We start from the raw sequence: 56,924 nt of genomic DNA on the forward strand, positions 1-56,924 counted from the left end.
ACGGCTGCACGAGGACCTCGACGGGAACATCGAGTGCCCGCAGTGGGTGGGGACGGGGGTCCCCCCGCTCGAGCGAGACCGAGAGCGGGGGAGGATCGCGTTCCTCTCCGACCACGAGGGCATCGGCGCCCTGTACTCCTCCCTCGCCGACGGCTCCGACCTGCGCCGGCACACCCCGCTCGAGGGCTTCTACGCCCGCCATGCCGCCACCGACGGCACCCGGGTCGTCTACTCCGCCGCCGGTGAACTGTGGCTGCTGGACGACCTCGACGGGGACGGGCCGCGCCGCCTCGACATCCGGCTCGGCGGGCAGCGCGTCGACCTCCAGCCGTTCCCGGTGAACGCCGCCCGCTGGTTCGGCTCCGCGTCCCCCGACCACACCGCGCGCGGCAGCGCCGTCTGCGTGCGCGGCACCGTCCACTGGGTCACCCACCGCGCCGGCCCCGCCCGCGCGCTCGCCGCGACCCCGGGCGTACGGGCCCGGCGGCCCCGCACCTTCCGCGCGGACGGCGAGGAGTGGGTGGTGTGGGTGACCGACGCCGAGGGCGACGACGCCCTGGAGTTCGCCCCCGCCACCGGACTCGCCCCGGGCACCACTCCGCGCCGGATCGCCGCCGGACGGCTGGGCCGCGTCGTGGAACTCGCCATGGCCCCCGACGGCGGCCGCGCCGCGGTCGCCTCGCACGACGGCCGGGTCCTCCTCGTCGAGCGGGAGACCGGTGAGGTCCGGGAGGTCGACCGCAGCGAGGACGGCGACGTCTCCGGGCTGGTCTTCTCACCCGACTCCTCCTGGCTCGCCTGGTCCCACCCCGGCCCGCGCCCGCTCAGCCAGCTCAAGCTCGCCCACACCACCGACCTGTCGGTCACCGAGGCGACCCCGTTGCGCTTCCAGGACTACGCGCCCGCCTTCACCCTCGACGGCAGGCACCTCGCGTTCCTGTCGACCCGCTCCTTCGACCCGGTCTACGACGAGCACGTCTTCGACCTGGCCTTCGTCGAGGGCGTACGCCCGTACCTGATCACCCTCGCGGCGACCACCCCGTCGCCGTTCGGCCCGCAGCGGCACGGCCGGCCCTTCGAGACACCGGACCGGGACGAGACCCCCGACAGCGAGGGCACCCCCACCACCCGCATCGACCTCGACGGTCTCGCCGACCGCATCGTGCCGTTCCCGGTGGAGGCGGCCCGCTACACCAACCTGCGGGCCGCCAAGGACGGTGTGCTGTGGCTGCGGCACCCGGTGCGCGGTGTGCTCGGCGCGTCCAGGGCCACCCCGGACGACCCCGACCCCAAGACCGACCTGGAGCGCTACGACCTCGCCCAGCAGCGCGTCGAGCACCTGGCCGTGGACGCGGACCACTTCGAGGTCAGCGGCGACGGCAAGCGGGTGCTGCTGTGGACGGACGGGCGGCTGAAGGTCGTACCCAGCGACCGGCGCGCCTCCGGCGACGACGACAGCGACACCAACATCACCGTCGACCTGGACCGGGTCCGTCAGTTCGTCGATCCGGCCGCCGAGTGGCGGCAGATGTTCGACGAGAACGGCCGCATCATGCGGGACAACTTCTGGCGTCCCGACATGAGCGGAGTGGACTGGGACGGGGTCCTGGACCGGTACCGGCCCGTGCTCGACCGGCTCGCCACCCACGACGACCTGGTGGACCTGCTGTGGGAGGTGCACGGCGAGCTCGGCACCTCGCACGCCTACGTCGTCCCGCGCGGCGGGTACGGCGACGGCGCGCGGCAGGGGCTGCTCGGTGCGGACATCTCCCGCCACGAGGACGGTGGTTGGCGGGTGGACCGGATCCTGCCCGCGGAGACCTCCGACCCGGACGCCCGCTCGCCGCTCGCCGCGCCCGGTGTCGCCGTCCGGCCCGGTGACGCGATCGTCGCCGTCGCCGGGCAGCCGGTCGACACGGTGACCGGGCCGGCGCCGCTGCTGGCGGGGACGGCGGGGAAGCCGGTGGAGCTGACGGTGTCGCCGGCGGGGGGCGGCGAGCCGCGGCACGCGGTGGTGGTGCCGCTCGCCGACGAGGAGCCGCTGCGGTACCACGCGTGGGTCGCGGACCGGCGGGCGTACGTGCTGGAGAAGTCCGGTGGGCGGCTGGGGTACATCCATGTTCCCGACATGCAGGCGCCCGGGTGGGCGCAGATCCACCGCGACCTGCGGGTGGAGGTGCTGCGGGAGGGGCTGATCGTGGATGTGCGGGAGAACCGGGGCGGGCACACGTCGCAGCTCGTGGTGGAGAAGCTGGCCCGGCGGATCGTGGGGTGGGACCTGCCCCGCGGGATGCGGGCGGAGAGCTATCCGCGGGATGCACCGCGGGGTCCGGTCGTGGCCGTCGCCAACGAGTTCTCCGGGTCCGACGGGGACATCGTGAACGCGGCGATCCGTGCGCTGGGGATCGGGCCGGTGGTCGGTACCCGTACGTGGGGTGGGGTGATCGGGATCGACAGCCGGTACCGGCTGGTCGACGGGACGCTGGTGACCCAGCCCAAGTACGCCTTCTGGCTGGAGGGTTACGGGTGGGACGTGGAGAACCACGGGGTCGATCCCGATGTGGAGGTCGTGCAGCGGCCGCAGGATCACGCGGCGGGGCGGGATCCGCAGCTGGACGAGGCGGTGAGGCTGGCGTTGGAGGCGCTGGAGTCGACGCCGGCGAAGGTGCCGCCGGTGTTGTCCTGAGCGGGGGCGCCCCGGCCCACCCGTGCGGCCCTGTGGCACCACTGCCCGCGGGTACGATGCTGGCTACGTGATCAGCTGGCTTGAGGAGGGTTCATGGCTGGGGAGCCTCAGGACGACTGTTTGTTCTGCAAGATCGTCGACGGGAGCATTCCCGCGACGATCGTGCGGGAGACCGGGACCACCGTCGCGTTCCGTGACATAAACCCCCAGGCGCCCACCCATGTGCTGGTGATCCCGAAGGCGCACCACCGGGACGCCGCCGCCCTCGCCGCCGCCGCGCCCGAGCTCGCCGCGGACGTGCTGCGGGAGACGCGGGCCGTCGCCGACGAGGAAAAGCTGGAGAGCTACCGGATCGTCTTCAACACCGGCGCCGGCGCCGGTCAGACCGTCTGGCACGCGCACGCCCACGTCCTGGGCGGTCGTGGTCTCGAGTGGCCCCCCGGATAAGCCGCCTTGTCCGCACGTGAACTGGTGGTCCTCGGCACCGCCAGCCAGGTCCCCACCCGGCACCGCAACCACAACGGCTACCTGCTGCGCTGGGACGGCGAGGGCATCCTGTTCGATCCCGGCGAGGGCACTCAGCGCCAGATGCTGCGCGCCGGGGCCGCCGCCCACGACCTGAACCGGATCTGCGTCACCCACTTCCACGGCGACCACTCCCTCGGCCTCGCCGGGGTGATCCAGCGCGTCAACCTCGACAAGGTGCCGCACGAGATCACCGCCCACTACCCGCGCTCCGGGCAGCGCTTCTTCGACCGCCTGCGGTACGCCACCGCCTACCGCGAGACGGTCGCCCTCACCGAGGCCCCGGTCGACACGGACGGCCCCCTCGCCCGTACCCCCGGCTACACGCTGGAGGCGCGGAAGCTGTCCCACCCCGTCGAGGCGTACGGCTACCGGCTGGTCGAACCCGACGGCCGGCGCATGCTCCCCGACCGGCTGGCCGCGCACGGCATCAAGGGCCCGGACGTCGGCCGCATCCAGCGCGAGGGCACGCTCGGCGGGGTCCCGCTGGAGGAGGTCAGCGAGGTGCGGCGCGGGCAGCGGTTCGCGTTCGTGATGGACACCCGGTTGTGCGACGGGGTGCACGCGCTCGCCGAGGGCTGCGACATGCTGGTCATCGAGTCCACGTTCCTCGACGAGGACGAGGAACTCGCCGTCGACTTCGGCCACCTGACCGCCGGGCAGGCGGCCCGGGTGGCGCGGGAGGCGGGCGTACGGCACCTCGTCCTCACCCACTTCAGCCAGCGCTACACCGACCCGGAGGAGTTCGAGCGGCAGGCGCGGGCGGCCGGGTACGAGGGTGAGCTGACCGTGGCACGTGACCTGCAACGGGTGGCGCTTCCGAAGCGTCGGTGAAACCGCCGTACGATATTTCGATGCCCATACCGAAAGCCGAACTGCACCTTCATATCGAAGGGACCCTTGAGCCCGAGCTGGCCTTCGCGCTTGCCGCGCGCAACGGCGTCGAGCTGCCCCACGCCGACACCGACGCGCTCCGCGAGGCGTACCGCTTCGAGGACCTGCAGTCCTTCCTGAACCTGTACTACGAGCTCATGGCCGTGCTGCGCACCGAGCGGGACTTCGAGGACCTCGCCGACGCCTACCTCGCCCGCGCCGCCGCGCAGGGCGTGCGGCACGCGGAGATCTTCTTCGATCCGCAGGCGCACATCGCGCGCGGTGTCGACATGGGCACGGTGGTCGAGGGGCTGTGGCGGGCGCTGGGCAGGAGCGAGGAGACGCACGGCGTCTCCACCCGGCTGATCATGTGCTTCCTGCGGGACGGGTCCGCCGGGTCGGCGCTGGCCACCCTGGACGCCGCGAAGCCGTATCTGGACCGGATCATTGGCGTCGGGCTCGACTCGGCGGAGGTCGGGCATCCGCCGGTGAAGTTCCGTGAGGTGTACGAGGCCGCCGCCGCGCTGGGGCTGCGGCGCGTGGCGCACGCCGGTGAGGAGGGGCCGCCGGAGTACATCACCGAGGCGCTGGACGTCCTCGGCGTGGAACGGGTCGACCACGGGCTGCGCTGTGTGGAGGACCCGGCGCTGGTGGAGCGGCTGGTGCGGGAGCGCGTGCCGCTGACGCTGTGCCCGCTGTCGAACGTGCGGCTGCGTACGGTCGACACCCTTGCCGGTCATCCGCTGCCCGCGATGCTCGACGCCGGTCTGATGTGCACGGTCAACTCCGACGACCCGGCGTACTTCGGTGGCTACGCCGGGGACAACTTCGACGCGGTGCGTGAGGCTCTGGGGCTCGGCCCGGAGCGGTTGCGTGAGCTGGCCCGTAACTCCTTCCTCGCCTCCTTCCTGGAGGACGACGAGGAGCGGCGGGCGCGCTGCCTCGCCGAGGTGGAGGCGTACGACTTCGGCTGACCGCCATGAGCGGCGGGCCGGGGCTTCGGCCGGGCGGGGGCGGGTTTCGCCTGCCGGCGCTCGCCGGGTGCCTCCCCCGGAGGGGGTGCCCCCGGCCCACCCGTGCCGCCCCAGCGGCACGACTGCCCGCGGTGACGCGGTGGTTCAGTGGCCGCCGGGCGCCCGCGTCGCCGCCGCCGTGTCGTAGGTGCCCCGGGTCGGGGCCGGGGTGCCGTCCAGGGGGATCTCCACCACCGGCTGTTCCGGGGCGCCGACCTCGGGGACCGCGCCCGTCGGAGTGCCCGTGGCCGCGGCGACCACGGCCGCCGGGTGACCGCCGCGGCGGCGGACCGCGCCCGGCAGCAGCGGGCGCCCGCCGGTGTGCAGGGCGACGGCGGTCATCGGCAGCGCTACCAGCAGCAGACCGGTGCCGAGCACCACGCCCATCACCGGGAAACCGGCCTGCGCGGACAGCACGCTGCCGGTCAGCGGCCCCGCGGCCGTGCCCAGCGACGACGCCGAGCCGACCAGCACGGCCCACCGCCCCCGCGGATCCAGCGAGGCCGCCAGCCCGATCAGGTACGACAGGACGACCGGGTAGATCGTGTTCCAAGCGATCTCACCGGCGGCGAAGCTGCCCAGACCGGTCGCGGAGGCGCTGAGCGCGATGCAGCCGGCGATGAGGACCGTGCCGCCGCCGATGGGCAGCGCCCGCCCCAGCCGCGGCCCCAGCGCGCCCGCGCCCAGGACGCCCAGCAGCCCGGCGCCCAGCGCCACCGCGAAGACGACCCCCACGGTCGGCTCGGAGAGGTGCGCCTGGCCGACCCCGATGCGTCCGCTCACGCCCCACAGCGCGTTCTGGGCGAGTGACCACAGCAGCATGGTGCCGGCGAGGACCATGCCCGAACGCCGGTGCGGCAGGCGGGCGGTGTCGTCGGATCCGGTACGGCGCGGACCGGGCGTGCCGGCCGGCAGCCGGGACGTCAGCGGCCACACGGCGAGCGCGGTCAGGGCGATGGCGGCCAGGGTGAGCCCGTGTCCCGGCAGGCGCGGCACCGTCAGGTACACCACCCCCGCGAGCGCGGAGACGCTGAGCAGCCCGAGGGCGGACGCCCGGTGCGGGTCGCGTTCCGCGGCGATCCGGGTGGCGGCGACCGTCGTGGCCGTACCCGAGCCGAACCCGCCGATCACCGCGCCGGCGACGACGGCCGGTACGGCGGTGGTGAGGGCGGCCCCGCCGTAGCCGACGGCGGCCAGCAGCAGGCCCAGCCGGGCCAGGGTCCGTGCCCCGACCCGCTCCACGCGCGAGGCCAGCAGGAACCCGGCGGTCGCGGAGCTCAGCAGCAGCGCGCTGCCGACGGCTCCCGCCTGGGTGGCGGAGAGACCGAGCCCGCGTTCCAGCCGGCCGACGGTGGTCGGCAGCAGGTACGGGGCGAGGTACCCGGCCGTGAAAAGGGCGACGAGGGGCCAGGGGGTGGTGCGGGGGGCGAACACGGGCGTTCCCGGGGCGTGCGGAAGGGACGGTGCGGAGACCGTGGGGGAGGGAGGGGGCGACGACCGTCGACGGACAGGAACGCGCGGGCAATTTGTATCAAGCGAGGGGAGGGCGACGGGAGTGCCCAGGGTGTGATCTGAATCACCCTTGCGTTTGAAGTCCCGGAAGGCCGGGTAAAGGCGTCCGCTACCGCCAGTGAATGGCTCCGCCACCTGCGGGAACCGTCGTCTCCACCTTCGTCCGGATCTCCCGCATCACGGCGACGATCCGCTCCTCCCGCTCCGGCGTCAGCCGGGCCACCGGCACCGAGCAGCTGATGGCGTCCTGCGCGGGGGAGCCGTACCGCAGGGCGAACCCGAAGCCGATGATCCCGGGCACGCCCTCCTCACGGTCCACGGAGTAACCGCGCTCCCGCACCCCGGCCAGGTCGGCGGCCAGTGACTCCCGCGAGGTGTGCGTGTTCGGCGTGGCCGCCTCGTACGGGCCCTCGGGCAGTTCCTCGTCCGGCCGCTCCGCCAGCAGCGCCTTGCCGAGCGCGCCCACGTGCGCCGGCAGCCGCCGCCCCACCCTGCTGATCGTCCGCAGGTACTCGTGCGACTCGCGCGTCGCCAGGTACGCCACGTCGTGGCCGTCCAGCCGTCCCATGTGGATCGTCTCGCCCAGCGCGTCGGACGCCTCGTCCAGATACGGGCGTACGGCCCGCACGCGCGGGTCCGAGTCGAGGTAGCTGGTGCCGGTGAGCAGGGCGCGGATGCCGATGCCGTACAGCGAGCCGGTGACGTCGGTGCGGACCCAGCCGCGCGCGATCAGGGTCTGCAGCAGCGCGTACATCGAGCTGCGCGGCACCTTCAGCGCGTCCGCCAGCTCCTGGAGGCGCGCCGGACGGTCACCGCGCGCGGCGAGCAGTTCCAGTACCTCCATCGTGCGCGCGGCGGACTTGACCTCGCGCACGCCCCCTGTCTCCGACATGCGCCGATCGTAGTCCGGCGGGAGGAGGTACGGGCCGGGCCATTGACGGCTCTCGTTCCCCTACTTAACCTTCATTTTCATACATGGATAACGTCTACATGGGGAGATGGGTGAGGGTGAGTCCCGATACGGACCCGAGCGGTACGGCCGCCGTGGCAAGACGCCTGAAGGACGGAATGGCGAACGGAGTGCTGTCCTTCCCGCTCACCGCCTTCCACGAGGACGGCTCCCTCCACCCGGACGGCTTCCGCGCCCATGTCGCCGAACGGATCGCCACCGCCCCCGGCGCCGTCTTCCCCGCCTGCGGCACCGGCGAGTTCTTCTCCCTGGACGAGGACGAGTACCGGCAGGTCGTCACCATCACCGTCGAGGAGAGCGCGGGCCGGGTACCGGTCGTCGCCGGCATCGGCTACGGCTGGGCGCAGGCCACCCGCTTCGCGCGCATCGCCGAGGACGCCGGCGCCGACGCCCTCCTCGTCCTGCCGCACTACCTCGTCGCCGCCCCGCAGGACGGCCTCGTCGCCCAGCTGGCGGCGGTCTCCGCCCGCACCCGGCTGCCGCTGATCACCTACCAGCGCGGCCAGGTCGCCTACACCCCCGGCTCGCTCAAGCGGATCGCCACCCTGCCGAACGTCATCGGCCTCAAGGACGGCCACAGCGACCTCGACCGGCTGCAGCGCCTCACCCTCGCCGCCCCCGAGGGCTTCCTCTTCTTCAACGGCGCCGCCACCGCCGAGATCCAGGCCCGCGCCTACGCCACCGTCGGCGTCCCCGCCTACTCCTCCGCCGTCCACGCCTTCGCCCCCGAGATCGCGAACGCCTGCTTCACCGCGCTGCGCGACGGCGACCACGGCACCGTCGACAAGCTGCTGCGCGACTTCTACGTGCCGTTCGTCGAACTGCGCGACCGCGTCCCCGGATACGCGGTGTCGCTGGTGAAGGCGGCGGCCCGGCTGCGCGGACGCCCCGTGGGCCCCGTGCGCGCCCCCCTCACCGACCCCGCGCCCGGCGACCTCGCCGACCTCCGGACCCTGCTCACCACCGGACTCGACCTCGTAGGAGCCGCCCTGTGACCACGCCGACCTCCCGCGACCTGACCGTCACCGAGGTCCGGCTGACGCCGATCCTCGTCGCCGACCCGCCCCTGCTCAACACCCAGGGCGTCCACCAGCCCTACACCCCCCGTCTGATCGTCGAGGTGGTCACCGCCGACGGCACCACCGGCCTCGGCGAGACCTACGGCGACACCAAGTACCTGGATCTGGCGGGGCCCCTCGCGGACCGCCTCGTCGGTCACCGGGTCGGCGACCTGAACAGGCTGTTCACCGAGGCCGACGAAGTGGCCGTCGACGCCTCCCAGGTCTCCGGCAAGGTCGACGTCGGCGGGCTGCGCGGCGTGCAGACCGCCGACAAGCTGCGCCTGTCCGTGCTCTCCGCCCTCGAGGTCGCCTGCCTCGACGCCCTCGGCAAGAGCCTCGGCCTGCCCGTGCACACCCTGCTCGGCGGCAAGGTGCGCGACACCGTCGAGTACAGCGCGTACCTCTTCTACAAGTGGGCCGGCCACCCGGAGGGCGTCCCCGCCGAGAAGGACGACTGGGGCGCCGCCGTCGACCCGGCCGGAGTCGTCGAACAGGCCCGGATCTTCACCGAGCGGTACGGCTTCACCTCCTTCAAGCTCAAGGGCGGCGTCTTCCCGCCCGACGAGGAGATCGCGGCCGTACGCGCCCTCGCCGCCGCGTTCCCCGGACACCCCCTGCGCCTCGACCCCAACGGTGCCTGGTCCGTGGAGACCTCGCTGAAGGTGGCCGAGGAACTCGGGGACGTCCTCGAGTACCTGGAGGACCCCGCGCTCGGCACCCCCGCCATGGCCGAGGTCGCCGCCCGCACCGGGGTGCCGCTCGCCACCAACATGTGCGTGACGACGTTCGCCGAGATCAAGGAGGCCTTCACGCGGGACGCCGTCCAGGTCGTCCTCTCCGACCACCACTACTGGGGCGGACTGCGCAACACCCAGCAGCTCGCCGCCGTCTGCCGCACCTTCGGCGTCGGCGTCTCCATGCACTCCAACACCCACCTGGGCATCAGCCTCGCCGCGATGACCCACGTGGCGGCCACCGTGCCCAACCTGCACCACGCCTGCGACTCCCACTACCCCTGGCAGTCGGAGGACGTCCTCACCGAACGCCTCACCTTCGAGAACGGCACCCTGAAGGTCTCCGACGCTCCCGGCCTCGGCGTCGAGCTCGACCGCGACCGGCTGGCGGCCCTCCACCGGCGGTGGCTCGACGACGACGGCTCCCTGCGGGACCGCGACGACGCGGCGGCCATGCGCGTCGCCGACCCGGACTGGACCACACCCGCCGTGCCGCGCTGGTGACCTCCCCGGGAGGCGACATGGGGTGACGGCCGTCACCTTGTCGGTGGCGTGGTGCACACTGGCCTGAACCGCACCATGTCAGGGAGCGCACCGTGACGGCGTCCACCAGGAAGGCACGCATCGAGGGACCGCCCTGCTCGTCCCAGGTCGATCCCCTCGCCGCCCTGCGCACACCGGACGACCCGCCCTGGGACGTCTACCTCACCGGCACCGTCTTCCTCGACATCGTCTTCACCGGCCTCGGCTCCGCCCCGGTGCGCGGGACCGAGTCCTGGGCACGCGGGATGGGGTCGAGCCCCGGCGGCGTCGCCAACATGGCCACCGCCCTGGCCCGCCTCGGCCTGCGCACCTCCCTCGCGGCGGCCTTCGGCGACGACCACTACGGCGAGTACTGCTGGGACACGCTGGAGCAGGGCGAAAGCATCGACCTCTCCCCGTCGCGCACCGTGCCCGGCTGGCACTCACCGGTCACCGTCTCCATGGCCTACGACGGCGAGCGCACGATGGTCTCCCACGGCCACGAACCTCCCCCCGAGGAACCGGCTCCCCACTGCCCGCCCCGCGCGCGTGCCGCCATCGCCTCCCTCACACCCGGCCGCAGCGCTTCCTGGATCGCGCAGGCCGCGCGCGAGGGGGCCCGGATCTTCGGTGACGTCGGCTGGGACGACACCGGGGCGTGGGACCTGGCCGCACTGCCCGACCTGCGGCACTGCGAGGCGTTCCTGCCGAACGCGGCGGAGGCCATGCGGTACACCGGCACGGACTGCCCGCGCGCGGCCGCGCACGCCCTCACCGAGCATGTGCCGGTCGCCGTGGTCACCCTCGGGGCGGAGGGCGCGTACGCGGTGGACCGGCGTACGGGGGAGACCGCGTCGGTGCCGGCGATCGAGGTGGAGGCGCTCGATCCGACCGGGGCGGGGGACGTCTTCGTCGCCGGGTTCGTCACGGGGACGCTGGCGGGGTGGCCGCTGGCCGACCGGCTCGCCTTCGCGGGGCTCACGGCGGCGCTGTCCGTGCAGGAGTTCGGGGGATCGCTGTCGGCGCCGGGGTGGACGGAGATCGGGGCGTGGTGGCGCCGGGTGCGGTCGGTCGAGGGGCAGGACCCCTCGGCGCTGCGGCGGTACGAGTTCCTGACGGGGCTGGTTTCGGGGGAGCTGGTGCGGCCGTGGCCGCTGCGGCGGGCGGTGCCGACCATCGGCTTCCGCCGGTCGGCTTGAAACGGGGGCCCGCTGCACGAGGGCGCCCCCTGCCACACCCCCGTGTCGAGGGCTCCGCCCCTGCACCCCCGCCAGAGGGCTCCCGCCCCCTGGACCCCCGGCCCGTGCCCACCCGCCACCCGACTCGGTGAGCTGAAAAGCGGGCCACGGCCTCAGGCGCCCCGACCCGGTGGGGGCTGGGGTGCGGGTCTGGGTCCGGCGTCGCGCGGGCTCGGTGGGGCTGAAAAGCGGGCCACGGCCTCAGGCGCCCCGGCCCGGTGGGGTTGGGGCGCGGGTCTGGGTCCGGCGTCGCGCGGGCTCGGTGGGGTGGGGATGCGGGCCTGGGACACGGTCCCGACCCGGCGGGCCGGGATGCGGGCCACGGGCCCGGGACACGGTCCCGACCCGGCTGGTCGAGAGGTCCCGTAAAAGTCCTACGGACTTGTCACCCCTGCGTCGTACCCTGGGAGTCGCGAGGCCGCCCTCCGCCGGGCGGCCGTGACGAGGAGGATCCGCAGGCCTTCAGAGCCGGCCCATGACTCAGACACCCACAGCTCACACCCCCGCGCAGGGGCAGGCGAGAGTGCAGTTCACCGTCCCCGCCCAGCACCCCATGGTGACCGTGCTGGGTTCCGGGGACTCCCTCCTGCGCGTGATCGAGAAGGCCTTCCCGGGGGCCGACATCCACGTCCGGGGCAATGAGATCAGCGCGGTCGGCGACCCAGGCGAGGTCGCCCTCATTTCGCGCGTGTTCGACGAGATGATGCTGGTGCTCCGCACCGGGCAGCCGATGACGGAGGACGCAGTGGAACGCTCGATCGCCATGCTCAAGGCGAGCGAGAACGGGGAGAGCGACGGCCAGGAGACCCCGGCCCAGGTGCTCACGCAGAACATCCTGTCCTCGCGCGGCCGCACGATCCGCCCCAAGACGCTCAACCAGAAGCGCTACGTCGACGCGATCGACAAGCACACCATCGTCTTCGGCATCGGCCCGGCGGGCACCGGCAAGACGTACCTCGCCATGGCCAAGGCGGTGCAGGCCCTGCAGTCCAAGCAGGTCAACCGCATCATCCTCACCCGCCCGGCGGTCGAGGCCGGAGAGCGGCTCGGATTCCTCCCGGGCACGCTCTACGAGAAGATCGACCCGTATCTGCGCCCGCTGTACGACGCGCTGCACGACATGCTCGACCCGGACTCGATCCCCCGGCTGATGGCGGCGGGAACCATCGAGGTCGCGCCGCTGGCCTACATGCGAGGCCGTACTCTCAATGATGCTTTCATCATCCTGGACGAGGCCCAGAACACCAGCCCCGAACAGATGAAGATGTTCCTCACCCGCCTCGGCTTCGACTCGAAGATAGTGATCACGGGTGACGTCACGCAGGTCGACCTGCCGAGCGGCACCAAGTCCGGCCTGCGGCAGGTGCAGGACATCCTGGAGGGCCTGGACGACGTCCACTTCTCCCGGCTGTCGTCCCAGGACGTCGTCCGGCACAAGCTGGTGGGCCGTATCGTCGACGCGTACGAGCAGTACGACAGCACGCACGGCACCGAGAACGGCACGCACAAGGGCGGCCGGGGCCGGTCCGGGCACAAGGGGAAGTAGACCGAGCACCAGATGTCGATCGACGTCAACAACGAGTCCGGAACCGAGGTCGACGAGCAGGCGATCCTCGACATCGCCCGCTACGCGCTCGCGCGGATGCGTATCCACCCGCTCTCCGAACTCTCGGTGATCGTCGTGGACGCCGGCGCCATGGAGCAGTTGCACCTCCAGTGGATGGACCTGCCCGGGCCGACGGACGTCATGTCGTTCCCCATGGACGAGTTGCGGCCCCCGTCCAAGGACGACGACGAGCCCCCGCAGGGGCTGCTCGGCGACATCGTGCTCTGCCCCGAGGTCGCCGCCAAGCAGGGCGAGGAAGCGGAGACGCGGCACAGCATGGACGAGGAGCTCCAGCTGCTCACCGTCCACGGTGTGCTGCACCTGCTGGGCTACGACCACGAGGAACCGGACGAGAAGGCCGAGATGTTCGGTCTGCAGGCGGCCATCGTGGACGGCTGGCGCGCGGAGAAGGGCCTCACCGGCCCGTCCCCGGCCCCGACCGTGTCATGAGTCCGACACTCGTCCTCGGCGCGATCGCCCTGGTCGTCGTCGCCTGGCTGGCCGCCTCCGCGGAGGCCGGCCTCGCGCGCGTCTCCAGCTTCCGCGCCGAGGAGGCCGTACGCTCCGGCCGCCGGGGCGGCGCCAAGCTCGCGCAGGTCGCCGGCGACCCCACCCGCTACCTCAACGTGGCGCTGCTGGTCCGCGTCGCCTGCGAGATGGCCGCCGCCTCGCTGATCACCTACGGCTGCCTCAAGGAGTTCGACGGGACCGCCGAGGCCCTGCTGATCGCCATCGCGATCATGGTCCTCGTCTCGTACGTCGCCGTCGGGGTGTCCCCGCGCACCATCGGCCGCCAGCACCCGCTGAACACGGCCACGGCCGCCGCGTACGTCCTGGTGCCGCTCGCGCGGATCATGGGCCCGATCCCGTCGCTCCTCATCCTCATCGGCAACGCGCTCACCCCCGGCAAGGGCTTCCGGCGCGGACCCTTCGCCTCCGAGGCGGAGCTGCGCGCGATGGTGGACCTCGCGGAGAAGGAGTCACTGATCGAGGACGAGGAGCGCCGCATGGTGCACTCGGTCTTCGAACTGGGCGACACGCTCGTGCGCGAGGTCATGGTGCCGCGCACCGACCTGGTGGTGATCGAGCGGTACAAGACCATCCGCCAGGCCCTCACCCTCGCCCTGCGCTCCGGTTTCTCCCGCATCCCGGTGACCGGCGAGAGCGAGGACGACATCGTCGGGATCGTCTACCTCAAGGACCTGGCCCGCAAGACGCACATCAGCCGGGACGCCGAGAGCGAACTGGTGTCCACGGCGATGCGCCCGGCGTTCTTCGTGCCCGACACCAAGAACGCCGGTGATCTGCTGCGTGAGATGCAGAAGGAGCGCAACCACGTCGCCGTCGCCGTCGACGAGTACGGCGGCACGGCCGGCATCGTCACCATCGAGGACATCCTCGAGGAGATCGTCGGCGAGATCACCGACGAGTACGACCGTGAGCTGCCGCCGGTGGAGGAGCTGGGCGAGGACCGCTACCGGGTCACCGCCCGCCTCGACATCACCGACCTGGGCGAGCTGTACGGCCTGGAGGAGTTCGACGACGAGGACGTGGAGACCGTCGGCGGCCTGCTCGCCAAGCACCTGGGCCGGGTGCCGATCGCGGGCGCCTCGTCCGTGGTCGAGCTCCCCGACGCCCGCGAGCTGCGGCTGACCGCCGAGACGGCGGCAGGACGCCGGAACAAGATCGTGACGGTGCTGGTGGAGCCGGTGGGCCCGGCGGACCCGTCCGCCGACGAGGAGGAGGGGCCGGAGTGACCCCGCAGCAGCTGCGGGCCCTGTGCCTGTCCTTCAACGCGGCCGTGGAGGAGTTCCCCTTCAACCCGGAGACCTCCGTCTTCAAGGTCCTGGGCAAGCTCTTCGCCCTGACGAACCTGGACGCCGAGCCCCTCACGGTCAACCTCAAGTGCGGCCCGGAGGACGCGATCAGGCTCCGCGCCGAGCACCCGGACCTGATCGCCCCCGGCTACCACATGAACAAGCGCCACTGGAACACGGTGACGGTGGACGGCACCCTCCCGGACCGCCTGGTCCGGGAGCTGGTCGAGGACTCGTACGACCTGGTCGTGGCCGGTCTGCCGCGAGCCGACCGCCTCCGCCTCGACCGCCCCTGAACCCCCTTTATGCTCGGATCATGACCGACAGCAGCGCGCTCGACCCCGAGGACCGCAAGATCGTCACCCTGGCCCGTTCCGCGCGGGCCCGCAACGGCGTGCCCGAGGGGGCCGCCGTACGCGACGAGACCGGGCGGACGTATGTCGCCGGGACCGTGGCGCTGGACTCCCTGAAGCTCAGCGCCCTGCAGACGGCGGTGGCGATGGCCGTGGCGTCCGGCGCGAAGTCGCTGGAGGCGGCGGCCGTGGTGACCGAGGCGGAGTCGGCGTCGCCCGAGGACCGCGCGGCCGTACGGGACCTCGGCGGCCCCAAGACCCCGGTCCTGGTGGCGGGTACGGACGGCACGGTCCGGGAGACGGTCACCGCGGGCTGAGACCGCGCGGGGCACCCGTCTGTCACCGGCGGTGAGCAGGCCGGATTCCCGCCTGCCGTTCGGACGGGTCGGCTGCTGTCGATGAAGCGGAGACCCCGACCCGCGAGGGCTGGATCCCCCCGCTTCAGCCGGGAGAGACGCCCACACCATCACCCGCACGGCGACCACGCCGCGGGCACCGGGACCGTTCGTCTTCGACCGACTCCACCGGGCGGGCGGCCGGACCGGGCCCTCACGGGTGCCCGGTCCGGCGCCCGTTCCGGACGGTGGTACGGCGCGGTCTCCCGCATCAGGGAGAATGGGCGGCATGAGTGTTCGTACCCAGTCATCCGAGCAGCCCGCCGAAGCTGTCCACCGGGCCGGCTTCGCCTGCTTCGTGGGCCGCCCCAACGCGGGCAAGTCCACCCTCACGAACGCTCTGGTCGGGCAGAAGGTGGCGATCACCTCGAACCGGCCGCAGACCACCCGGCACACCGTGCGCGGGATCGTGCACCGCGAGGACGCGCAGCTGATCCTGGTGGACACCCCCGGCCTGCACAAGCCGCGCACCCTGCTCGGCGAGCGGCTGAACGACGTGGTCCGCGCCACCTGGGCCGAGGTCGACGCGATCGGCTTCTGCATCCCCGCCGACCAGAAGCTCGGCCCCGGCGACCGCTTCATCGCCAAGGAACTGGCCGGGATCAAGAGGACCCCGAAGATCGCGATCATCACCAAGACCGACCTGGTGGACAGCAAGGCGCTGGCCGAGCAGCTGATCGCCGTCGACCAGCTGGGCCAGGAGCTGGGCATCGCCTGGGCCGAGATCATCCCGGTCTCGGCGACCGCGAACAAGCAGGTCGGCCTGGTGGCGGACCTGCTGATCCCCCTGATGCCCGAGGGCCCGGCGCTCTACCCCGAGGGCGACCTCACCGACGAACCCGAGCAGGTCATGGTCGCGGAACTGATCCGCGAGGCGGCCCTGGAAGGCGTCCGCGACGAGCTCCCGCACTCCATCGCCGTGGTCGTCGAGGAAATGCTCCCGCGCGAGGACCGCCCCGCCGACAAGCCCCTCCTCGACATCCACGCCAACCTGTTCATCGAGCGCCCCAGCCAGAAGGGCATCGTCATCGGCCCCAAGGGCAAGCGTCTGAAGGACGTCGGCATCAAGTCCCGCAAGCAGATCGAGGCGCTCCTCGGAACCCCCGTCTTCCTCGATCTGCACGTCAAGGTCGCCAAGGACTGGCAGCGGGACCCGAAGCAGTTGCGCCGCCTGGGCTTCTGATCACGCGCGCTGCTCGCGCAGCAACTCCCTGAACCAGCCGTACGACGCCTTCGGGGTCCGCTCCAGCGTGCGGAAGTCGACATGGACCAGCCCGAAGCGGCGGGCGTAGCCCTCCGCCCACTCGAAGTTGTCCATCAGCGACCACACGAAGTAGCCGCGCACGTCCACGCCCGCCTCCACCGCCCGGTGCAGTGCGCGGATGTGGCCGTCGAGGTAGGTGATGCGGTCCCGGTCGTCCAGACCGTCGTACGCGCAGCCGTTCTCGGTGATGACCACCGGCGGGAGGCGGTCGCCGTACCGGGTGCGGAAGGTGGTGAGGAGTTCCGTGAGGGCCTCCGGGACCACGGGCCAGCCGAAGTCCGTCACCGGGTGTCCCTCGGTCTCCCGTACCGAGAAGGGGAGTTCGGCCGGCATCCGGACCCCGCCGAAGTCGATCTCCGTGCCCTGCGGCGCGCCCACGCTCGTCGGTGCGTAGTAGTTGATCCCGTACCAGTCCAGTGGCTCCGCGACGACCTTCAGGTCCGCCTCGACGTCGCCCGGCATCAGCTCGCCGACGCCCTCCGGGTAGCGGCCCAGCAGCAGCGGGTCGGCGAAGAGGCGGTTGAGCAGCAGGTCGTAGAAGTCGGCCGCCGCCACATCCGCCTCGTCCCGTGACGCCGGCCAGGTCGGACCGTGGGAGTTCGCGATCCCGATGTCACCCGCACCCGACGCCCGCAGCGCCCGTACGGCCAGGCCGTGCGCGAGGAGTTGGTGGTGGGCCACGGGAAGCGCGTCGAAGAGCAGTTTCCGGCCGGGTGCGTGCACGCCCAGCGCGTGTCCCAGCAGGGTGTGCTCGGCGGGCTCGTTGAGGGTGATCCACTTCGTCACCCGGTCGCCGAGCCGCCCGGCGACCTTCGACACGTACTCCGCGAACCGTTCCGCCGTGCTCCGCTCCAGCCAGTCGAGCCCCACCGGCAGATCCCAGTGGAACAGCGTCGGCACCGGCCGTACGCCCGCCGCGCACAGCTCGTCGACCAGCCGGTCGTAGAAGTCCAGGCCGCCTTCCGCCCGCACCCTCGGCCAGGAGACCGAGAAGCGGTACGCGTCCACGCCCAGGCCCGCCAGCAGCGCCACGTCCTCGCGATGGCGGTGCACGTGGTCGCAGGCCACCGCCGCCGTCGAGCCGTCCCGCACCCGCCCCGGCCCGTCCGTGAACACGTCCCACACGGACGCCTCACGCGCGTCCACCGCTCCCTCGATCTGGTGTGCCGAGGTCGACACCCCCCACAGGAAACCGGCCGGGAAACGGGGGAGCGGGTTCGTCGTCGCCATGGACCGGATCATCGGCACCCGAGCCGGGCCAAGTCAACGCCCGTGCCACCGAGGCGGGTTAAGCACCCTCCTTCAGCACCCTCCTGATCAACTCCCGCTGTTCCCCGGTCAATCGGGGATCCGCGCAGTACACCGACCTCCCGTCCACCGTGATCCGGTAGCCGAAGCCGTCCGGAACCCCCACCGGCGGGGTGTCCCGGCCGGTGGCCATGACCCGCTCGGCCAGGGCGTGCCACTCGTGGGCGTCGGCACGGCCCGAGGTGTCCACCTCGGCCTGCCGCTCGATCCCCGCGAACCCGCCCGTGCGCCGCACCTGAATACGCATGGGTCCCTGTCTAGTACGGAACTACAGCGTCCGCACTCCCACCCGCTCCCAGGCCTTCGACACCGCCTGGAGTTCCTCGCCCTCCCCGTACCGGGCACGCGCCGCCTTCACCGTCAGCGTCGCGAAGTCCGTGAACTTCGCGTCCTGTTCCAGCTCACCGCCGGTCAGCACGTCGTACCAGACCTGCCCCGCCCGCTCCCAGGCGTGCCCGCCGAGGGTGGTGGCCGCCAGGTAGAAGGCGTGGTTCGGGATGCCCGAGTTGATGTGCACGCCGCCGTTGTCGCGGCCGGTGCGGACGTAGTCGTCCATCGTCGCGGGCTGCGGGTCCTTTCCGAGGACGTCGTCGTCGTACGCCGTGCCCGGCTCCTTCATGGAGCGCAGCGCCTTGCCCGTGACGCGCGGGGCGAGCAGCCCGGCCCCGATCAGCCAGTCGGCCTCGTCGGCGGTCTGGCCGAGCGTGTACTGCTTGATGAGCGCGCCGAAGACGTCCGACACCGACTCGTTGAGCGCGCCCGGCTGGCCGAAGTAGGTCAGGTTCGCGGTGTACTGCGTGACGCCGTGGGCGAGTTCGTGGCCGATGACGTCGATGGGGAGGGTGAAGTCGAGGAAGATCTCCCCGTCCCCGTCGCCGAACACCATCTGCTCGCCGTTCCAGAAGGCGTTGTTGTAGTCCTCGTCGTAGTGCACGGTCGCGTCCATCGGCAGCCCGTCGCCGTCGATCGAGTCGCGGGCGTACGCCTTCAGGAACAGCTCGAACGTGGCGCCGAGACCGGCGTAGGCGCGGTTGACGGTGGCGTCCTGGCCGGGCGCGTCCTTCTCGCCGCGCACCTTGGTGCCCGGCAGGTCGGTGCCGTGCCGGGCGTCGTACACGGTGCGCCGGGGCTTGCCGGGCTCGGCCTCGGCGAGCGCGGCGACGGCCGGCGCGCCGACGACGGTGGTCAGCCGGCGCTGGGTGCGCTCGTAGGCGTCGCGCCGGAGGGTCCGGCGCGCGGGGCCGTGGAGCACGGGGTCCTCGGCCTGCGCGAGGCGGTCGAGGACGTGCGGCGGGACGATGGTGCAGAAGACGGGCACGAAGCCCCTGTTCGTGGTCATGTCCGGAACCATCGCACTGCGTGACCCGCATGTCACCACCCGCAACCACGATGAGGGAAATCGGGCCGCATCCGGCCTCCCGTGATCCCTTGAAGTGGTATACGGCACTTTTTGTCCCGTTCATCCCTCCGGTCCCGCATACTGATACGGACCTTCGCACGGTGGACGACTCGGTTAAGCTGCGGAGCATCATGCGTTTCGGGCTGCTTCTCCTTAGCTGCCGCGGTGAGGGTCCCCAGTAGAGGCCGACCCCCTCCCCGCGGAGTTTGGCGCTGCGCCGTCGGCCGTCCATCAGGACACACCGAGGAGCCCCCGCATCATGGCGAACCGCCAGCAGCCCAGTTCCATGCCGATCAGCAAGTACAGCCGCTACGAGCAGGTCGACATCCCCGACCGCACCTGGCCGGAAGCGCGGATCACCACCGCCCCCCGCTGGCTCTCCACCGACCTGCGCGACGGCAACCAGGCCCTGATCGACCCCATGTCGCCCGCCCGCAAGCGCGCGATGTTCGACCTGCTGGTCAGGATGGGCTACAAGGAGATCGAGGTCGGCTTCCCGGCCTCCGGCCAGACCGACTTCGACTTCGTACGCTCGATCATCGAGGACCCGGACGCCATCCCGGACGACGTCACCATCTCCGTACTGACCCAGGCCCGCGAGGACCTGATCGAGCGCACGGTGGAGTCCCTGAAGGGCGCCAGGCGCGCCACCGTCCACCTGTACAACGCCACCGCGCCCGTCTTCCGCCGCGTGGTCTTCCGCGGCTCCAGGGACGACATCAAGCAGATCGCCGTCGACGGCACCCGGCTGGTCATGGAGTACGCCGAGAAGCTGCTGGGCCCGGAGACGGAGTTCGGCTACCAGTACAGCCCCGAGATCTTCACCGACACCGAGCTGGACTTCGCCCTGGAGGTCTGCGAGGCGGTGATGGACACCTACCAGCCCGGTCCGGGCCGCGAGATCATCCTCAACCTGCCCGCCACCGTGGAGCGTTCCACCCCGTCCACGCACGCGGACCGCTTCGAGTGGATGGGCCGCAACCTGTCCCGCCGCGAGTACGTCTGTCTGTCGGTCCACCCGCACAACGACCGCGGTACGGCCGTCGCCGCCGCCGAGCTGGCGCTGATGGCCGGCGCCGACCGCGTCGAGGGCTGCCTGTTCGGGCAGGGCGAGCGCACCGGCAACGTCGACCTGGTCACCCTGGGCATGAACCTGTTCTCCCAGGGCGTCGACCCGCAGATCGACTTCTCCGGCATCGACGAGATCCGTCGTACGTGGGAGTACTGCAACCAGATGGAGGTCCACCCGCGCCACCCGTACGTGGGTGACCTGGTCTACACGTCCTTCTCCGGCTCCCACCAGGACGCCATCAAGAAGGGCTTCGACGCCATGGAGGCCGACGCGAAGGCCAGGGGCGTCACCGTCGACGACATCGAGTGGGCGGTCCCGTACCTGCCCATCGACCCCAAGGACGTCGGCCGCTCCTACGAGGCCGTCATCCGCGTCAACTCGCAGTCCGGCAAGGGCGGCATCGCGTACGTCCTGAAGAACGACCACAAGCTGGACCTGCCGCGCCGGATGCAGATCGAGTTCTCCAAGCTGATCCAGGCGAAGACGGACGCCGAGGGCGGCGAGATCACGCCGACCGCGATCTGGGACGTCTTCCAGGACGAGTACCTGCCCAACCCGGAGAACCCCTGGGGCCGTATCCAGGTCGCCAACGGCCAGTCCACCACCGACCGCGACGGCGTGGACACCCTCACCGTCGAGGCCACGGTCGACGGCACGGAGACCACCCTGGTCGGCAGCGGCAACGGCCCGATCTCGGCGTTCTTCCACGCGCTGCAGGGCGTCGGCATCGACGTACGGCTGCTGGACTACCAGGAGCACACGATGAGCGAGGGCGCCTCCGCGCAGGCCGCCTCCTACATCGAGTGCGCGATCGGCGACAAGGTGCTGTGGGGCATCGGAATCGACGCGAACACCACGCGGGCCTCGCTGAAGGCGGTCGTCTCGGCCGTCAACCGCGCAACGCGCTGACCAGCCGAATCGGCGGTTCGAGGCCCCGCTCGCCGGAAATCGGCGGGCGGGGCCCCGTCGTATACCGGCCATCTCCATGTGCGGGTCACGGAAAGGTCTCGTCCCGGGTACTGACTCCACCTCATGGATGTGGCTAACATCACGCAAGCGCGGCGACGACGCTGTGGCGGTTATGGAGGTGCGACGTGCTGCCAGGACGGGGACCCAACGGCCGTGCCGCTGCCGCCAGACTGTCGCGCCTGCTGGGCACCCGCACCGCGTGGACGGCCGTCGGCGACGGGGAGTTCTTCTGCCCCGGCTGCGGCGGCGACCGCAACTACCAGCGGCTGACCGGACACCGCCGCTTCGCCCTGCTCGGCGTGCCGGTGCTGCCGCGCGGCGAGACCGGGCCGGTCGTCGAATGCGCGGCCTGCCGCCGTCACTTCGGCACCGACGTCCTGGACCACCCCACCACCACCCGCTTCTCCGCGATGCTCCGCGACGCCGTCCACACCGTCGCCCTCGCGGTGCTGGCCGCCGGCGGCACCTGCTCGCGCGCCTCCCTGGAGACGGCCGCGGCCGGGGTGCGCGCCGCCGGCTTCGACGACTGCACGGAGGAGCAGCTGGCCGCGCTCGTCGAGGCGCTGGAGGCGGACACCGGCCGCTTCACCGGGGAGCCCTGCACGGCGGGTCTGGCGATCGAGCTGCACGAGGCCCTGGACCCCCTGGCCCCGCACCTCGCCGCGCCGGGCCGTGAGTCGATCCTCCTGCAGGGCGCTCGCATCGCCCTCGCCGACGGCCCCTACACCCCCGCCGAACGCGACGCCCTGACCACCGTGGGCGCGGCCCTCACCATCTGCTCGGACGACGTGACCCGCCTGCTGGCGGCGGCACGGACGCCGTCCTGACGCGGTGGCGGGCCGGCCGCCGCGGGACAGCGCGAGGCGCGTCACAGCAGGAGGCACATCACCTCCCGGTCCTCACCCGGACCGAAGTAGTCCCGGCGCAGCCCCCCGTCCGGCGGCTCCGGGCAAAAACCCAGGGAACGGTAGAGCAGGATCGCGGCGTCGTTGGCGGGCTCCACGGTCAGCCGGACCCGTTCGGTCCCGCAGTGGCGCAGCCGCGCCAGGATCTCCACCATCAGCTCCCGGCCCAGCCCGTGCCGGCGCCGGTCCTGGGCCACGCACAGGCCGAGGATCCAGCTGTCCCGGCTGATCGCCGTGGTGGCCGCCAGGACGTAGCCGCGCAGCCGGCCGTCGCCGTCGTCGAGGACGAGCAGATGACCGGCGTGACCGGCGTACAGGTCGAAGAGCTGCCGCAGCAGGAACGCCGGATAGGCGACCTCCTGGAAGACCTCCTCGTCGAGCCGCTGCAGTTCGGGCAGATCGGACTCCCGTGCCGTCCGCAGCAGCGGGGGCCGTGGTTCCGGTAGAGGTGTCGGCCGGGTGAGGCGCTCCTCGTGGTCCAGGGCGCGCTCAAGCGGTTCGGCGGTCATGCCACCCCCAGTCGGGACGTGAGACGTCAACGCGGCAGCCGTGGCCGCCGTTCACACGAAGGGGGGAATGCGGACCCCGGTGGCGGCCGGTCGCTGCTTCTGGCTAGAGTGAGCGTCCAACTCGCCGCATGCAAGGGCGAGTTCAGGTGTGACAGGACTGTGCTGGCGTGCGCCTGATGTGCGCCCGGTCACGGAGGACTGGCGTGTTCCTGGCTGTCTCCGCGTGCCGACCGGGCTTACCGTGCGAGCACCGGAGTCGCTTCTTCGTCCGCCGACGTCCACCGGGGACTCGTGCGCCGGGCACACGGTCTTGTCCGACACTGAATGGAACTTGGCAGGGTGATGATGGATCGCAACGCCGACGCGCCATGGGCGCAGTTCGATCCGGAGGTGTACGTCGACCTCAATTACCGCACCCCGCTCGAGGTCGATCTGCTGATCGTAGGGCTCATGCGCGACTATTTCAGCCGCTGCTACGAGCAGGGTGTTCCGGCCTCGGTCCGCGGAGTCGACGTCGGCGCCGGCGCGAACCTCTATCCGGCCCTGGCCATGCTGCCCTGGTGCGAAAAGATCCTCCTTCTGGAATACGCGACTCCGAACGTCGAGTACCTGGAGAAACAGGCGTCCGGCGGAGGGTACGACACGGCGTGGGACGCGTTCTGGGACGTACTGGGTCGGGCTCCCGCCTACCGGGACGTCGAGCCGCGGAGCCGGTTCGGCGAGATCGTCCGGGTGGAACGCGCCAACCTGCTGGACCTCGACGGACAGCGGCGCTGGGACATCGGCACGATGTTCTTCGTCGCCGACTCGATGTCCGAGTGCCCCGACGAGTTCCGGCGGGGAGTGGAGTGCTTCATGGACGCGCTGAACGGGGGAGCCCCCTTCGCCGCGGCATTCATGAAGGAATCGCTCGGATATCAGGTCGGCGCACACAAGTACCCCGCCTACCGGGTGAACGCGGACCGGGTCCGGGAGAGCCTGGAACCCTTCACCGCCGAGCTGGAAATCCACGACATGGACCACATGGTGCGGCCGGGTCACGAGGGAATGATCCTCGCGCTGGGGCGGCGGAATTCGGCGATTGCCACCCCGTAGGAACGGGGACCATGTCTGAACACAGGGCAACGAGATCTGTACGAGGGGTGGGGGGATGCAGATCAAGCCACGGCAGCACATGCTGGACATCTGGCGGGCCATGGCCCGCCATTCGTTCGACGACGGAAAGCTCGTCCGGGAGGACACCGACGGACTGAGCAGCGTCGCCGACGCCGAGCGGCTGCTCTGCCTGCTCTACCCCGCCACCGAGGTCCCCGCGTTCCGCCTCGACCAACCGGACACCACCGAACGGGACGTGCTGCGCGCGCTGGAGGGGGTCGGCAGCCGGCTGGAGATCCCGCCCAACCTGATCACCGCGCTCTCCCAGTTCATGCGCAGCCACACCGGCCCCGACGACAGCCCCACCTTCGCCGGCGGACACTACTTCAGGCCGGCCGAGCCCCAGCAGAAACTCACCCACGAGCAGTACCAGCTGGGTGTGGTCGACTCCTACTCCATGTCCGTCACGCTCTGCCTCGCCACGCTCGGATTCCTCAAGGTCTACGAGACCAGCACCACCCGCCCCGACGTGCGCAAGGCCCTCGGCGAGCTGAGGGAGGCCACGAACACCCGGCTGACCGCCGCGATGATCAGTCTCCTGCGCTCCTTCACCGTCAACGTCTTCGACGCCGAGTCCGAACAGGGCCGACGGCTCATCCAGGTCATCGGCCAGGACAGACAGTCCGACCGGGCCGTCCTCCAGCAGTTCTCCCGCCGGTTCCGCCCGCTGCGCGCCACGATCATCGAAAGCCTCAGCCGCGGCATCCAGGTCGACGAGAGCATCCGCGACGAGAGCCAGCTCTTCGAGTGCGGCTGGGCCTGGGGCGTGGTCAAGGACGCGCCGACCATCACCGACCTGGACGTCCAGGTCCCCGGCCAGCCCGACGGCATCGCCGACCGGCTGCCCTACGTGTACTTCACCGTCATCGCCCTGGACGGCATCCAGGACCTGTTCTCCGACCGCACCCTGACCCTGGGACTGCTCGACGCCGACCAGCAGAAACTCGCCGAGGCGTTACGCCTGCGCTGGGAGCTCAGCCAGCAGTACTGGTCGGCCATCGCCCGCTTCGGCAGCGAGCGCTGGCCCCTGGAGGACCTGCCCTGGCAGACCACCGGACTGCGGCTGGAATCGGAGTACTTCTCCCTCACCGTCGCGGCCATCCTCGTCCACGACCTGGTCCGCCGGAGGGCCACCGACGACGACCTCACCCGCACCGTCGCCATCATGGAGCGCCTCGCCGACCGCGGTCGCGTCACCAGCCGCATGACCAGGAACGATCCCACCATCGAGCTGCACAACCCGGGCGTCACCATGCCACTCGCCGGCTCCGAGCGCTCCGGCGCGCTGCTGCAGTGGCGGATGACCGACTTCTCGGCCCAGCTGCTCAAACGGATCGTCCAGCTCGCGGAACTCTCCCGGAACATCGACGCGCAGGACCGGCTGCTCCGCCTGGGCGAGCAGGCGTTCGAGCACCTGTGGAACCGGCGCATCGAGGACGGCGAGGGAGCAGGCCTCTGGGACAACGCACGGGCCGTCTACCCGGACACACGCGTGGGCCGGCGCCTCTCCTGGAGCATCACCGAACGCGTCACCGAGTGCCTGGTCGCCGCCCGCAACCTCTACGAACAACAGCCCATCCGCAGCCCCGAACTCGCCCAGCTGGCCCGGGACCTGCTCAGCGAGGCCACCCACCTCTTCGGCAGGGAACAACTGGAGGCGTCCACCAGCGCCGACGGCAGCCGGGGCCGGGCCATGCGGAGCATAGAAAGCCGCCTGGACCACGCCCGGAGCCTGGTCGACGACCGGCCCGCGACCGCGTTCGCCCTGGCCCTGCCCGTGCTCCAGGAACTCGACACCCTGGCCCAGGCCCGAGGCGCAGCCGCGCAGGAGGTGTGAGCCGTGCTCGTCTTCGCCGCCTCCGACAAAGGAGGCACCGGCCGCTCGGTGACCAGTGCCAACCTGGCCTACCAGCGCGCCCTCACCGGCGACCACGTGGCCTACGCGGACTTCGACTTCGGCTCGCCCACCGCCGCCGCCGTCTTCGACGTACCCGGCGCGATGCGCGGCACAGAGGAGAGCGGCCTGCACTCCTACCTGGAGGGCACCGTCACCGAACCGGCCAGGATCGACATCTGGCGGCAGACCGAGCACCCCCAACTGCGCGCCCGGCCCAACCAGGCCGGCCGTCTGGTGCTGCTCCCCGGCGACGCCGGCGGCGGCGAGTTCGCCACCGGCGAGGACGCCCTCGAGCGGTGCGTCGACCTCCTGCTGCGGCTGCACGGCGAGTTCGACCTGGTCGTCGTCGACCTCAGCGCCGGCCGCAGCTACGCCGTCGACATGGTCCTCGCCGCGACCGCCCACCCCCGGATGCGCTACGTGCCCTTCCGCTGGCTGGTCTTCCACCGCTGGACCCGGCAGCACGTGATCGCCGCCGCCGGACTCGTCCACAAGGACCACGGCATCATCAGGGGCGGCGTGGAACGCGGCCACGACGAGGAGGCGCTGCAGGGCGCCGTCCGCTTCGTACGGGCCGCCGTACCCGATCCGGACTCACCGCTGTGGTCCCAGGGCTCGCCCGCCCAGGCCGCCTGGATGCAGTCCTGCGACGAGGCGCTGCGCCGGCTCGCCGCGGAACACCGCATCGGCGACAGCGTGGTGCTCGGCACCGTACCCCTGGAACCCATCCTGCAGTGGCGCGAACAGCTCATCACCGAAGAGGACGTCCTCTCCACGCAGATCGCCAACAAGGAGACACTGGAGGCGCTGGAGGAGATCGCGCGACGTCTGACCGACGACGACTGCTGGGGGCGGCCATGACGGAAGCGGTGTTCCGCGAGACGGCCGCCGAACCACGCACCCAGGCGGTGCCCCTGTCCCACCTCTCCCTGGAGCTGGGCCACCTCTACATGGAGGACTTCGAGGCCGGCCCCGGACACCTGCGGCGGCACTTCGAGCGGGTACGCCCCTGGGCGGAGGCGGCACGCGCCACCGCGGCCGCCTCGACCGGCGGCAAACGCCCCCGGATCAGCACCTGCTTCCTGATCGACGACTACTTCACCCGCTTCTCCGGCCCCGCCGAAGTCGTCCCCATGCTGCTCCAGGAGGCCGACCGGGCGGGACTCGTCATCGACTACCTGGCCCGCGAGTCCGGCTGCGCCGTCGCCGGCAAGGTGCCCGTCGCCGAAGCCGTGGCCGGACGGATCGTCGAGGAGCCACCGCCCGGCAGCTACGGCCTGCGCCCCCCGGCCGCGCAGACCGGCTGGCTGGCCAACGGCGAGCGCAGCCCCGTCGCGCGCGCCCCGCAGGCCATGAAGAAGGCCACCGCCTGGCAGCCGCCGAAGGAGACCGCCGCCCGCCGCCACTCCGTCTTCCTGGACGTCGAACTCTGGGACGAGGGACCCGACGGACACCGCGTCTGGTCCTGCCCCTTCCTCGCCGCGGTGTGGCAGCTCGCCCGCCTCGGACTGCTGCGCAACGAGGGCGAGGCCGTCCTCGAACCCCAGCCGCACACCGCGTCCGCCTTCCCCGAGGACTGGGACGAACTGCCCCCGCTGCTCCGGCTCAACCCCCGGGCGGCCCCGTTCGCCGCCTACCGGACCTGCTCGGTGCTGCCCAACCGGTTCTTACCCGTCGAGCACGCCGTCCGCGTGATCCTCGACCAGACCGAGGTCGACCCCGGAGCGCTGGCCCAGGCCGCCGAACGCTCCGCCCGCGAGAACGCGACCGTCCCCGACTCGGCGGCCGACCGCGTCTCCTACGTCTTCTACGCGGGGCGGTGACATGACGCCGGGGGAGACGCAGCCACCCGCCGTGCTCGCCTGCGGCGAGGTCCGCACCTGCCTGCTGCCCGCCCTGCAGGCCCTCGACAGCCGCGCCGCCGCCCAGCTCCTCGGACTGCGCGCCGACGAACGCGTCCTGCTCTCCGAACGCCCCAACCTCTACGGCCGCTCCCCGGACACCCTCACCGGCGTCGACTGTCTCCTGCCCAGCGCCAACGGCGCCAGGATCCGCGCCGTCGGCACCGTCGCCGCCCGGGCCTCACTCACCGAGGGGCGCGTCCTGCAGAGCTCCGCCCACTTCCGGATCCCCGCCGCCGGACCGGACCACCGGCGCCCCTGGGGCCAGTACCTCGTACGGCCCGGAACGGTCGAGCCGTTCGGGAAACTGCCTTGCGAGGCGGTCGCCCAGGGCCTGCTGAACGGCGGACGGCACGGCGAGCTCGACGTCGGGCTGATCGCCGACGGACTGCTCACCCGCCTGCTGCGCAACCCCCTGCTCGACCACCGACCGCCCCTGAAGTCCCGTCCCACCCGGCTGCGCTGGGTGGCCCTGCCCACCGGGCGCGACGAGGGGCCGTCGATCGAGCGGTTCACCCTCGCCGAGGACGAACTGCGCACCGTACGGCTCCGCGTCCCCGAGGGCACACCCGCCGGTGAGATCGCCGGGCTCTGCGACGATCTCGCCCTGCACGACTGGCTGCTCACCACCGTCGTCCGCATCCTGGACGGCATCCGGCTGGGCGCCGCGGAACCGCCCGCCCGGCTGCGGCCCCGGACCGGCGAGGACCGCCCCACCGTCGTCACGGCACTGCGGCCCGCCGTCGACCACCTGCTGCACCTGTGGATGCCACGGGCCCGCGTCGCGCACGGACTCGCCCCCCTCTGGGAGGCGCTGGAGGACCGCCCCGGCTTCACCCGGCAGTGGCGGACCCTGGTGCAGCGCATCCGCGACCAGCTCGCCCTGCACGCGATCCCCCCGCCCCACCGGGAGGTCGAGTTGACTCCCTGACCGCGGGCCCCGGCCCCGCACCACCTCGACGCACATCCCCGCACCCCGATCCGACGCGCATCCCAACGGGGGGAGAAGCGAGATGAGCACGGCACAGTCACCCCAGCCCGAGGACACGGCACCCCTGCCCGGCGCGGGGGGCGCGCCCGGACGCGAGGGCGGTCCGGCGGTCCCCGGCCCGACCCGGCCGCCCGGCGCCCCGGACGACGCGCCCGCACGCCCCTGGACACAGCCGCCCGACCGGACCGAGTGGACGCGCAGACTCCTGACCGGCCTCACCGCCGGCCTCGTCGTCTGGGGCGTCGCCGCACTGCTGAGCCCGGAGGACGGAGCGCTCCGGCAGCTCGCCGCCGCCGCACTCTGCGCCGCCGCCACGGTGGCCGCCCCCTTCCTCCTCGCCCGGGACCGAGGGCCCGACGAACAGGCCCTGCGGACCCAGAGCGCCCTCGCCGAGACCGCCGCCACCGTGCGGGACGGGCTGGAGCGGCACGACGACGACCTGCGGACCGGCCTGGCCCGGCACACCGAGGACATCAGGCAACTCGTCGAGACCCGCCTGGCCCAGCCCATGCCCGGCCCCGAGTCCTACCCACCGCTCGACCGCGTCCGCACCGACGGCGTACCGGAACTCGCCGAGCGCTTCGCCGAGGCCCTCGCGCCCGGACCGTCGATCCTCCACACGTTCGTCCGCCTGGAGATGCAGCGGGTGGTCGGACACATGGCGGCGCTCACCAGCATGAGCGTGGAGTGCCACGGCGAGAACCACGACTGGATGCTCAGCCTCACCCACGCCGCGGAACAGTCCATCTGCGCCATCAGCACCTCCGTCGACCGCGAGTTCTGGAACAGCGAGCCCGCCAGCCGCTACCTCGACGCCCAGCGGGAGGCGATCGAGGAACACGCGGTGCCGGTACGGCGGCTGTTCCTGCTGGCGAGCGCGCGCGAACTCGACGACCGGCTGCTGCGGCTGTGCGACGAGCAGAAGGCGCTGCACATCGAGGTCCGGGTGGCGGTGCTGCCCGAGCTGCCGCCGCACCTCCAGCGCGGCACCACCGACGACTTCATCGTCTACGACGAGGAGGTCTCCTTCGAGATCGAGCAGGACCTGCGCGACGTCAACGTCAGGACCCGGCTCATCGCGCGACGGGACCACGTCCAGGACCGGATGAAGCGCTTCCGGGAACTGTGGGAGGCGGGCATGAGCATCCGCGAACTGGAGGTACGGGTCGACGACGAGGAGGACGGCACCTGGATGGTCGACCGGACCTGACGCCCGCCGGCGCACCCCCGGTTACTCCCCGGGGAGTAGTCCCGCCTCCGTGCCGCCCCACGCAGTACACCGCAACTCGATCCCACGTCCGACGACCCGTGCCCCTTCCGCCGGGTGTCTGGGAACCGACCCAGACACCCGACCGGAGGGGAGCCCCGTCTCATGGGGGACGCAAGGACACACGTACGGCGACGACGCCTCGTGCCCTGGGCGGTGGTCGGGCTGTGGCTGGCCGCGCTCGTGCTCGTCGGGCCGCTCGCCGGCAAGTTCGGCGAGGTCCAGCAGAACCGGGCCGTCGACTACCTGCCCGACGGTGCCGACTCCACCCAGGTCGCCCGCATCCAGGACGAGCTGCCCGGCGGCGAGTCCACCGACCTCGTGCTGGTCTACCACCGGGACGGCGGACTGAGCGCCGCCGACCGGCGGACCGCCGCCGACCAGATCGCCGAGGCCGGGGACGCGTACGACCTGACGGACACCCCCCGGGGCATCCCCTCAGCGGACGGCGACACCCTCATGTACCCGGTCTCCAGCACCCGGCCGGGCCAGGACGAGGAGGCCCGGAACGCGTTCGTCGACGGGGTGCGCGAGATCGCCGACGGCACCGGCGGACTGAGCGTCGAGGTCGGCGGGCCGGGCGCCCTGGGCACCGACATGGGCAAGGTGTTCGAGACCATCGACGGCACCCTGCTGCTCGCCACCCTCGGCGTCGTCACCGTGCTGCTCGTGCTGATCTACCGCAGCCCGTTCCTGTGGCTGGTCCCGCTCACCGTCGCGGGCGTCGCCACCGCCGTGGCGATGGCCGCCGGATACGGCATGCACGAACTCCTCGACGTCACCATCACCGGCCAGAGCGGCGGCATCATGACCGTGCTCGTCCTCGGCGCCGGCACCGACTACGCGCTGCTCCTCGTCTCCCGCTACCGCGAGGAACTCCGCCGCCACGAACGGCCGTACGACGCCATGCGCGCCGCCCTGCGCGGCTGCGGGCCGGCGATCCTCGCCTCCTCCGGCACCGTCGCCGCAGGACTGCTCTGCCTGCTCGCCGCCGACCTCAACAGCAGCAGCGGCATGGGTCCGGTGGGCACGGTCGGGGTACTCGCCGCGCTGGTCGCCATGACGACCCTGCTGCCCGCGGTCCTCGTCCTGCTCGGCCGCCGCGTGTTCTGGCCGCTGATCCCCGCCTTCGGCAGCGCGCCCAAGGCCCGCCGGTCGCTGTTCGCCGTCATGGGCACCTCCGCCGCCCGGCGTCCCGCCGCCGTCCTCGCGGGCGGCACGCTCCTCCTCGGCGCCCTCGCCCTCGGCACCCTCAGCCTCACCGGCGACCTCAAGCAGGAGGACTCCTTCACCGACCGGCCCGAGTCCATCGCCGCGATGCGGACCCTGGCGGAGGAGTACCCCGAGCGCAGCAGCAGCCCCCTCACCGTGACGGCACCCACCGATCGGGCGGACGCCGTCCTGGCGAAGGCCCGTACCACCGAGGGGGTCGCCGACGCCACCGCGGGGCGGAGCGGCGCCGGCTGGACCGAGATCTCCGTGTTCGCCACCGCCGCCCCCGAGACGGCCGGCGAGACCCGCACCATCGAGGCACTGCGCGACGGACTCGACGACCACGGCGCCCACGTCGGCGGCCTCAGCGCCCAGCAGCTCGACCTCGCCCACAGCGAGTCCCGCGACCGCTCGGTGATCGTGCCGCTGGTGCTCGCCGCCGTGTTCGTGATCCTCCTGGTCCTGCTGCGCAGCCTCGTGGCCCCCTTGCTGCTGCTCGCCGCGGTCGTCGCCGTCTGGGGTGCCGCCCTCGGCATCGGCGGACTGGTCTTCGAGCCGCTGCTCGGCTTCGCCGGCACCGACCCCGGACTCGGACTGCTGTCCTTCGTCTTCCTGGTCGCCCTCGGCGTCGACTACGGCATCTTCCTCATGCACCGCATGCGCGAGGAGTCCCTGAACGGCGCCGAACCCGAGGCCGCCGCGCTCACCGCCCTGCGCACCACGGGCGGCGTGATCGCCTCCGCCGGCGTCGTCCTCGCCGCCACCTTCGCCGTGCTCACCACGCTGCCCCTGGTGGCGCTGGTCGAACTCGGCTTCGTCATCGCGGTCGGCGTCCTCCTCGACACGTTCCTCGTCCGCACCTACCTCGTCACCACGGCGAGCGTGCTGCTGCGCCGCCGGATGTGGTGGCCCGGCAGGCTCTCCCGGGCTCCGGAGCCGGCCTCGCGCGAACGGCAGCCGGAACCGGTGTAGCCACCCGCGTGCCGTCCCAGGGCGCCCCTCCCTCCCGGAGGGGCGTCCTCCTCCCGGAGGATGTACCCCGTGCACACGACGACAGTGAGCCCCACGGCGGCGGAACGCCCCCGCATCGGTGAGCGGATCATCGCGGTGGTCAACCGCGACCCCCTGACCGCCCCGCACGCCGTCCGCAACGACGCGATCCTCGCCGCGTGCACCGCCGCGCTCGCCCTCGCCCTCGCCCTGCTCGTCGACCACGGACGCGAACCCGACGCGCTCGGCTGGACGCTGCTGCTCGCCGCCCATGTGCCCCTGGCGTGGCGGCGGCGCCGGCCGCTGCCGGTGCTCCTGCTGGTCCTGGTGCCGGTCGTGCCGTACCACGCCCTCGACAACAACCACAGCGCGCCCGTCGCCGGGTCCCTGGTCGCCCTCTACACCGTCGCGTCGACCAGCACGCCCCGCCGCACCCTCCTCCTCGGCACCGTCGTCATCGGCACGACCCTCACCGTGAACGCCCTCACCAACCCCGACGGCTTCATCGAACTGTTCCGCATCACCGGCTGGGTCGTCGCCGTGCTCGTCTTCGGCGTCGACGTCCGCTTCTACCGCCAGTACGTCGCCTCCATCGTCGAACGCGCCGAGCGCGCCGAACGCACGCGCGAGGAGGAGGCCCGGCGCCGGGTCGCCGAGGAACGCCTGCGCATCGCCCGCGACCTGCACGACCTGCTCGCCCACAGCATCACCCTCATCGGCGTGCAGACCTCCGTCGCCGCGCACGTCCTGGCCGCCGACCCCGAACGCCTCGACCGCGAAACCGTCGCCAAGGCCCTCGACGACATCGCCGACACCTGCCGGACGGCCCGCGGTGAACTCCGTACGACCCTGGAGGTGCTGCGCGACAACGGCGGCCCTTCGGACACCCGCGGCCCGCTGGCCGGCCTCGACGGCCTGCCCGACCTGGTGGAGGCCGCGCGCCTCGCCGGCGCCCGCGTCGAACCGGCCGTCCGGGTGGCGGGCCCCGTACCGCCCGCCGTCGGCGCCGCCGCGTACCGCCTCGTCCAGGAGGCGCTGACCAACGCGGTCCGGCACGCCGGACCCGGACCGGCGGTCCGCGTCGACCTGCGGGAGCAGGACGGCGCCCTGCGCCTGTCCGTCACCGACGACGGCACCGGCCCCACCCCCGGCACCACCCCCGGCTTCGGTCTCGTCGGCATGCGGGAACGGGCCCGCAGCGTGGGTGGCACACTCGACGCCGGACCACGGGAGGGCGGCGGCTTCCGGGTGACGGCGACCCTGCCGCTGACGCCCGCGACGCCCTGGGAAGGAACCGGATGACCATCCGCGTGCTGCTCGCCGACGACCAGACCCTCGTACGGGAGGCGTTCGCGATGCTCGTCGAGTCGGCACCCGACATGGAGGTCGTCGGCCAGGCCGCCACCGGCCGCCAGGCGGCGGAACGGGCCCGCACCGAGCGCGCCGACCTCGTCGTCATGGACATCCGCATGCCCGACCTCGACGGCATCGAGGCGACCCGCCTGATCGCCGCCGACGACGACCTCGCGGGGGTCAAGGTCCTCGTCCTCACCACCTACGACACCGACGAGAACATCGTGGACGCGCTGCGCGCCGGCGCCTCCGGTTTCCTGGTGAAGGACACCCGGCCCGCCGAACTCCTGGACGCCATCCGCACGGTCGCGGCCGGCGAGGCCCTGCTCTCACCGGGTCCCACGGCCCGGCTCATCGAACGGTTCCTGCGCAGTCCGTCGGCGCCGGTCGGCGCCGGCCCCGAGTGCCTCTCCGACCGCGAGCGCGAGGTGCTCACACTGGTCGCGCGCGGCCTGAACAACGCCGAGATCGCCGACTCGCTGGGACTGAGCCCGCTCACCGCGAAGACCCACGTCAGCCGGACCATGGGCAAGCTCGGGGTGCGGGACCGGGCCCAGCTGGTGATCGTGGCGTACGAGTCGGGGCTGGTGGCGCCGGGGAGGGCGTGAGCCCGGCGGCTCACAGGGTGTGGTGCAGCCAGCGCTGGATGGTGCTGTTGACGCTGCCGGACAGGGCGCTCAGGCTCTCGATGGCCTCACGGTCCTCGGGCCGGGGCGGGATACCGGCGGCGGTCAGGGCGGCGTGCAGCTCCAGCCGGCGGCGGTCGCGCGGGTCGATGGCGGTGTGGAGGCGGCCGGCCGGGCGCGGGGGAGGCAGGAGGTAGTCGCCGCCGCCCAGGTCGTCGACGGCGCAGGGGTCGACGAAGGCATGGTTCGGGCCGTACTCGAAAGCGGTCGCGGTCATGGCGGTCTCCTCACCGAAAGGTGTCGGTTCTGCAGGACAGGAGACCGGCCGCACCCACCCCGGTTGCGACGGGGGCGAAACGTCACGCCGACGGCGTCATCGACAGTTCATCGTCCGGTCGGACGAACGTCTCCAGGGGGCGCTCGTCTCCCGGGCTCCGCCACCGTATGCCGTCCATCGGCCGCCGTCGCGTCCACACCGGCGGACGGCCCGACCCGGTCCCCCGCGGCAGCAACGGCTCCGGCCGGTGCGAACCCTCAGCGAGCTGTCTGGAAACGGGATGGTCCGGAGAGACGGCTGATAGCGTTGCGCCAGCGCGACAGACGCGTGATCACGGAACAGGGAGGTTGATGAATATGGCCGCCGTCGGCCCTCATCGGCATGCCCTTGTCCGGCCCGCGACAGCAGAGCGCGGCCCGGTCGTCTCAACGACCAGGAGAAACACGTGTCTTCCTCTTCCTCACCCGCCCACGCCGACCTGATCACCGAGCGTCTCGTCCTTCGGCCCTGGACCATGAACGAGGTCAGCGCGGTCCTCGACGGCACCAGGTCCAGCCACTGGGCAGAGGACTTTCCCGCCGAAGGCGACCGCATCGTCGCCGGCCTCTTCGATCAGCACCCCGCCTGGCTCACCCCGCACGGCCACCGTCTGGTCATCGAGCGTGCGAGTGGCCTGGTGGTGGGATCCATCGGCCTGTTCTGGCCCCCCAGCGAGGGCGTCCTCGAAATCGGATACGGCATCGTGGCCTCCCGCCGCGGCCGCGGCTACGCCACCGAAGCCACCCGGTCCCTGACCGGACTCGCCCTCACCGCGCCGGACGTCCACACCGTGTCCGCCAACGTCGAATCGTCCAACCCGCCCTCGGTCCGCGTCCTGGAGAAGGCGGGCTTCCACCAGTGGGCCACCGAAGAGAACGTGATCCAGTACAGGATCACGAACTCAGGCCACTGACGGCGCCCGCCCCCGTGGCCCCGGAGGCATGCCTCCGGGGCCCACCGCCATGACCGAGCCACAAGGGTGACCAGCCGGACCGGAGAGACAGGACCCGGGCAGAACGCGTCGGCGACGACACCGCCAAGGGCCGGCGGGTCTTCGCTTCGGCTGCGTGGCCCTATCCCCGGCTCCTGGCGCACAGGGCCGCGTCCACCGTTTGCTGGAGATGGCGCAGACTGTCGCCTTCGGCTGCCCAAGTCGTGGTGTAGACGGTTACGGTGCCGCGACCGCCCGTGGCCCTCCCGCCGCCCACCGAATCGCCCGGCAGATCTCCGCCGTGGCCCCAGTAGACGCCGCCGCAGCTGAGCGGGATCGAGGCGACGCCGTAACCGTAACGGCTGCCCGCCGGATAGACGTCGCGGCCGCCGACGTCGGTGGTGTCCCGGGTCATCAGGCGCACTGCCCAGTCGGGCAGCAGACGTCCGCTGAACAGGCCGTCCCAGAACGCGTTGAGGTCCTCGGGCGTGGAGACGAGCCCGCCGGATGCGCCGAACTCGTACCCCGGAAGCTCGGTCACATCCACCCGGCCTGCCTGCGGGTACGCCGGGTGAACACCGTAATTGCGGGCGTGTGGTCCGCGCAGGGAGACCTCACCCGGTGCGGGCCAGTAGGTGTCGTCCAGGTGGAGCGGACGCAGAATCGTGCGTTCGACGTACGTGCGGAAGTCGAGCCCCGACGCCCTGTCGACCACCATGCCCAGCACCAGGTAGTTGGTGTTGGAGTAGTTCCAGTCGGTGCCGGGTTCGAAGACGGGTTCCTCCTCGAGCGCGAGGGCCAGATAGTCCTCGGACGTGCCGGGCCGGCTCCAGTCGACCAGCGCGGAGTACTCCGGCAGACCACTGGTCTGTTTGAGCAACTGCCGTACGGTGACGGTGTGCTCGGCGAGCTGTGGCACGTAGGTCCCCGCGCGGTCGTCCAGTCGTATCCGTCCGTCCACCACCAGGCGCATCACGGCTGCCGCGGTGAATGCCTTGGTGTTGCTGGCCAACCGGAACCGGCCCTTTGAACCGACCATCTCACGGCCCGACTCCAGCTCCGCGACGCCAGCGGTACGCGTCCTCCTGCCGTCGTACGCGAGGGCGCCCGGCACCCCGTCCCTCTCGACGAGCAGATCCAACTGCTGCTGCACCGGGTCGTGCTGGCGGGCCGTCGCCACGGGCGCGAAGGCCCCAGTGAGTGTGGCGGCGAGCAGAACCGCGGCGGCAAGGCGCTTGCGATGCATATGGTCCCCCTGGTCGTGGCCGACTGGCGCGGCCGGATCATTCGCTCACCCACGACCTTGCCAGGACCCCACCCAGAGATCATTGGGGCCAGAACCCGAATCGAATGGAGGTCAACCCCCTTGACACGGCGCGGTGTCCAACGGGCCCTCTCATGACTTCGGCCGAGGACGTGGGAGGCGGCTGGGCTCCGGTGGAGCTGTGTTTCGTCACCCCGGGCCGGAACGCGGCATCGCCGCCCGCTCGGGGCGAGACGGGCGAGCCTCTCAGAAGGTGGTGCAGAAGGCCGTGGGCAGGGCGTTTCCCGTGTGCAGCCGGGGTGCTGAAGGCCAAGCGGACGGGGGAGACGTTCACTTACCAGGGTCGCGGAAGCACGACACCGGTGAAGAAGCGAGAGCCCCGACGGTAGGTACGGACTCCGTCCAGGGAAACGCCCCGGCCGGTGGTCACGCCCCGGCCGGCGTCCAGTACGGTCCCTCGGTCGCCTTCAGTCGCTGCAGGGCTGTCAGCCGTACCGCGAACACCACGGCGGCCCCTGCGGTGGCGGCGTACAGGAGGTCGACCGCGAGGTACAGCGCCACGGCGTCGCTGATCTCGGCGAGCGAGTCGGCCTTGTCGAAGCGCGCGGCGGCGTACCGGCCGAGCAGGGCCGTCCCGGCGAACAGGCCCCACCACAGGTTCACCGGCCACATCGGCACGCGGTGCGACTCCCCCTCGGTCGGCAGTGGCGAGCAGGCCCCCCACATGTCGACCGCGACGCGGTACGGCAGCCACAGGTTGGCCACGGGGATGAACCACGCGCCGATCGCCCACCCGGGCCCCATGCGGAACCGGTCCGGTGCCAGGAGCCCGGTGCGGCGGCGCATCAGGAAGAACCAGGTGACGAAGAGCACCGCGCAGAGCAGGCTCGTGGATACCTGGACCTGTCCCGCCCTCTCGTACAGCGAGTACGCGGAGTCCAGGCTCGACGCGGTCAGGGCGGTCGCGTCGCCATCGACCAGCATGCGGAGCCGGACACCGGTGTACACGGCGAACAGGTCGCCGAGCGCTGCGGCCGCGAACACCGCCACCACGGCGGTGAGGAGGCCGCGTGAGGCGAGCGGCACGCTGCTGGGCAGCGGGGAAGAGGAAGGGGAAGGCGGGCGAAGCCCACCAGTGGATGCGAACATGACGACGGCCCCCCACGGGCGGTAGGACAACGATCACCCGCGGAAGATCGCGCGCGGACGCACGATATGCCGGACGGTGAAAGCCCGTCCAGAACAATTCGTCGTCAGACGCCGCGTATGAACTCCGTCCAGGCGGACGCCCCGACGAGGATCACCGGTCCGTCGGTCACCTTGCTGTCCCGGACGGGTACGACGCCGGGGGGTCCGGAGGCGACTTCGACGCAGGCCTCGCCGCCGTCGCTGTAGGTGCTCTTGTGCCAGCGGGCCGCGCCGGGGAAGTCGTGGGCGACTTCGAGGCAGTTGCCGCCATCACCGTTGCTGTACGTGCTCTTGCGCCAACTGGCGTTGCTCAGGCTGTACCGGTGCATCGTCTGTGGTCCCCAGCCGCCGACTCGATGACGTCCAGGGATGCCTCCGGCGACAGCGCGGCACCCCTGAGCAGATCGTAGGCGTCACGTGCCCTCTGCACCACGGCTGGGTCGTCGACCAGCGTTCCCGAAAACGAAGTCTCTGTATAGGCGACAGGCGGCGCGTCCTCGAACTGCATGAGCCGCAGAGAACCGTTGTTGGCAGGCGCTCCGGCAGAGAACGGGAACACCTGCAACAGGACGCTTCGTCGACGGGCCAATGCAACCAGATGATCCAGTGTCTCCGCGGTGACACCCGGATCGCCCACCGTGGTTCGAAGTGCTGCCTCATGCACGATCGCCCAATACTTGGGCCTTGCAGCGTCCTTGAGAATGCTCGACCGTTCCATGCGGGCGGCTACCCTGTCGTCGATGAACTCGTCCACCGCGAGTGGGTGCGTTGCCACAGTGAGCGCTTTCGCGTAGGCGCGCGTCTGAAGGAGCCCGGGTACGACAGTCGGCTCGAAATCACAGATCGTCGTCGCCAGCCGCTCCAGTTCCAAGACCCCGGCGAAGTAATCCGCATACCGCCGATCGTCAATCAGCTTCCTGCACAACCGCTCGAAAATACCGTCGGTTTGCAGCGCGTCGTCGATCCGCTGGGCCACATCCAATTGTGGCTTACGAATCGCCTGTTCGAACTGGCCGATGTAGCCGCCCGACACGAACACCCTCGTACCCAGCTCCACCTGCGTGAACTCCGCGTCCTCGCGTCGGCGCTTCAGTTCCGCGCCGAAGAACTCCCACGCCGCCTGACGTGAACCGTTGGCCATAACCAACCCCCTTGTGCTGACGCGCACTTGTAGAGCGCGAGCCCCTCCCGAGTGTAGACACGGAATGTCACCCTTGGGGTACGAAGAGTGAAAGCCGAAAAGAAAGGGGAGCACGGTGAAGGCACGACACTCGGCGCTCTGCGTCGAAGAAGCGGAGGAAGTGGTGAAGGAATTGCGGGCGGCACTCGCGAAGGCCGGAATTTCCCTGCCGTCACTGGGGCTGGACCCGGTGAGTCTTGCGCGGGAGGCGCCCTGTCCGCTCATTGAATTGGGGCGGTGCTCCGTGGAGACCGCGCGGCGGATCGCGGCGGCGGTGGTGCGGTGAAGCCGCCCGTCGGCGCGTACGTCGTGGACACCCGGACCGAGCGGATCGGCGTCGTCATGGGGCATGAGGGGCCCTACGTCCAGCTGAGGCCGTACGGCGGCGGCCGGGAGTGGGACGCCGACCCCGGTGCCGTACGGCATGCCACGCCCGCCGAGCGGCTGCGCGTGGCGACGGCGTACGCCAATGCCCGGAGCCGGGGGGAGGTGCCTTGAACGTGGGCGACAATGGATCCCATGAGTCTGTTCCGCGACGACGGCATCGTGCTGCGCACCCAGAAGCTGGGTGAGGCGGACCGGATCATCACACTGCTCACGCGCGGTCACGGGCGGGTACGCGCGGTGGCGAGGGGCGTGCGCCGGACGAAGTCGAAGTTCGGTGCCCGTCTCGAACCGTTCTCGCACGTGGACGTGCAGTTCTTCTCCAAGGGCAGCGAGCTGATCGGCCGCGGCCTGCCCCTGTGTACGCAGAGCGAGACGATAGCGCCGTACGGTGGCGGAATCGTCACCGACTACGCCCGCTACACCTCGGGCACCGCCATGCTGGAGACCGCCGAGCGGTTCACCGACCACGAGGGCGAGCCGGCGGTGCAGCAGTACCTGCTGCTGGTCGGGGCCCTGCGGACGCTGGCGAGGGGCGAGCACGCGCCGCATCTCGTGCTCGACGCGTTCCTGCTGCGCTCCCTCGCCGTCAACGGGTACGCGCCCAGCTTCACCGACTGCGCGAAGTGCGGGATGCCCGGGCCGAACCGGTTCTTCTCGGTCGCGTCGGGCGGTTCCATCTGCGTCGACTGCCGGGTGCCCGGCAGCGTCGTACCCTCACCGCAGGCCCTGGGACTCCTCGGAGCGCTGCTTACGGGAGACTGGGAGACCGCGGACGCGTGCGAGGCGCGGTACGTCCGGGAGGGGAGCGGGCTGGTGTCCGCCTACCTGCACTGGCATCTGGAGCGCGGGCTGCGCTCGCTCAGGTACGTCGAGAAGTAGGCACGAGGAGACGAGAGACACATGGTGGTACGCGGGTTCCTGGGGCGTCAGCGCCAGGAGTACAGGACGCCGGAACCGCACCCGTCCGGCGCGCGGCCTCCGAAGCTTCCCGGGGAACTGGTCCCGAAGCACGTGGCGATCGTCATGGACGGCAACGGGCGGTGGGCGAAGGAGCGGGGGCTGCCGCGCACCGAGGGGCACAAGGTCGGCGCCGAGCGGGTGCTGGACGTGCTCCAGGGCGGGGTCGAGATGGGCGTGGGCGCGATCTCCCTGTACGCCTTCTCCACCGAGAACTGGAAGCGGTCGCCGGACGAGGTGCGCTTCCTGATGAACTTCAACCGGGACTTCATCCGCAAGACGCGTGACACGCTCGACGAGCTCGGCATCCGGGTGCGCTGGGTGGGGCGGATGCCCAAGCTGTGGAAGTCGGTGGCCAAGGAGCTGCAGGTCGCCCAGGAGCAGACGAAGGACAACGACCGGCTGACGCTGTACTTCTGCATGAACTACGGCGGGCGCGCGGAGATCGCCGATGCCGCGCAGGCGCTCGCGGAGGACGTGAGGGCCGGGCGGCTCGATCCGTCGAAGGTCAACGAGAAGACCCTCCAGAAGTACATGTACTACCCGGACATGCCGGACGTGGACCTGTTCCTGCGGCCGAGCGGTGAGCAGCGCACGTCCAACTACCTGCTGTGGCAGTCCGCCTACGCCGAGATGGTCTTCCAGGACGTGCTGTGGCCGGACTTCGACCGCCGTGATCTGTGGCGGGCGTGTCTGGAATTCGCCTCCCGGGACCGGCGGTTCGGGGGCGCGATCCCGAACGAGGAGCTGCTGGCCATGGAGGGACGGCCGGAGGCTGCCGAGTAGGCGCTCGGTGCAGGGGCCGGGCGGAGGTGGGTTGCGCTGCCCGGCGCTTGCCGGGTACCTCCCCCACTCTCGGCTGCGCCCGAGCGGGAGGTGCCGCCACCGCCCACCCGTGCGATTGCCCGCAGTCAACCAGCGCACTCCGCGCAGGTGCCGAAGATCTCCACCGTGTGGGCCACGTTGACGTAGCCGTGTTCCGCCGCGATGGCCTCGGCCCATTTCTCCACCGCCGGGCCCTCCACCTCCACCGCCTTGCCGCAGTTGCGGCAGACCAGGTGGTGGTGGTGGTCGCCGGTGGAGCAGCGGCGGTAGACGGACTCGCCGTCGGCGGTGCGCAGGACGTCGACCTCGCCGGCGTCGGCGAGGGACTGGAGCGTGCGGTAGACCGTGGTCAGGCCGACGGAGTCGCCCTTGTGCTTGAGCATGTCGTGGAGGTCCTGCGCGCTGCGGAACTCGTCGACCTCCTGAAGGCAGGCCGCCACAGCGGCACGCTGCCGGGTGGAGCGGCCCTTCACGGGCGGTCCTGCGGTCGTCACCGGATTGCCTCCTCATATCGGGCCCGTCTGCCCGGGCCATTGTGCCAGTCCGGGCAGCGGCGAGTCAGGCGCCGATCTCGTCGGCGGCCTTGCGGCTGGCCGGAATGGCACACTCGGCGGGGTCGCCGCCGGGTTGCGCGGCGGCCAGTGCCCGGGCGCGGCGGCGGGCCAGCGGGGTGGCCAGCGCGGTCAGCGCGATGAACGCGGCGATGGTCAGCAGCACGATCGTCGCGCCGGGCGGCACGTCCTGGTAGTACGAGGTGACCGTGCCGCCGATGGTCACGCTCACGCCGATCGCGACGGCGATGGCGAACGTGGCGGCGAAGCTGCGGGTGAGCTGCTGGGCCGCCGCGACGGGCACCACCATGAGCGCGCTCACCAGCAGCAGGCCGACCACGCGCATCGCGACGGAGACGGTCACCGCCGCGGTGATCGCCGTGAGCAGGTTCAGGAACCGCACCGGCAGGCCCGTCACCCGGGCGAACTCCTCGTCCTGGCTGACCGCGAACAGTTGCCGGCGCAGACCGACGGTGATCACGACCACGAAGGCGGCCAGCAGGCAGATCGCGGTCACGTCGGACTCGGAGACCGTGGACAGGGAGCCGAAGAGGAACGAGGAGAGGTTCGTGGTGGAGCCGCCGGGGGCGAGGTTGATGAACATCACGCCGCCGGCCATACCGCCGTAGAAGAGCATCGCGAGGGCGATGTCGCCGCGGGTCCTGGCGTACCAGCGGACCAGTTCCATGAAGACGGCGCCGAGGACGGAGACGAGTGTCGCCATCCACACCGGGGACCAGCTGAGCAGGAAGCCGAGGCCGACGCCGGTCATGGCGACGTGGCCGATGCCGTCGCCCATGAGGGCCTGGCGGCGCTGGACCAGGTAGATGCCGACGGCGGGGGCGGTGACGCCGACCAGGACGGCGGCGAGCAGCGCCCGCTGCATGAAGGCGTAGTCGAGGATCTCCATCAGCTCAGCAGTCCCGTGCGGATCGGTCCGGCGCCCGCCGGTGCGTGCGGGTGTACGTGGTCGTGGCCGGGCAGCGCGTGCTGGCCGACGGCCTCGGGGGGCGGGCCGTCGTGCAGGACGCAGCCGTCGCGGAGGACGACCGCCCGGTCGATCAGGGGTTCCAGGGGGCCCAGTTCGTGCAGGACGAGGAGGACCGTGGCGCCCTCGGAGACCTGGTGCTTCAGCGTCTCGGCGAGGACCTCCTGGCTGGTCAGGTCGACACCCGCCATCGGCTCGTCCATGATCAGCAGTTCGGGCCCGGCGGCGAGCGCGCGGGCGATCAGGATCCGCTGGTGCTGGCCGCCGGAGAGGGCGTCGACGGAGTCCTTCGCCCGGTCCGCCATGCCGACCAGGTCCAGGGCCTGGCGTACGGCCTCGCGGTCGGCCTTGCGGAAGAGGCCGAAGCGGGTGCGGGCCAGGCGGCCGGAGGAGACCACCTCGGTCACCGTGGCCGGGACGCCGCCCGAGGCGGTGGTGCGCTGCGGGACGTACCCCACGCGCGCCCAGTCGCGGAACCGGTGCCGAGGGGTGCCGAACAGCTCGATCTCCCCGGCGCTGACGGGCACTTGGCCGATGACACTGCGTACGGCCGTCGACTTGCCGGAGCCGTTGGCGCCGAGCAGGGCGACGACCTCGCCGCGGCGCACGGTGAGGTCGATGCCGCGCAGGACGGGGCGCGAGCCCAGCTCGGCGCGGACGCCGCGCAGGGAAATGACGGGCTCGGTCATGCCGTCCTCCGGTGGTTCGTCGGTCACTTGGTTCCCAGGGCCGTCCGCAGGGCCTCGAGGTTGGCTTCCATGACCTGGAAGTAGTCGTCGCCGCGGGAGGCGTCGGTGATGCCCTCGAGCGGGTCGAGGACGTCCGTCTTCAGTCCGGCGTCGCCGGCGAGGGTCTTGGCGGTCCTGTCGCTGACGAGTGTCTCGTAGAAGACGGTGGTGACGCCGTCGGCCTTCGCCATCTCCTGGAGTTCCTTCACGCGCGCCCCGCTGGGCTCGGACTCGGGGTCCAGGCCGCTGATGGCCTCCTCGGTCAGGCCGTAGCGCTCGGCGAGGTAGCCGAAGGCGGCGTGCGTGGTGATGAAGACGCTGTTCTTCTTGTCCGCGAGGCCGGTCTCGAACGTGGTGTCGAGGTCGTTCAGCTTCTTGACCAGGGCCTCGGTGTTCTTCCTGTAGTCGGCGGCGTGGTCCGGGTCGGCCTTCTCGAAGGCCTTGCCGACGCCCTCGGCGACCTCGGCGTACTTGACCGGGTCGAGCCAGACGTGGGGGTCCTTGCCGCCCTCGTGCTCGTGGGCGTGCTCGTGCTCGTGGGCGTGCTCGTCCTCGTGGGCGTGCTCGTCCTCGGCGTGCTCGTCCTCGTGGCCGCCGGCCTCGGTGCCGTGCTCCTTCAGGGTCGTCAGGCCGGCCGCGTCGATCTTCGTGGAGACCGGGGACTGGCCGATGGCCTCGTCGACGGAGGGCTGGAGGCCCTTGAGGTAGAGCGCCGCGTCGGACTCCTCGAGCTGCGCGGTCTGCTTGGCGCTGATCTCCAGGTCGTGCGGCTCCTGGCCGGGCTGGGTGAGACTGGTGACGTGGACGTGCTCGCCGCCGATCTGCTCGGCGAGGAAGGCCATCGGGTAGAACGACGCGACGACGTCGAACTTGTCGGTGTTGCCCGCGGCGGCACTGTCGGAGGAGCAGGCGGTCAGGGTGCCGAGACCGAGGGCGGTGACCGCGGCCAGGGCGGCCGCGGATATGTGGTGTCGTCGTACGTTCATGACAGTCATTTTCAACAAATATGGAAACCGTTGTCAACAAAGCACGTGAGGGCGTTGCAGGGGGCACCGAATTGGTCGAGGGGCAGGCCGCGCCGGTAGCCTGAGGGCTTCGCTGGAAGCATCTCGCTTCGTCGCCCGTCGTCGTAATGAAGAGAGCACCGTGGCCGCCGACAAGATCGACACCATCGTCAGCCTGAGCAAGCGCCGTGGCTTCGTATTCCCCTGCAGTGAGATCTACGGCGGCCAGAAGGCCGCCTGGGACTACGGACCGCTGGGTGTCGAGCTCAAGGAGAACCTCAAGCGCCAGTGGTGGCGCTACATGGTGACGTCGCGCGAGGACGTGGTCGGCATCGACTCGTCCGTGATCCTGGCCCCGGAGGTGTGGGTCGCCTCCGGTCACGTCGCCACCTTCACGGACCCGCTGACCGAGTGCACCTCCTGCCACAAGCGGTTCCGCGCGGACCACCTGGAGGAGGCGTACGAGGAGAAGAAGGGCCACGCCCCGGAGAACGGTCTCGCCGACCTCAACTGCCCCAACTGCGGCAACAAGGGCACCTTCACCGAGCCCAAGCAGTTCTCGGGCCTGCTCTCCACCCACCTCGGCCCGACGCAGGACTCCGGCTCCATCGCCTACCTGCGCCCCGAGACCGCCCAGGGCATCTTCACCAACTTCGGCCAGGTGCGGACCACTTCGCGCCGCAAGCCGCCGTTCGGCATCGCCCAGATGGGCAAGTCCTTCCGCAACGAGATCACGCCCGGCAACTTCATCTTCCGCACCCGCGAGTTCGAGCAGATGGAGATGGAGTTCTTCGTCAAGCCGGGCGAGGACGAGAAGTGGCAGGAGTACTGGATGGAGCAGCGCTGGAACTGGTACACCGGTCTCGGCCTGCGCGAGGAGAACATGCGGTGGTACGACCACCCGAAGGAGAAGCTCTCCCACTACTCCAAGCGCACCGCCGACATCGAGTACCGCTTCCAGTTCGGCGGCAGCGAGTGGGGCGAGCTGGAGGGTGTCGCCAACCGCACCGACTACGACCTCTCCGCCCACTCCAAGGCCTCCGGCCAGGACCTCGCCTACTACGACCAGGAGGCCGGCGAGCGCTGGACGCCGTACGTCATCGAGCCGGCGGCCGGTGTCGGCCGGGCGATGCTCGCCTTCCTGCTCGACGCGTACATCGAGGACGAGGCGCCCAACGCCAAGGGCAAGATGGAGAAGCGGACCGTGCTGCGGCTCGACCACCGCCTCGCGCCGGTGAAGGTCGCGGTGCTTCCGCTGTCCCGGAACCCGGAGCTGTCGCCGAAGGCCAAGGGCCTCGCGCAGTCGCTGCGGCAGAACTGGAACATCGAGTTCGACGACGCCGGTGCCATCGGGCGCCGCTACCGTCGCCAGGACGAGATCGGTACGCCGTTCTGCGTCACCGTCGACTTCGACACGCTGGACGACAACGCGGTGACGGTGCGCGAGCGCGACACCATGAAGCAGGAGCGGGTCTCGCTCGACCAGATCGAGGGGTACCTGGCGGCCCGTCTGATCGGCGCCTAGTCGCTTCGCGGGCTGTACCGAGGCCCCCGGTCCGGATCACTCGGTGGTCCGGACCGGGGGCCTCGTCGTGGACGTCCGTCGGTTCGACGGGTCCACCGTCGCCTGGTGCGCCTCCGTCAGATGCTCCTGTGCCTTGAGCCACGGCAGGAACTGGGCGCCTCTGCGCCAGCCGCAGGTCTCACACCGGATCGTCCGCTGTACGCCGGTGCGTCGGACGCGTACGACGTGTTCGCGGCCGTGCAGGTCCCAGCGGGTGACCTTGCTCGTGTCGATCTGCGGCATGATGCCTCCGGCAATCCGTGTCGGGTGTCGCCGTTCTTGTGCCCCCGTTCGGGGACGACAAGGAGTGTGCAGCAGAAGCGACTTCAACAGGTAGGCCGGTGGAGGTCTGTGCCGGGGTGTTCGCGCAGTCCGGTGCTTGCGGGGTGCCTTCCCCGAAGGGGGTACCCCCAGCCCACCCGTGCCGCCCTGCGGCACGACTGCCCGCGGTCAGCGGTCAGGCGCTGACGCCCGCGTTCCTGCGCATCTCCGCCGACTCCAGCCGCTCCGCCGTCCGCTCGGCGGTCCCCCGCGCCCAGCGGCCCGATGTCAGCGCGCCCACCACCAGCACCGCCAGTCCGCACCCCGCGAGGATCCACCAGCCCGGCCGCGCCGCCGTCACGAACGTGTTCGCGTACGACGACGAGCCCACCCCCGCCGCCAGCACCGCGCCGATCACCGCGACGCCCAGCGCCTGGCCCAGCTGACGGCTGGTGGACGCGGCCGCCGAGGCCACTCCCGCCTGCGCGGTCGGCATGCCGGAGACGGCGGTGTTGGTGATCGGGGCGTTGACGAAGCCGAAGCCGACGCCGAAGAGGACGTACCCGATGAAGAGGGTGACGTCGGACGTCTCGGCCTCGAACAGGGCGAAGAGGAGTCCGCTCACCGTCATCGCGCCGCCGGCGACCAGCAGCGGCAGACGCGGACCCCGGCTGCCGACCAGCCGGCCGGAGAGCGGGGCGCACAGGAAGGTCGGGACGGCCATCGGGAGCATCCACAGGCCCGCGTCCAGGGCGCTCAGGCCCCGTACGTTCTGCAGGTACAGCGTGGACAGGAACAGGAAGCCGCCCAGCGCGGCGAACGCGCTCACGGCTGTCACCGTGGCCCCGCTGAACGGAGCGGAGCGGAAGAAGCGCAGGTCGATGAGGGGTTCGCGGCGGCGGGGTTCGTACCGCAGGAGGGCGATCAGGGCGATCAGGGCGACGGCGGCGAAGGGGGCGGTCACCGGGAGGGAGGCGTGCGGGGCCTCGATGATCGCGTACGTCAGGGAGCCGAACAGGACGATCACCAGGAGCTGGCCGACCGGGTCCGGGCGGCGGGACTCGGGGACGAAGCGCCAGGTGAGCAGCAGCGCGGCCAGGCCCACCGGCAGGTTGACCCAGAAGATGGAGCGCCAGCCGACCGACTCCACCAGCAGGCCGCCGACCAGCGGGCCGGCGGCCATCGAGATGCCGACGACCGCGCCCCACACGCCGATCGCGCGGGCCCGCTCGCGGGGATCGGTGAAGGTGTTGACGATGATCGACATGGCGACCGGGTTGAGCTCCCCCAGTGCCCTAAAGGCCTGGGAGGTACCCCCATCCGCCGCCGATCGCCTGCACCATCCGGAACACGACCAGCCAGGACAGGTCCGGGGCCAGTGAGCACAGCACCGAGCCGAGGGTGAAGATCACCAGGCCCGCCATGAACACCCGTCTGCGGCCGATCCGGTCCGCCGTGGAGCCCGCGAGCATCAGCAGGGAGGCCAGGACGAGCGTGTACGCGTCGATGGTCCACTGCAGGCCCGAGGTGCTCGCGTCGAACTCCCTCTGCAGGGCGGGCAGGGCGACGTTGAGGACCGTGTTGTCCAGGCTCACGATCAGCAGGCTCATGCAGCAGATCGCGAGCACCAGCATGCGACGGCCGTGGCTGAGCTCGGGCATGGGCGCCATCGTACGCGCGATTCGATAGTGCGGTTAACTAATGACCGTTACACGATCTCGGACACCGGCGCACCGGGTACCCCTCGGCATGCGGGACAATGGGGGAATGCCCACGACCACGCCCACCGTGAACACGGCTTTGAACACGGCTTTGAACACGGACCCGAACACGACCCTGCGCATCGGCCCGCACGCGGTTCGGCCGCCCGTGGTGCTCGCCCCCATGGCGGGGATCACCAACGCGCCCTTCCGCACCCTGTGCCGGGAGTTCAGCGGGGGCAAGGGGCTGTTCGTCAGCGAGATGATCACCACCCGGGCGCTGGTCGAACGCAACGACAAGACCATGCAGCTGATCAGGTTCGACGAGAGCGAGAAGCCGCGCTCCATCCAGCTGTACGGCGTCGACCCGGTGACCGTCGGCAAGGCCGTCCGCATGATCGCGGAGGAGGACCTCGCCGACCACATCGACCTCAACTTCGGCTGCCCGGTCCCCAAGGTGACCCGCAAGGGCGGCGGCTCGGCCCTCCCGTACAAGCGGAACCTGCTGCGGTCCATCCTGCGCGAGGCGGTCGGCGGGGCCGGGGACCTGCCGGTGACGATGAAGATGCGCAAGGGCATCGACGACGACCACCTGACCTACCTGGACGCCGGCCGGATCGCCGTCGAGGAGGGCGTGAGCGCCATCGCGCTGCACGGCCGTACGGCCGCCCAGCACTACGGCGGCACCGCCGACTGGGACGCCATCGCCCGGCTGAAGGAGCACGTCCCGGAGATCCCGGTGCTCGGCAACGGCGACATCTGGTCGGCCCGGGACGCGCTGCGGATGGTGCGTGAGACCGGCTGCGACGGGGTGGTCGTGGGCCGCGGCTGTCTGGGGCGGCCGTGGCTGTTCTCGGACCTGGTGGCCGCCTTCGAGGGGCGTGACGAGGACATCGCCCGGCCCACCCTCCGCGAGGCCGCCGACGTCATGGTCCGGCACGCCACGCTGCTGGGGGAGTGGATCGGCGACGAGTCGCGCGGGGTGATCGACTTCCGCAAGCACGTGGCCTGGTACCTGAAGGGTTTCGCGGTCGGCTCCGAGATGCGCAAGCGGCTCGCGATCACCTCCTCGCTGGAGGAGCTGCGGGCCGGGCTCGACGAGCTGGACCTCGACCAGCCCTGGCCGGCCGGCGCCGACGGCCCCCGCGGCCGTACGTCCGGCAACAACCGGGTGGTGCTGCCGGACGGCTGGCTGAAGGACCCGTACGACTGCGCGGGCGTCGGCGAGGAGGCGGAACTGGACACCTCCGGCGGCTGATCAGCCCCCGGTGGGGTGCGGGGTGGAGCCGTAGGCGGTCAGGAAGCGGTCGCGGAACGAGCTCATCCGCCACACGGGCGCGTCCTTCGCGGGCCGGAGCCCTTCCGTCCAGTTCCAGGCGTCGATCTTCTCCAGCACCTTCGGGTCCTTGGCGACGATCGACACCGGCACGTCCCGGCTCGCACGGTCGCCGCTGACCCGGGCGATGGGCTGGTGGTCGCCGAGGAAGACGAGGACGGTGTCGTCGGTGCCGTAGCGCTCCAGCCACTGGGTGAGGGCGGTCACCGAGTACTCGATCGACCTGCCGTACTCCCGCCGGGACTCGGTGGAGTCGGCGACGACGTCGGCGGGCCTCTTCCCCGCCTTCTGGACGGCGTCGAAGACCGAGCCGTCGCCGAGCTCGTCCCAGCCGACCAGCTTCGGGACCGGCGCCCAGGGCTGGTGGCTGGAGGTGAGGACGACCTCCGACATCAGCGGCCGGTCGCGCTTCCTGCCGTGCTCCAGGCGCTGGAACGCCTCCAGCGCGTACTGGTCCGGCATGGTCGACCAGCTGAACTTCGGCCCCCGGTAGCCGAGGTCGAAGGCGTCGTAGACCTTGTCGAGGCCGTACCACTCCGCCTCCGGCCAGGCCTTCTGCACGCCCGGCATGATGCCGACGGTGTCCCAGGCGCCGGTCTTGCGGAACGCCTCGGTGAGGGTGAGGTGGTCGCTCGCGGTGACGGTGCGGTAGCGCTGCTGGTTGTCGATCCACAGACCGGACAGGGCCGTGGAGTGGCCGAGCCAGCTGCTGCCGCCGTACGTCGCCGAGGTGAGCCAGCCGCTGCGGGCGTGGTAGCCGGCCTTCGCGAGCGCGGCGGTGCGGGTGTCGAGGGTGCGGGTGACGCCGGGGGCGATCAGCGGGTCCTCGACGGCGGTGCGGCCGTAGCTCTCGACGAAGGCGAGGACGACGTCCTTGCCGCGCAGGTCCGGGACGAGCTGCCCGGGGGGAGTGGCGCCGAAGGTGTCCGCCCGCGCCTCCTTCGCGAAGGCCGCCTCGTCGCGCAGGGTGTCCACCACGCGCCGGGTCTGTCCCTTCAGGGCGCCCGCGGCGCGGTCGGAGGCGACCGGCATACCGGAGATCTGGACCCCGAGCGCGGCGCAGGTGACCCACACCGTCCCCGCGACCAGCGCGCCCCGGGTGGCGCGGACGCGGTGCCGGGCCAGCAGGTTGCCGAGCCGGACGGTGGCCAGCGCCATGACGGTCACGAGGAGCAGGGCGAGGACGACCGCGCCGACGGCGGCGGCGGTCGCGGCCGTGGAGCCCATCGAGTCCGCGACGTAGGCCTGGGCGTCGTCGAGCAGCCCCCAGTCGAGTACGACGTTGAAGCCGCGGCCCAGATACTCGGTGAACCCGATGTCCAGCAGGTTCAGCACGGTCAGGACGCCGGTTCCCGCCCCGTACAGCGCCGCCACGACGATCCGCGGCCGGCGCGGCAGGGCGAGCAGCAGGACGGCCCCGATGATCGCCTCCGCCGGTATCCGTGTGAACCGGTCGGGCTGGAGCCCCGGGGCGGTGTTCGGCATCAGGAGGGCGCCGACGACGAGGGCGGCGGCGAGGGCGTGCAGCGTCCGGCGGAGGGTGCGAGCGGCGGCGGGGTGCGCGTCGCGCGCGTCGCGCAGGCGTGTGAAGACAGGCAACCCGGAGGTTCCTTCCGTCCGTACCGAGCCCGGTGGGAGGCGGACCCGGCGTGGGGGTCCGGGTCCGCCGTCGTTCCGTACGGGCGGGGCGAACGGTGTGTTCATCCGACCGGGGATTTCGGGTGCCGGAGGTGGTCCGCATGGTGAAATCCGGCTCGCTGTGGCAGCGTGATTCTCGCCACCCTTGATAAGGGTGGCGCTCAGATGAGCGGATCATGGGTGGCTGTACTTCTCAAAGGGTGGCACTCGGTGCCATCTCTTGATCGTTCATCGAGCGAAATCAAACGTGGCGATTGTCGCTCGTATGAGCGCTCAGGAGTTGATGGGAAGGCTGATGCGTTCAAGAGGTGAAAACATTCGGCCGTCGCGGCTTGCCAAGCTTTGACTTTCGATCCGCTGGCAGACGACTGGTTACAGGCGTACGACGCGCAAGTGGACGTATCCAGATGCCTTTGATCTGGGTACATTCCTCGCCGTCAGGGCAGCCACCGCGTCCTCGAGGAGTCGAGACCCGTGTCGGAAAACACAGATCCCCACGTAGTGAAGTTCGTTTACGACTTCACCGAGGGCAACAAGGACCTGAAGGACCTGCTCGGCGGCAAGGGTGCCAACCTCGCCGAGATGACCAACCTGGGCCTTCCCGTCCCGCCCGGCTTCACCATCACCACCGAGGCGTGCAAGACCTACCTCGACAGTGGCGAGGAGCCGGCGGCACTGCGTGACGAGGTGAGTGCACACCTCGACGCCCTCGAAGCGACGATGGGCAAGAAGCTCGGCCAGGCCGACAACCCCCTCCTCGTGTCGGTCCGTTCCGGGGCGAAGTTCTCCATGCCGGGCATGATGGACACCGTCCTCAACATCGGCCTCTCCGACAAGTCCGTGCAGGGTCTGGCCAAGCAGGCCGGCGACGACCGGTTCGCGTGGGACTCCTACCGGCGCCTCATCCAGATGTTCGGCAAGACCGTCCTCGGCGTCGACGGCGAGCTGTTCGAGGACGCGCTGGAGGCGGCGAAGGCGGCCAAGAAGGTCACCGTCGACACCGAGCTGGAGGCCGCCGACCTCAAGAAGCTCGTCACCAGGTTCAAGAAGATCGTCAGGACCGAGGCGGGCCGGGACTTCCCGCAGGACCCGCGCGAGCAGATGGACCTCGCCATCCACGCGGTCTTCGACTCCTGGAACACCGACCGCGCCAAGCTCTACCGCCGCCAGGAGCGCATCCCGCACGACCTCGGCACGGCCGTCAACGTCTGCTCCATGGTCTTCGGCAACCTCGGCCCCGACTCCGGCACCGGCGTCGCCTTCACCCGCGACCCCGCCTCGGGACACCAGGGCGTCTACGGCGACTACCTGCAGAACGCCCAGGGCGAGGACGTGGTCGCGGGCATCCGCAACACCGTGCCGCTCGCCGAGCTGGAGTCGATCGACAAGAAGTCGTACGACCAGCTCATGCAGATCATGGAGACCCTGGAGAACCACTACAAGGATCTCTGCGACATCGAGTTCACCATCGAGCGCGGCCAGCTGTGGATGCTCCAGACCCGCGTCGGCAAGCGCACGGCGGGCGCCGCCTTCCGCATCGCCACCCAGCTGGTGGACCAGGGCCTGATCGACGAGGCCGAGGCGCTCACCCGCGTCAACGGCGCCCAGCTCGCCCAGCTGATGTTCCCGCGCTTCGACGACGACGCGAGGGTCGAGCAGGTCGGACGCGGTATCGCGGCCTCGCCGGGCGCGGCGGTCGGCAAGGCGGTCTTCGACTCGTACACCGCCGTCAAGTGGTCGCGTTCCGGCGAGAAGGTCATCCTGATCCGCCGCGAGACCAACCCCGACGACCTGGACGGCATGATCGCGGCCGAGGGCATCCTCACCTCGCGCGGCGGCAAGACCTCCCACGCGGCCGTGGTCGCGCGCGGCATGGGCAAGACCTGTGTCTGCGGCGCGGAGGAGCTGGAGGTCGACACCAAGCGCCGCCGGATGACCGTCCCCGGCGGGCACGTGGTCGAGGAGGGCGACGTCGTCTCCATCGACGGCTCCTCCGGCAAGGTCTACCTCGGTGAGGTCCCGGTCGTCCCCTCCCCGGTCGTGGAGTACTTCGAGGGCCGGATGCACCCGGGCGCCGACGACGCCGACGAACTGGTCGAGGCCGTGCACCGGATGATGGCCTTCGCCGACCGCAAGCGCCGGCTGCGGGTGCGCGCCAACGCCGACAACGCCGAGGACGCGTTGCGGGCACGGAGGTTCGGCGCCCAGGGCATCGGCCTGTGCCGCACCGAGCACATGTTCCTCGGCGACCGCCGCGAACTGGTGGAGCGGCTGATCCTGGCCGACACCGAGGCCGAGCGCGAGGAGTCCCTGAAGGCCCTGCTCCCGCTCCAGAAGAAGGACTTCGTGGAGCTCTTCGAGGCGATGGACGGCCTCCCGGTCACCGTCCGCCTCCTCGACCCGCCGCTGCACGAGTTCCTGCCCGACATCACCGAGCTGTCGGTCCGCGTCGCCCTCGCCGAGTCCCGGCAGGAGCCGCACGAGAACGAGCTGCGCCTGCTCCAGGCCGTGCACCGGCTGCACGAGCAGAACCCGATGCTGGGTCTGCGCGGTGTCCGTCTCGGCCTCGTCATCCCGGGCCTGTTCACCATGCAGGTGCGGGCCATCGCGGAGGCGGCGGCCGAACGCCGGGCGGCCAAGTGCGACCCGCGCGCGGAGATCATGATCCCGCTGGTCGGCACGGTCCAGGAGCTGGAGATCGTCCGCGAGGAGGCCGACACGGTCATCGCCGAGGTCGAGCAGGCCACCGGCACCTCGCTGAAGCTCGCCATCGGCACGATGATCGAACTGCCGCGCGCCGCGCTGACCGCCGGCCAGATCGCCGAGGCGGCCGAGTTCTTCTCCTTCGGCACCAACGACCTCACCCAGACGGTGTGGGGCTTCTCCCGGGACGACGTGGAGGCCTCGTTCTTCACGGCCTACCTGGAGAAGGGCATCTTCGGGGTGTCGCCGTTCGAGACGATCGACAAGGACGGCGTGGGCTCGCTGGTCGCCGCCGCCGCGAAGGCCGGCCGCGCCACCCGCCCCGACCTGAAGCTCGGCGTCTGCGGCGAGCACGGCGGTGACCCGGAGTCGGTCCACTTCTTCCACGAGGTCGGCCTGGACTACGTCTCCTGCTCCCCGTTCCGCATCCCGGTCGCCCGCCTGGAAGCCGGCCGCGCGGCCGTCACGTCGACGGGCAGCGACCACCGCTAGCCCTCACCGGGCGAGTCGAGCCCCGGAGCCGTTGTCTGTCACCCGACCACCCTCACCGATCGGCAGCGGCTCCGGTTCACGAAGAAGGGCGGGCCCCTGTGCGGGGGGCCCGCCCTTCGGCATGGCACGGCGCCCGAATCCCCTCCGATGTCGCTTATTCCGGTGTGTTCCGGGGCAGTGGCAGGTCAGCTGGTATGCCGGATGCCGCTCAGAGGGAGGGCCCGATGAGCTGGAGCGAGTTCAAGAAGGCGTTGGGGGAAGCGGCGGGCGAGGCGGCGGTCAGCTATCCGTTCGTCTCCGCCATCACCGAGTGGCTGCACATGTTGCCGTCGTCCGCCTGCGCGACGAGCGGCCATACGTCGCGCCACGGGCGCGTGGCGGCCGGGGCGAAGGTCACGGCGTGCGTCCGGCCGCGTCCTTGTTGTGCAGGAAGCCACCTGCCCTTTCGATCTCGCGCGCCACTTCGTCGTACTCGTGCGGAACGGGCGAGATCATCGAGCGCCACGCCGTGAGCACGGCACCGGCCTCGCCGTTCCTGACGCGCTCGACGGCCTGCCTCAGCCCGGCACGCCCCTGCGGCGGCAGCAGACCCGCGCGTTCCTCGATCACGTCCGTGATCTCCCACCCGAACACGTTCGCGTACTCGGTGCACTCCTTGCGAGGGCTCTCGATGTCCGTGTGGAGAGCGCCGCACAGGTAGATCACGCAGCGGAACCGCTCGATCCTCACGGTCCCGGCCGGCGTGTCACCGACCGCCGCGTCCGCCAGTGCCCGACGCCGCCTCAGGTCGCCCTCGGCCCGACGGGGCCGAGCCCGCTCCTGCGGCTGCTCATTCTTGAAACTGACCATGCACCAAGTGTGCTCGTGTGGTCACGCAGAGTGAAGTGATGTGGCGTACGACCGGAGAGGGTTGCCCAATCCGTGCTCCTACGGTCCGTAGGACTTACGCGATCAAGGGCACGCCGATGAGTTCGCTGATGCTGCGCACGCGCGCCGTGGACACCTTCACGAGGCGTTTGCCGATGACACCGGGGAGTGCTTGATGCCTGACCCACTCGGGGGCGTCGAGTCCTACCTCGATCAGGGTATCGGCGGCCCGGTCGTACAGTTTCGCCTCGCACTGAGCGAGGGCGACGTCGAGCTTGTAGCGGTTGCGGGCGAGTTTGGGCATGGAGCGGGGCAGCTCCGTGCGCGCGGCCAGTTGCAGTGCCCTTCCGTGGTTCCCGAGCGCGACAGCGATCCCCACGGCCTCGGTGTTCGCCGAGGTAGGTCCGAAATGTGTGCCGTACAGCGCCTCGTCGCTGCCGAGCCGAGCCGCCGCCGCATGGGCTTGCGACAGGTAGTCGTCGGCGGACGGGGCATCACCCTGGCGTGAGGCGGCCACGGCGGCGGAGATCATCAGCCGTCCGTATGCGAGCAGTTGTGGGCGGGACGCCCTGCTGAACGACGGCTCGATACGCAGGGCCGCCTGCTCGGCAACGGCAACCGCGCGCGGGACTCTGGCACTCCGCAGGTAGATCCACGACAGCGTTGATTCCAGAAGCGCGGTCAGTACGTCGTCGCCGGCACTCTCCGCCAGGTGGCGTGCCGAGGTGAGTGCGCTCAGTGCGAGGTCTCGCTGTCCCAGAAGGACCGCGGCCGAGGATGCGAACTGGTACGTGCTTGCCAGCACCGAGCCCAGTTGTTCGCGTTCGTATCCGGTGGCCTGCGCGTGCCGGACGCGGCCTTCTAGCAGGACCTTGGCGACGAGTTCGCCGAACTCCTCGTAGGCGCCCCGCCAGTAGGTGGCGCACACGCGGTCATGAGCGATCGACAGTTCGGCGAGCGTGCTCGGCTCCTCAACGCTCTCCCACGCGCCGAGGGCGCTGTCGTGGACGGCATCCGAAAGCCGCCGCACAGCGGCTCGGGTGCCCTGGTCCATCCCCCGGCGCGGCGCCTGCTGCCCCAGGATCACCGACACGTCCGTGTTCAGTGCGTGGGCGAGCTTGAGGAGGGAGCCGATGGACAACTCGCCCCGGTCCTGTTCGGCCTTCTGCACCAGGGCCAGGGACAGCCCCGCCGCGTCGGCGAGCCCCTGCTGGGTCAGGTCCGAGCCCCGGAGGTGCTTGATGCGCTTGCCGTTCGTCAGGTCGGCCCAGTTGCTCACGGTCACCCCAGTGCGTTCGCTCAGGCTGCTGTCCCTCGATGGTAGGTCGCGATGTAGTGTCCCGTGCCGGACTCACGGAGCCGCCGTGGCGGGGGAGCACAGGGAGCAGCAGTGCCACTGGGGATACGCAGGAGCGGCATCAGGCCGCTGAGCGCCATGGGCGGGTACGCCGTCGACCCCTGGCGGTCGTTCCGGCGCACGGTCGGGGTGGTGCTCTTCGGGTGGGCCGCCGCGGCCGTCACCGCGGGGGCGTCCTACCTGGCGCTGCGCTGGGTGTGGGTGCCCATCGCCGTGGGGGTTCCGCTGTGTCTGGCGTTCGCCGTGTTCCTGATGCTGCTCCATCGCGCGGGGTGGATCGCCCTGCTGTCCTTCGTGCCGGCGCTGTTCGTCCTCGTCGGGGCCGTCCAGTACGCGCCCGAGGCGGCGTTGGAGGTGCGCGGGGTGCGGGAGAGCGTGGTGATCGTGGCGGACGGCGTGGACGAGACGGGCGGCGACAACCACCGGTTCACGCTGCGCACGGCGGACGGGGAGGAACTGGAGGAGCGGCTCACCTACAACGGTGACGGCTCGGGTCTGGAGGTGGGGGACCGGCTGGATGTCCTCCGCGACCCGGAGGGCGTGGCGCCCATGGAGCAGGCGGAC

General features: G+C 71.2%; 52 protein-coding genes and 1 pseudogene (2 of these 53 cut by a window edge). 33 read left to right on the plus strand and 20 right to left on the minus strand.

The window, feature by feature from the left end; genetic code table 11:
* The 4 genes from ACH4VX_RS00585 to ACH4VX_RS00600 all read left to right on the plus strand — a co-directional run.
* Positions 1-2,686: the 3' portion of a S41 family peptidase gene (locus ACH4VX_RS00585; RefSeq protein ID WP_398364658.1), read on the plus strand. It extends 557 nt beyond the left edge of the window; only the last 2,686 of its 3,243 coding nucleotides appear in the window; its start codon lies off the left edge, out of view; it ends in the stop codon at positions 2,684-2,686.
* Between the two features lie 93 nt (positions 2,687-2,779).
* On the plus strand, positions 2,780-3,133 hold the full coding sequence (locus ACH4VX_RS00590; RefSeq protein ID WP_398364660.1) for an HIT domain-containing protein: 354 nt from the start codon (positions 2,780-2,782) through the stop codon (positions 3,131-3,133).
* 6 nt (positions 3,134-3,139) lie between these two features.
* The gene (locus ACH4VX_RS00595; RefSeq protein WP_398364662.1) at positions 3,140-4,045 is read left to right on the plus strand and encodes a ribonuclease Z; all 906 of its coding nucleotides are present in this window, start codon (positions 3,140-3,142) and stop codon (positions 4,043-4,045) included.
* 20 nt (positions 4,046-4,065) lie between these two features.
* Positions 4,066-5,058: an adenosine deaminase gene (locus tag ACH4VX_RS00600; RefSeq protein ID WP_398364664.1), complete on the plus strand. Its 993-nt coding sequence runs from the start codon at positions 4,066-4,068 to the stop codon at positions 5,056-5,058.
* Positions 5,059-5,202: 144 nt separating this feature from the next.
* On the opposite strand, the gene ACH4VX_RS00605 is transcribed toward ACH4VX_RS00600, so the two are convergent.
* Complete coding sequence (locus tag ACH4VX_RS00605) at positions 5,203-6,531, minus strand: MFS transporter (RefSeq protein ID WP_398364666.1); 1,329 nt, start codon at positions 6,529-6,531, stop codon at positions 5,203-5,205.
* A 187-nt stretch (positions 6,532-6,718) separates the two neighbouring features.
* Positions 6,719-7,501 (minus strand): IclR family transcriptional regulator, encoded by a 783-nt coding sequence (locus ACH4VX_RS00610; RefSeq protein WP_398364668.1) that lies wholly within the window; start codon positions 7,499-7,501, stop codon positions 6,719-6,721.
* 98 nt (positions 7,502-7,599) lie between these two features.
* Between ACH4VX_RS00610 and ACH4VX_RS00615 the strand changes: the two genes are divergently transcribed.
* The 9 genes from ACH4VX_RS00615 to era all read left to right on the plus strand — a co-directional run bounded on the left by ACH4VX_RS00615 (position 7,600) and on the right by era (position 16,488).
* Positions 7,600-8,574 (plus strand): 5-dehydro-4-deoxyglucarate dehydratase, encoded by a 975-nt coding sequence (locus tag ACH4VX_RS00615; protein ID WP_398365384.1) that lies wholly within the window; start codon positions 7,600-7,602, stop codon positions 8,572-8,574.
* On the plus strand, positions 8,571-9,878 hold the full coding sequence (locus ACH4VX_RS00620) for a glucarate dehydratase family protein (protein WP_398364669.1): 1,308 nt from the start codon (positions 8,571-8,573) through the stop codon (positions 9,876-9,878). Before ACH4VX_RS00615 ends, ACH4VX_RS00620 begins: the two co-directional genes overlap by 4 nt.
* A 92-nt stretch (positions 9,879-9,970) precedes the next feature.
* Positions 9,971-11,095, plus strand: a complete 1,125-nt coding sequence (locus tag ACH4VX_RS00625; protein ID WP_398364671.1) for a carbohydrate kinase family protein — start codon at positions 9,971-9,973, stop codon at positions 11,093-11,095.
* A gap of 514 nt (positions 11,096-11,609) precedes the next feature.
* Complete coding sequence (locus tag ACH4VX_RS00630) at positions 11,610-12,680, plus strand: PhoH family protein (RefSeq protein WP_398364672.1); 1,071 nt, start codon at positions 11,610-11,612, stop codon at positions 12,678-12,680.
* Between the two features lie 12 nt (positions 12,681-12,692).
* On the plus strand, positions 12,693-13,190 hold the full coding sequence (gene ybeY, locus ACH4VX_RS00635; protein WP_398364673.1) for an rRNA maturation RNase YbeY: 498 nt from the start codon (positions 12,693-12,695) through the stop codon (positions 13,188-13,190).
* Positions 13,187-14,497: a hemolysin family protein gene (locus ACH4VX_RS00640; RefSeq protein ID WP_398364675.1), complete on the plus strand. Its 1,311-nt coding sequence runs from the start codon at positions 13,187-13,189 to the stop codon at positions 14,495-14,497. Before ybeY ends, ACH4VX_RS00640 begins: the two co-directional genes overlap by 4 nt.
* Positions 14,494-14,853: an MmcQ/YjbR family DNA-binding protein gene (locus ACH4VX_RS00645; RefSeq protein ID WP_398364676.1), complete on the plus strand. Its 360-nt coding sequence runs from the start codon at positions 14,494-14,496 to the stop codon at positions 14,851-14,853. Before ACH4VX_RS00640 ends, ACH4VX_RS00645 begins: the two co-directional genes overlap by 4 nt.
* A gap of 20 nt (positions 14,854-14,873) precedes the next feature.
* Positions 14,874-15,227 carry a cytidine deaminase gene (locus ACH4VX_RS00650; protein ID WP_398364678.1) on the plus strand — a complete coding sequence of 118 codons (354 nt, stop codon included), beginning with the start codon at positions 14,874-14,876 and terminating at the stop codon, positions 15,225-15,227.
* Positions 15,228-15,534: 307 nt separating this feature from the next.
* Positions 15,535-16,488 (plus strand): GTPase Era, encoded by a 954-nt coding sequence (gene era, locus ACH4VX_RS00655; protein ID WP_398364680.1) that lies wholly within the window; start codon positions 15,535-15,537, stop codon positions 16,486-16,488.
* Here era and ACH4VX_RS00660 read toward each other — a convergent pair whose 3' ends face one another.
* Genes ACH4VX_RS00660 through ACH4VX_RS00670 form a run of 3 tightly spaced genes read right to left on the minus strand, consistent with a single transcriptional unit; the run spans position 16,489 to position 19,216 of the window.
* Positions 16,489-17,799 (minus strand): GH1 family beta-glucosidase, encoded by a 1,311-nt coding sequence (locus tag ACH4VX_RS00660; RefSeq protein ID WP_398364682.1) that lies wholly within the window; start codon positions 17,797-17,799, stop codon positions 16,489-16,491.
* Between the two features lie 58 nt (positions 17,800-17,857).
* The gene (locus ACH4VX_RS00665) at positions 17,858-18,124 is read right to left on the minus strand and encodes a protealysin inhibitor emfourin (protein ID WP_398364683.1); all 267 of its coding nucleotides are present in this window, start codon (positions 18,122-18,124) and stop codon (positions 17,858-17,860) included.
* A 21-nt stretch (positions 18,125-18,145) separates the two neighbouring features.
* Positions 18,146-19,216, minus strand: coding sequence for a M4 family metallopeptidase (locus ACH4VX_RS00670; RefSeq protein WP_398364685.1), 1,071 nt, complete (start codon positions 19,214-19,216; stop codon positions 18,146-18,148).
* Between the two features lie 319 nt (positions 19,217-19,535).
* Here ACH4VX_RS00670 and leuA point away from each other — a divergent pair, with 319 nt between their 5' ends.
* Both leuA and ACH4VX_RS00680 read left to right on the plus strand, forming a co-directional pair.
* Entirely contained in the window at positions 19,536-21,257 is a 1,722-nt protein-coding gene (gene leuA / locus ACH4VX_RS00675) for a 2-isopropylmalate synthase (RefSeq protein WP_398364686.1), read from the plus strand.
* A 185-nt stretch (positions 21,258-21,442) separates the two neighbouring features.
* Positions 21,443-22,144, plus strand: coding sequence for a TerB family tellurite resistance protein (locus ACH4VX_RS00680; protein ID WP_398364688.1), 702 nt, complete (start codon positions 21,443-21,445; stop codon positions 22,142-22,144).
* A 41-nt stretch (positions 22,145-22,185) separates the two neighbouring features.
* Here ACH4VX_RS00680 and ACH4VX_RS00685 read toward each other — a convergent pair whose 3' ends face one another.
* Positions 22,186-22,731 carry a GNAT family N-acetyltransferase gene (locus ACH4VX_RS00685; RefSeq protein ID WP_398364690.1) on the minus strand — a complete coding sequence of 182 codons (546 nt, stop codon included), beginning with the start codon at positions 22,729-22,731 and terminating at the stop codon, positions 22,186-22,188.
* Between the two features lie 342 nt (positions 22,732-23,073).
* Here ACH4VX_RS00685 and ACH4VX_RS00690 point away from each other — a divergent pair, with 342 nt between their 5' ends.
* The 9 genes from ACH4VX_RS00690 to ACH4VX_RS00730 all read left to right on the plus strand — a co-directional run bounded on the left by ACH4VX_RS00690 (position 23,074) and on the right by ACH4VX_RS00730 (position 34,105).
* Positions 23,074-23,826, plus strand: coding sequence for an SCO2525 family SAM-dependent methyltransferase (locus ACH4VX_RS00690; protein ID WP_398364692.1), 753 nt, complete (start codon positions 23,074-23,076; stop codon positions 23,824-23,826).
* Positions 23,827-23,881: 55 nt separating this feature from the next.
* Positions 23,882-25,723, plus strand: coding sequence for an SCO2524 family protein (locus ACH4VX_RS00695; protein WP_398364694.1), 1,842 nt, complete (start codon positions 23,882-23,884; stop codon positions 25,721-25,723).
* 3 nt (positions 25,724-25,726) lie between these two features.
* A complete protein-coding gene (locus ACH4VX_RS00700; protein WP_398364696.1) occupies positions 25,727-26,644 on the plus strand; it encodes an SCO2523 family variant P-loop protein in 918 nt (305 codons plus the stop codon).
* Positions 26,641-27,606, plus strand: coding sequence for an SCO2522 family protein (locus tag ACH4VX_RS00705; protein ID WP_398364698.1), 966 nt, complete (start codon positions 26,641-26,643; stop codon positions 27,604-27,606). The genes ACH4VX_RS00700 and ACH4VX_RS00705 overlap by 4 nt, the downstream gene beginning before the upstream one ends.
* Position 27,607: 1 nt before the next feature.
* Positions 27,608-28,615 (plus strand): SCO2521 family protein, encoded by a 1,008-nt coding sequence (locus ACH4VX_RS00710; RefSeq protein WP_398364700.1) that lies wholly within the window; start codon positions 27,608-27,610, stop codon positions 28,613-28,615.
* Between the two features lie 82 nt (positions 28,616-28,697).
* Complete coding sequence (locus ACH4VX_RS00715) at positions 28,698-29,885, plus strand: hypothetical protein (RefSeq protein ID WP_398364702.1); 1,188 nt, start codon at positions 28,698-28,700, stop codon at positions 29,883-29,885.
* Positions 29,886-30,047: 162 nt separating this feature from the next.
* Entirely contained in the window at positions 30,048-32,126 is a 2,079-nt protein-coding gene (locus ACH4VX_RS00720; RefSeq protein ID WP_398364704.1) for an MMPL family transporter, read from the plus strand.
* Positions 32,127-32,186: 60 nt separating this feature from the next.
* A complete protein-coding gene (locus ACH4VX_RS00725; RefSeq protein WP_398364705.1) occupies positions 32,187-33,446 on the plus strand; it encodes a sensor histidine kinase in 1,260 nt (419 codons plus the stop codon).
* Positions 33,443-34,105 carry a response regulator gene (locus ACH4VX_RS00730; protein WP_398364706.1) on the plus strand — a complete coding sequence of 221 codons (663 nt, stop codon included), beginning with the start codon at positions 33,443-33,445 and terminating at the stop codon, positions 34,103-34,105. Before ACH4VX_RS00725 ends, ACH4VX_RS00730 begins: the two co-directional genes overlap by 4 nt.
* Positions 34,106-34,115: 10 nt before the next feature.
* On the opposite strand, the gene ACH4VX_RS00735 is transcribed toward ACH4VX_RS00730, so the two are convergent.
* Positions 34,116-34,400: a hypothetical protein gene (locus tag ACH4VX_RS00735; RefSeq protein WP_398364708.1), complete on the minus strand. Its 285-nt coding sequence runs from the start codon at positions 34,398-34,400 to the stop codon at positions 34,116-34,118.
* Between the two features lie 445 nt (positions 34,401-34,845).
* On the opposite strand from ACH4VX_RS00735, the gene ACH4VX_RS00740 reads away from it, so the two are divergent.
* Positions 34,846-35,352 carry a GNAT family N-acetyltransferase gene (locus ACH4VX_RS00740; RefSeq protein ID WP_398364709.1) on the plus strand — a complete coding sequence of 169 codons (507 nt, stop codon included), beginning with the start codon at positions 34,846-34,848 and terminating at the stop codon, positions 35,350-35,352.
* Positions 35,353-35,512: 160 nt separating this feature from the next.
* On the opposite strand, the gene ACH4VX_RS00745 is transcribed toward ACH4VX_RS00740, so the two are convergent.
* The 4 genes from ACH4VX_RS00745 to ACH4VX_RS00760 all read right to left on the minus strand — a co-directional run bounded on the left by ACH4VX_RS00745 (position 35,513) and on the right by ACH4VX_RS00760 (position 38,963).
* Positions 35,513-36,616: a serine hydrolase domain-containing protein gene (locus ACH4VX_RS00745; protein ID WP_398364711.1), complete on the minus strand. Its 1,104-nt coding sequence runs from the start codon at positions 36,614-36,616 to the stop codon at positions 35,513-35,515.
* A gap of 444 nt (positions 36,617-37,060) precedes the next feature.
* Positions 37,061-37,720 carry a DUF4328 domain-containing protein gene (locus ACH4VX_RS00750; RefSeq protein WP_398364713.1) on the minus strand — a complete coding sequence of 220 codons (660 nt, stop codon included), beginning with the start codon at positions 37,718-37,720 and terminating at the stop codon, positions 37,061-37,063.
* Positions 37,721-37,887: 167 nt separating this feature from the next.
* Complete coding sequence (locus ACH4VX_RS00755; protein WP_398364715.1) at positions 37,888-38,151, minus strand: DUF397 domain-containing protein; 264 nt, start codon at positions 38,149-38,151, stop codon at positions 37,888-37,890.
* Complete coding sequence (locus ACH4VX_RS00760) at positions 38,133-38,963, minus strand: helix-turn-helix domain-containing protein (protein ID WP_398364717.1); 831 nt, start codon at positions 38,961-38,963, stop codon at positions 38,133-38,135. Before ACH4VX_RS00760 ends, ACH4VX_RS00755 begins: the two co-directional genes overlap by 19 nt.
* Positions 38,964-39,078: 115 nt before the next feature.
* On the opposite strand from ACH4VX_RS00760, the gene ACH4VX_RS00765 reads away from it, so the two are divergent.
* From ACH4VX_RS00765 to ACH4VX_RS00780, 4 genes are read left to right on the plus strand one after another with little or no spacing between them, the layout of a single operon-like run.
* Positions 39,079-39,288 (plus strand): hypothetical protein, encoded by a 210-nt coding sequence (locus ACH4VX_RS00765; protein WP_398364719.1) that lies wholly within the window; start codon positions 39,079-39,081, stop codon positions 39,286-39,288.
* Complete coding sequence (locus ACH4VX_RS00770; RefSeq protein WP_398364721.1) at positions 39,285-39,500, plus strand: hypothetical protein; 216 nt, start codon at positions 39,285-39,287, stop codon at positions 39,498-39,500. The genes ACH4VX_RS00765 and ACH4VX_RS00770 overlap by 4 nt, the downstream gene beginning before the upstream one ends.
* A 21-nt stretch (positions 39,501-39,521) precedes the next feature.
* Positions 39,522-40,268 (plus strand): DNA repair protein RecO, encoded by a 747-nt coding sequence (gene recO / locus ACH4VX_RS00775; protein ID WP_398364723.1) that lies wholly within the window; start codon positions 39,522-39,524, stop codon positions 40,266-40,268.
* A gap of 21 nt (positions 40,269-40,289) precedes the next feature.
* Positions 40,290-41,132 carry an isoprenyl transferase gene (locus ACH4VX_RS00780; protein WP_398364724.1) on the plus strand — a complete coding sequence of 281 codons (843 nt, stop codon included), beginning with the start codon at positions 40,290-40,292 and terminating at the stop codon, positions 41,130-41,132.
* 125 nt (positions 41,133-41,257) lie between these two features.
* Here the strand turns inward: ACH4VX_RS00780 and ACH4VX_RS00785 are convergent, their stop codons facing one another.
* The 4 genes from ACH4VX_RS00785 to ACH4VX_RS00800 all read right to left on the minus strand — a co-directional run bounded on the left by ACH4VX_RS00785 (position 41,258) and on the right by ACH4VX_RS00800 (position 44,424).
* Positions 41,258-41,665, minus strand: coding sequence for a Fur family transcriptional regulator (locus ACH4VX_RS00785; RefSeq protein ID WP_398364725.1), 408 nt, complete (start codon positions 41,663-41,665; stop codon positions 41,258-41,260).
* A 64-nt stretch (positions 41,666-41,729) separates the two neighbouring features.
* Positions 41,730-42,632: a metal ABC transporter permease gene (locus ACH4VX_RS00790; protein WP_398364727.1), complete on the minus strand. Its 903-nt coding sequence runs from the start codon at positions 42,630-42,632 to the stop codon at positions 41,730-41,732.
* The gene (locus ACH4VX_RS00795) at positions 42,632-43,399 is read right to left on the minus strand and encodes a metal ABC transporter ATP-binding protein (RefSeq protein WP_398364729.1); all 768 of its coding nucleotides are present in this window, start codon (positions 43,397-43,399) and stop codon (positions 42,632-42,634) included. The genes ACH4VX_RS00790 and ACH4VX_RS00795 overlap by 1 nt, the downstream gene beginning before the upstream one ends.
* Before the next feature lie 23 nt (positions 43,400-43,422).
* Positions 43,423-44,424 (minus strand): metal ABC transporter substrate-binding protein, encoded by a 1,002-nt coding sequence (locus ACH4VX_RS00800; protein WP_398364731.1) that lies wholly within the window; start codon positions 44,422-44,424, stop codon positions 43,423-43,425.
* A gap of 160 nt (positions 44,425-44,584) precedes the next feature.
* Here ACH4VX_RS00800 and ACH4VX_RS00805 point away from each other — a divergent pair, with 160 nt between their 5' ends.
* On the plus strand, positions 44,585-45,967 hold the full coding sequence (locus tag ACH4VX_RS00805; RefSeq protein WP_398364733.1) for a glycine--tRNA ligase: 1,383 nt from the start codon (positions 44,585-44,587) through the stop codon (positions 45,965-45,967).
* 36 nt (positions 45,968-46,003) lie between these two features.
* Here ACH4VX_RS00805 and ACH4VX_RS00810 read toward each other — a convergent pair whose 3' ends face one another.
* Together ACH4VX_RS00810 and ACH4VX_RS00815 are read right to left on the minus strand one after the other, a co-directional pair.
* A complete protein-coding gene (locus ACH4VX_RS00810; RefSeq protein WP_398364735.1) occupies positions 46,004-46,249 on the minus strand; it encodes a hypothetical protein in 246 nt (81 codons plus the stop codon).
* A 214-nt stretch (positions 46,250-46,463) separates the two neighbouring features.
* Positions 46,464-47,928 (minus strand): annotated as a pseudogene (locus ACH4VX_RS00815) (MFS transporter).
* Between the two features lie 106 nt (positions 47,929-48,034).
* Between ACH4VX_RS00815 and dusB the strand changes: the two are divergent.
* Complete coding sequence (gene dusB, locus ACH4VX_RS00820; RefSeq protein WP_398364736.1) at positions 48,035-49,225, plus strand: tRNA dihydrouridine synthase DusB; 1,191 nt, start codon at positions 48,035-48,037, stop codon at positions 49,223-49,225.
* Here dusB and ACH4VX_RS00825 read toward each other — a convergent pair whose 3' ends face one another.
* Positions 49,226-51,007 carry a CDP-alcohol phosphatidyltransferase gene (locus ACH4VX_RS00825; RefSeq protein WP_398364738.1) on the minus strand — a complete coding sequence of 594 codons (1,782 nt, stop codon included), beginning with the start codon at positions 51,005-51,007 and terminating at the stop codon, positions 49,226-49,228.
* A 408-nt stretch (positions 51,008-51,415) separates the two neighbouring features.
* Here ACH4VX_RS00825 and ppdK point away from each other — a divergent pair, with 408 nt between their 5' ends.
* On the plus strand, positions 51,416-54,136 hold the full coding sequence (ppdK, locus tag ACH4VX_RS00830; RefSeq protein WP_398364740.1) for a pyruvate, phosphate dikinase: 2,721 nt from the start codon (positions 51,416-51,418) through the stop codon (positions 54,134-54,136).
* A 393-nt stretch (positions 54,137-54,529) separates the two neighbouring features.
* Here ppdK and ACH4VX_RS00835 read toward each other — a convergent pair whose 3' ends face one another.
* Both ACH4VX_RS00835 and ACH4VX_RS00840 read right to left on the minus strand, forming a co-directional pair.
* Positions 54,530-54,985, minus strand: a complete 456-nt coding sequence (locus tag ACH4VX_RS00835; protein WP_398364742.1) for a recombinase family protein — start codon at positions 54,983-54,985, stop codon at positions 54,530-54,532.
* A 94-nt stretch (positions 54,986-55,079) separates the two neighbouring features.
* Positions 55,080-56,282 carry a helix-turn-helix domain-containing protein gene (locus tag ACH4VX_RS00840; protein ID WP_398364744.1) on the minus strand — a complete coding sequence of 401 codons (1,203 nt, stop codon included), beginning with the start codon at positions 56,280-56,282 and terminating at the stop codon, positions 55,080-55,082.
* Positions 56,283-56,393: 111 nt separating this feature from the next.
* Here ACH4VX_RS00840 and ACH4VX_RS00845 point away from each other — a divergent pair, with 111 nt between their 5' ends.
* Positions 56,394-56,924, plus strand: partial view of a hypothetical protein gene (locus ACH4VX_RS00845; RefSeq protein WP_398364745.1) — the 5' portion only. It continues 138 nt past the right edge of the window; only the first 531 of its 669 coding nucleotides appear in the window; the start codon lies at positions 56,394-56,396; the stop codon falls past the right edge of the window.

The organism is Streptomyces sp. NPDC020731, assembly GCF_044334705.1.
Classification (GTDB): domain Bacteria; phylum Actinomycetota; class Actinomycetes; order Streptomycetales; family Streptomycetaceae; genus Streptomyces.

Coding starts and splice junctions, on each gene's coding strand:
- ACH4VX_RS00590 (WP_398364660.1), top strand. CDS start 2,780: ATGGCTGGGGAGCCTCAGGACGACTGTTTGTTCTGCAAGATCGTCGAC.
- ACH4VX_RS00600 (WP_398364664.1), top strand. CDS start 4,066: ATGCCCATACCGAAAGCCGAACTGCACCTTCATATCGAAGGGACCCTT.
- ACH4VX_RS00610 (WP_398364668.1), bottom strand. CDS start 7,501: ATGTCGGAGACAGGGGGCGTGCGCGAGGTCAAGTCCGCCGCGCGCACG.
- ACH4VX_RS00615 (WP_398365384.1), top strand. CDS start 7,600: ATGGGGAGATGGGTGAGGGTGAGTCCCGATACGGACCCGAGCGGTACG.
- ACH4VX_RS00630 (WP_398364672.1), top strand. CDS start 11,610: ATGACTCAGACACCCACAGCTCACACCCCCGCGCAGGGGCAGGCGAGA.
- ybeY (WP_398364673.1), top strand. CDS start 12,693: ATGTCGATCGACGTCAACAACGAGTCCGGAACCGAGGTCGACGAGCAG.
- ACH4VX_RS00640 (WP_398364675.1), top strand. CDS start 13,187: ATGAGTCCGACACTCGTCCTCGGCGCGATCGCCCTGGTCGTCGTCGCC.
- ACH4VX_RS00650 (WP_398364678.1), top strand. CDS start 14,874: ATGACCGACAGCAGCGCGCTCGACCCCGAGGACCGCAAGATCGTCACC.
- era (WP_398364680.1), top strand. CDS start 15,535: ATGAGTGTTCGTACCCAGTCATCCGAGCAGCCCGCCGAAGCTGTCCAC.
- ACH4VX_RS00660 (WP_398364682.1), bottom strand. CDS start 17,799: ATGGCGACGACGAACCCGCTCCCCCGTTTCCCGGCCGGTTTCCTGTGG.
- ACH4VX_RS00665 (WP_398364683.1), bottom strand. CDS start 18,124: ATGCGTATTCAGGTGCGGCGCACGGGCGGGTTCGCGGGGATCGAGCGG.
- ACH4VX_RS00670 (WP_398364685.1), bottom strand. CDS start 19,216: ATGACCACGAACAGGGGCTTCGTGCCCGTCTTCTGCACCATCGTCCCG.
- leuA (WP_398364686.1), top strand. CDS start 19,536: ATGGCGAACCGCCAGCAGCCCAGTTCCATGCCGATCAGCAAGTACAGC.
- ACH4VX_RS00685 (WP_398364690.1), bottom strand. CDS start 22,731: ATGACCGCCGAACCGCTTGAGCGCGCCCTGGACCACGAGGAGCGCCTC.
- ACH4VX_RS00690 (WP_398364692.1), top strand. CDS start 23,074: ATGATGGATCGCAACGCCGACGCGCCATGGGCGCAGTTCGATCCGGAG.
- ACH4VX_RS00695 (WP_398364694.1), top strand. CDS start 23,882: ATGCAGATCAAGCCACGGCAGCACATGCTGGACATCTGGCGGGCCATG.
- ACH4VX_RS00705 (WP_398364698.1), top strand. CDS start 26,641: ATGACGGAAGCGGTGTTCCGCGAGACGGCCGCCGAACCACGCACCCAG.
- ACH4VX_RS00710 (WP_398364700.1), top strand. CDS start 27,608: ATGACGCCGGGGGAGACGCAGCCACCCGCCGTGCTCGCCTGCGGCGAG.
- ACH4VX_RS00715 (WP_398364702.1), top strand. CDS start 28,698: ATGAGCACGGCACAGTCACCCCAGCCCGAGGACACGGCACCCCTGCCC.
- ACH4VX_RS00720 (WP_398364704.1), top strand. CDS start 30,048: ATGGGGGACGCAAGGACACACGTACGGCGACGACGCCTCGTGCCCTGG.
- ACH4VX_RS00725 (WP_398364705.1), top strand. CDS start 32,187: ATGTACCCCGTGCACACGACGACAGTGAGCCCCACGGCGGCGGAACGC.
- ACH4VX_RS00730 (WP_398364706.1), top strand. CDS start 33,443: ATGACCATCCGCGTGCTGCTCGCCGACGACCAGACCCTCGTACGGGAG.
- ACH4VX_RS00735 (WP_398364708.1), bottom strand. CDS start 34,400: ATGACCGCGACCGCTTTCGAGTACGGCCCGAACCATGCCTTCGTCGAC.
- ACH4VX_RS00745 (WP_398364711.1), bottom strand. CDS start 36,616: ATGCATCGCAAGCGCCTTGCCGCCGCGGTTCTGCTCGCCGCCACACTC.
- ACH4VX_RS00755 (WP_398364715.1), bottom strand. CDS start 38,151: ATGCACCGGTACAGCCTGAGCAACGCCAGTTGGCGCAAGAGCACGTAC.
- ACH4VX_RS00760 (WP_398364717.1), bottom strand. CDS start 38,963: ATGGCCAACGGTTCACGTCAGGCGGCGTGGGAGTTCTTCGGCGCGGAA.
- recO (WP_398364723.1), top strand. CDS start 39,522: ATGAGTCTGTTCCGCGACGACGGCATCGTGCTGCGCACCCAGAAGCTG.
- ACH4VX_RS00780 (WP_398364724.1), top strand. CDS start 40,290: ATGGTGGTACGCGGGTTCCTGGGGCGTCAGCGCCAGGAGTACAGGACG.
- ACH4VX_RS00790 (WP_398364727.1), bottom strand. CDS start 42,632: ATGGAGATCCTCGACTACGCCTTCATGCAGCGGGCGCTGCTCGCCGCC.
- ACH4VX_RS00795 (WP_398364729.1), bottom strand. CDS start 43,399: ATGACCGAGCCCGTCATTTCCCTGCGCGGCGTCCGCGCCGAGCTGGGC.
- ACH4VX_RS00800 (WP_398364731.1), bottom strand. CDS start 44,424: ATGAACGTACGACGACACCACATATCCGCGGCCGCCCTGGCCGCGGTC.
- ACH4VX_RS00810 (WP_398364735.1), bottom strand. CDS start 46,249: ATGCCGCAGATCGACACGAGCAAGGTCACCCGCTGGGACCTGCACGGC.
- dusB (WP_398364736.1), top strand. CDS start 48,035: ATGCCCACGACCACGCCCACCGTGAACACGGCTTTGAACACGGCTTTG.
- ACH4VX_RS00825 (WP_398364738.1), bottom strand. CDS start 51,007: ATGAACACACCGTTCGCCCCGCCCGTACGGAACGACGGCGGACCCGGA.
- ACH4VX_RS00835 (WP_398364742.1), bottom strand. CDS start 54,985: ATGGTCAGTTTCAAGAATGAGCAGCCGCAGGAGCGGGCTCGGCCCCGT.